Below are 57671 nucleotides of genomic sequence, written 5' to 3' on the forward strand. Positions count from 1 at the left end.
AGGACCGTCTTCCTGCACGCGGCATGGCTGGATCAGGCTCTCGCCCATTGTCCAATATTCCTCACTGCTGCCTCCCGTAGGAGTCTGGTCCGTGTCTCAGTACCAGTGTGGGGGATCCCCCTCTCAGGGCCCCTACCCATCGCTGTCTTGGTGAGCCGTTACCTCGCCAACTAACTAATGGGACGCATAGTCATCTTGTACCGTAGCCTTTAATGTAACTGTGATGCCACAGTTGCATACCATGGGGCATTAATCCAAATTTCTCTGGGCTATTCCCCAGTACAAGGCAGATTCTATACGCGTTGCGCACCCGTGCGCCGGTCGCCGGCGGATAAGCAAGCTTATCCCCGCTGCCCCTCGACTTGCATGTGTTAGGCCTGCCGCTAGCGTTCATCCTGAGCCAGGATCAAACTCTTCATCGTTGATTCTTATATAACTTCGATCAACCATATGAGATATCTTCCCGGCCCGTTCTTTCGATTTCTTTTTCTGCACCACATCCCCGTTTCCGGAAATATGGTGCGCTGTCTTTACAATATATCAATGAACTTATTTCTCTTTTATCGTTCGCCCTGTTTCCCAAAGCGGCTGCAAATGTACAGCCTTTTTTTAATCCGACAAGCTTTTTCGAAAAAATTTTATTTTTCTTTTTGCCAGTAGATCCGAAACAGTAACTTTAATGAACGTGGCGCTCCAAACACCCTTTCCGCCAATTCCGACATTGCTTCGTTAGCGGGGTGCAAATTTACCACCCTTTTTTAAATCCACAAGGGTTTTTTGAAACTTTTTTTACCTTTTTTTCAAGGGCGCGCACAACGCCCTGTCAACAAGCATATTGCAACAAAGCAGGACACGCAAAAAGGGAAAACAATTTAACGCTTTTTCCCATAACCGCAAAACAATGGCACGTTAAAATTGTGCCGAAACGCGCCAGGCCCGCCTTCCAGTAGGCATGGGGAGAACCGGCATCCCCGGAGCAACGAAAGGGATACGGCCCGGCACCCGGCCCGATAAAGGGAGGGAGCACCAAACAACTATCCTATATATGTATATGTATATGTATAAAATCGTTCCTATATATATTGCCAACATTAATACTAGATGTTATCTTTGCACACTTATTACGACAAAAAAGCATGATCAAAATAACTTTACCCGACGGTAGCATTAGAGAATATGCCGAAGGAACAACACCTTTAGAGGTAGCTAAAAGCATAAGCGAAGGATTGGCGCGAAATATCATTTCTGCGAAATTTAATAGCGTTACAGTCGAAACCGTAACTCCATTGAAGCAAGATGGATCGCTTATCCTATATAGTTGGAACAATAAAGAAGGAAAAACAGCTTTTTGGCATTCTACCTCGCACGTTGTAGCCCAAGCTTTGGAAGAATTGTACCCTGGTGTAAAATTAACCATAGGACCAGCCATTGATAATGGATTTTATTATGATGTGGATTTGGCCGAGGGCTCTATTTCAGAAAAGGACTTTCCTGAAATTGAAAAGAAAGCCTTGGAAATTGCTAGGGGGAAACACGATTTTAAGATGCGTTCCGCCACCAAGGCAGAGGCACTGGACCTATATAAATCCCAAGACAACCAATATAAGGTAGAACTTATTGAAAATCTGGAGGACGGCACCATTACTTTCTGTGACCATGACACCTTTACCGATCTTTGTAGGGGCGGACACATACCTAATACCGGTATTATAAAAGCCATTAAAATACTAAGCGTAGCTGGCGCCTATTGGAGGGGAAATGAAAAAAACAATCAGTTGACCAGGGTATATGGCATTTCCTTTCCTAAACAGAAAGAACTCACCGAATATTTGGAACTACTGGAAGAAGCCAAAAAAAGGGACCACAGGAAACTGGGCAAGGAATTGGAACTGTTCACTTTTTCACAAAAAGTGGGACAAGGACTTCCTTTATGGCTTCCAAAAGGCGCGGCCTTAAGAGAGCGTTTAGAGAATTTCCTAAAGAAGGCACAGAAGAAGGCCGGATATGAAATGGTGATTACCCCACATATTGGACAAAAGGAACTTTATGTTACCTCCGGTCATTATGAAAAGTACGGAGCTGATAGCTTTCAACCGATCAAGACCCCCAAAGAGGATGAGGAGTTCTTACTAAAGCCCATGAACTGTCCACATCATTGTGAAATTTACAATACAAAGCCATTTAGCTATAGGGAACTTCCAAAAAGGTATGCCGAATTTGGAACTGTTTACCGATATGAACAAAGTGGTGAATTGCACGGACTTACACGAGTACGAGGCTTTACACAGGATGACGCCCACATTTTCTGTACTCCGGACCAATTGGCGGATGAGTTTAAAAACGTAATTGATCTTACCTTATATGTATTGGGATCTTTAGGATTTGGTAATTTCACAGCACAAGTATCCGTAAGGGATTTGGACAAGCCTGAAAAATATATTGGATCGGTAGAAAACTGGGAAAAAGCGGAAAATGCCATTATAAATGCAGCCAAAGAAAAAGGCCTCGACTTTGTTATAGAAAGTGGTGAAGCTGCTTTCTACGGTCCCAAGTTGGATTTTATGGTAAAAGATGCCCTTGGCAGGAACTGGCAATTGGGGACAATTCAGGTAGACTATAACTTACCGGAGCGTTTTGACCTTACCTACAAAGGTAGTGACAATGAATTGCATAGACCTGTAATGATCCACAGGGCTCCCTTTGGAAGTATGGAACGTTTCATTGCACTTTTGCTGGAACACACAGGAGGTAATTTTCCACTTTGGCTGATGCCGGAGCAGGCTATTATACTACCTGTCAGCGAAAAACATGAAATATATGCCCAAAAAGTTTTAAATTCCTTGGAAAATAACGACATTCGCGCCCTCATTGACAACCGAAATGAAACGGTAGGCAAGAAAATACGTGAAGCAGAGATGAATAAAATCCCATTTATGCTGATTGTAGGGGAGAATGAAGAAAAAGAGGAAACCATTTCTATCAGGAGACATGGCGGTGAAGATTTAGGCGCCATATCCGTAAAAGCATTTTCCGACTTGGTATTAAATGAAATAAACAGTACCTTAAAGTCGTTTTAAAAAAAAGTTTAACTAAAAAAATTACGTCATAGCAATTAGAAAAAGATTTAGGCCTCAACCTAGAAGGGAAAACAAAAACCCGCACAACATCAATGAAAGTATTTCATCGCCCACAGTTAGGTTGGTTGGCGACAATATAGAGGTAGGTGTATACAACACCCGCGAAGCCTTGGCCAAAGCGGAAGAACTGGAATTGGATTTAGTAGAAATTTCTCCTAAAGCCGAACCCCCTGTTTGTAAAATAATAGATTACAAGAAGTTTCTTTACGAGCAAAAGAAACGGGAAAAGGTCATGAAGTCCAAAGCCACCAAGGTAATCGTAAAAGAAATAAGATTTGGTCCACAAACGGATGACCATGATTATGAGTTCAAGAAAAAGCACGCAGAGAAATTCTTAAAAGATGGTGCAAAGCTAAAAGCTTATGTGTTCTTTAAAGGTCGTTCCATTGTCTATAAAGATCAAGGGGAAATTCTATTGCTTAAATTAGCCTCAGAATTGGAAGATTTAGGTAAAGTGGAGCAGATGCCAAAACTTGAAGGTAAGCGCATGACCATGTTCCTTGCCCCAAAAACCAAAAAATAAGCCTGGGCTTCGTAGCTCTGGTTATTTAAAATAAAATGCTGAATTAATTTTTAGCATCAAGATAGTAAGCGAGATAAATTAATAAATAGGAAGAAAATGCCTAAACAGAAAACAAAATCCAGTGCCAAAAAGCGATTTAAGCTTACAGGAACTGGTAAGATTAAAAGAAAGCACGCATTTAAGAGCCACATTCTTACGAAGAAGTCCAAAAAGCGTAAGCTAGCGTTAACCCACTCTGGATTAGTTCACGAGGCGGATGTTAACAGTATTAAAGAACAATTACGTTTAAAGTAATCGTTTAATTCGGTAATTATTAACCCTGGAGTTAGGCATTAAAAGTATTCTACATTAAAGGATCGCCTACTACAAAAAACAATTAAAATTATGCCAAGATCAGTAAATTCAGTTGCTTCCAGAGCCAGAAGAAAAAAGGTAATGAAGCAAGCCAAAGGTTACTTTGGAAGACGTAAAAACGTTTGGACAGTAGCTAAAAATGCGGTTGAAAAAGCAATGCTATATGCTTACAGAGACCGTAGAAACAAGAAAAGAACTTTCCGTTCCCTATGGATTACCCGTATCAACGCTGGTGCCAGAATGCACGGAATGTCCTATTCCCAGTTTATGGGCAAGGTAAAAGCCAACAATATAGAGCTAAACCGTAAGGTTTTGGCTGATTTGGCCATGAACCACCCAGATGCTTTCAAAGCTATTGTGAACAAAGTAAAATAAATTAATAAACTTATCTCGCTTATAAGAACCTGTTCCAAAAGGAACAGGTTTTTTTTATGCCTTGTTCAAAATCTTCAAGGATATTGAACACAAAACCAACTACTATCAAGTTGTTTTTATCTTCCCAACAGCCTGCTTGAACTCTTCCCAGTCGATAAACTCATCGCCAGATTTATCATAACCTTCAATTAGCTTAGAAGATACAATTCCACGCAAAAATCCACTTATTTCCGCTTTCTTCAACAACTCAACTATCTCACTTTTTTTAAGTTTACCATCTCCATCTTCATCAAAAAAGTTGTATGCCTCTTCCGGGGTTTCAAATTTATTAGTGATCAGAATCTGTATTTTGTTTAATATCATGTCCTTTGTTGCCATAATTTCACTTTTAAAAACCGAATTACACTAATTTACAAAATAAAAAAACACCTACTAAACCCCAAAATAGCTTATCACCAAATTCCTTCCACTTGCATTGTTCCTGTGTTCACACAAATAGATACCCTGCCATATTCCTAAATTTAATTTACCATTGCTAATAGGTATCTGCACAGATGCTCCCATCAGAGAAGATTTGATATGTGCGGGCATGTCGTCCGAGCCTTCATAATCATGGCGGTAATATGGCGCATTTTCCGGAACCATTATATTTATATGGCTTTCAAAATCTGCCCTAACGGTGGCATCGGCATTTTCATTTATAGTTAAGCTTGCCGAGGTATGCTTTATAAAAACCTGAAGCATACCTGTTTGTATCCTTTTTAAATGTGGCAAGTGTTCCAGTATTGTATTTGTAATTAAATGAAATCCTCTCCTGTAAGCCTTTAAACGTACCTCCTCTTGGTAAAACAACATAATAATGGGTATCTATAATTTGTCCAAATTTCGACAAATATTAATAAATCCAAAACTTTACATAACAAGACTTGAATTTAGGATGATAACAAATACCTTTGCAACTTAAACTATTTGAATGGATTTATCTAAAGTGAAAATGGTGGTCACCGATATGGATGGCACACTATTAAATTCCCAACATGAGGTAAGCGCTAAATTCTTCTTCTTATTCGAAGAACTAAGAAAGAGGGACATTAAATTTGTGGCAGCGAGTGGACGACAATACAACAGCATAGTTGATAAACTGGATGCCATTAAAAATGATATAATTGTTGTGGCAGAAAATGGAGCTTTTGTTAAAAAGCAGGACAAAGAATTGTTGGCAACACCTTTGGACCAAGATACCATTAAACAAACCATAGATCTTTTAAGGAATATAGAGGGCATACATCCGGTTCTGTGCGGTAAAAACAATGCCTATACCAATGGCAGTTCTGATGCTTTTCTAAACAAACTAAGAGAGTATTATTCCGAGTTTAGCGTTTTAAACGACATTTCATCTTTTGATGGCGAAGTTTTAAAAATAGCCATTTACCATTTTGAAAGTTCTGAAAAGCATATCTATCCTTGGGTAAAGCATTTGGAATCGGAATTAAAAGTGAAAGTTTCTGGAGAGAGTTGGTTGGATATTTCCCATATGAACGCTAATAAGGGTTATGCCTTGCAGTATATTCAAGAAAAGTACGGCATCAGCAGACAGGAAACAATGGTTTTTGGCGATTACAATAATGACTTGGAAATGTTATCCATGGCCGATTTTAGCTTTGCAATGGCCAACGCACATCCTAATGTCAAGAGGGCATCGAAATACTTGACAACCAGCAATAATGATTTCGGTGTTGAAAACATTTTGGAATCAATGTTAGCGGCAAAACAGATTAATAGATAAAAATATATCACTGCTGCAAACCTAACAATGCACTTGGTAAATACCCCATTGTTTTCTTAAACGCAACGGTGAAATGCTGTGGATTGGAATACCCCACTTCATAGGACGCCTGTGCAATTGATAAATTGTCCGTAAGAATCAATTTTTTGGCCTTCTCCATCCGCAAACGGGTAATATATTTAAATATGGTTGTTTGATGCATCTTTTTAAAACAACTTTTTAACTTGGTAGTATTAAACCCTGCTATTTCAGACAGTTCCTTAATAGTTAATTTTTCCTTTAGGTTTCTGATGATATAGGAATCCACTTTTTCAATAGCTTCATAATCTAATATAGACAACTTGGATTCCCCTTTATCACCAGTATCATTCTCCCTTCCCAGCAAGGCATCTATTACCAAACAGCGCATTTGGGATTCTATATAGTTGGTTCTGGAACTCCCTATATATGGACAGTTCAAAATTTTGAGAAGCATTATTCTTAACCTAGATGGAATTGGTTGTCCTGTACCCCACAGACATTTGGGATAGTTACCAAAAACGTCCAGGAATGACTCAAAGTCAGAATGATATTCTGTACCCAATAAATCTTGGAGGTACATCTTTGTAAAGAAAACCTCTACAGAAACACACACTAGCCCTTTATGTTTTTGAGTTCCTAAAACGTTTGGCCATTGAACAAGATTATAATAACCGGAGTTAATACCCAACTTGGTATTGTCTTCTTTACTGCTAAACCTATAGTTACCTTCTAGCAAAAAATGGATACCAAAACAAGAATGGGTATTTTCATATTCTAAGGTAGAAAGGTTGTCGAGACTTAAATTTCTCAGAATTACCCTGGCGCCATCTAACCAGAGTTCCTGTTTACCTCCTTTAATTCCATTTTCTTGGCTGAACACTTGATTTACAAATGGATCCTCCTGAACAACTTCCATGGAATCAACACCTTTACTTATACTACGATTCTTAGTTGGAAAAAGACCTATTCTCATTAATTCTCAATTCGTAACTAAAACTTCCTTTTGCGTTATTGCTACCCGAAATCCCAGATTATATTTGCAAATCTATTATTATTTAGACTAAATCTTAATAAAAATAGAAAACTTTTTACAAAAAATATGAAGAACTTGTTTACGGCTGTCCTACTCTTGGTTTTCTTGTCTGCAAAAGGCCAAGAATCTTTCGGTACAATTTCGGGTACGGTAAGTGATGCTACGGGAGAGCCCTTACCCTTTGCAACTGTATTGATAGAAGGTTTAAAACGCGGTGTTCTATCGGACAATAATGGGGCATACTTTATTAGCAAGGTGCCTCCAGGAATGCAAAAGATCGTGGTTTCCTTTATAGGCTATGGCACGCTCTCAAAGACCATTGATGTGTACGAAAGTGCCACTAAAATTAAGATCGATTTCACCCTGCAGGAAACCGTGGAAAACCTAGATGAGGTAACTGTCAGCGGCAAGACCAAAGAGACAGAGATTGAAACCAAAGGCTTTGCTGTTAATGCCATAAAAACAGAAGAAGCTAGTCTAAGAAATATTCAAACGAACGAATTGTTAAACACTACTGTTGGTGTGAAAATTCGTCAAAATGGAGGTTTAGGTTCCGAGGTTAGTTATAGTTTAAATGGATTGTCAGGAAACTCTGTGCGCATATTTATCGACGGAATCCCCATTTCTATGTATGGCAATTCTTTTAATTTGAACAGTATTCCACCTTCAATGATTAAAAATATTGAGGTTTACAAAGGGGTGGTTCCTGGGCATTTGGCAGACGATGCTCTAGGAGGAGCCATTAATATTGTACTTCATAAAGATGCAAAAACCAATTTCAATGCTTCGGTTTCCTACGGATCCTTCAATACCTTTCAAACCAGTGTAAATGGCTTATATCGCTTCGAAAAATCTGGATTTACTATAAAGGCATCCCTTTTTCATAACTATTCCAATAATGATTATAAAGTATCAGGTAGAAGCGTAGTTGTTACTGGTTTAGGAGGTGTACAAACACCTATTACGGCAAGAAGATTCAACGATGCCTATAGGTCTACAGGTGGAATGGCACAGGTTGGCTATACCAATGTAAAATGGGCAGACCAATTTTTTCTTGGTGTTACCGGTTCTGATGATTATAAAGAAGTACAGCATGGGGCTTTTATGACTATTACTCCGTACAAGGATAGGTTCTTAGAATCCGATGCCCTATTGGCGAGCTTAAACTATCAAAAGAAAAATCTTTTCACCAAAGGGCTTGATGTTACTATAAACGGATTGTATGGTAAAAGAAACCGAGCTGTCAACGATACCGTTTCTTGGGCGTATAGTTGGAATGGAGAAAGAGCTATTGATTTTAGAGGAAATGAATATCAATACACTTGGCGTTCCCAACAAGAGGGAGGACCTACCCTAGCTAAAATTAAAAGAAATGTAGCATCAATTAGAACTGGGGTTTCATATGCTGTTAACGACAAACACAAGGTTTCTGTAAATCATGTATATAGTGGAATTGACAGGGAAGATAGTGATGCTTTAAGATCAGTATTGGAAAACACCTTTCTCGGAACCAGAGATTTGCATAAAAACATTTATTCTTTAACCTATGAATTAACAGCTTTAGAAGAAAAGCTAAAAGCCAGTTTATTTGGAAAACATTATCAGCAGAAAACTGTAAGTATTGATCCTGCTATAGAAACTGACAGCAACGGAAACAACATAGTAGTAGATGAAGTTGTTAGCAGTAATAAGAATTATGATGGATATGGCTTTGCAGTTTCCTATGCCATTATTCCCAATATAACACTTTTAGCATCCGCAGAAAAAGCTATCCGGTTGCCTAACGAAACAGAAGTATTTGGTAATGACGGAGATAACGTAGTCGCCAATTCAAGCATTGATCCCGAAAGCAGCAACAACTACAACTTAGGTTTCAGATTTGGATCATTTAACATCAAAAAGCATGACTTTACCATGTCAACAAATGTTTTCACCCGAAACATCAAAGATAGAATTGGTTTACCTATTCAAACATCACTCAATGTAGATGATGAACTAATAGTATATGTAAATCAAGGGAGTGGCACATCTAGAGGAATAGACGCACAATTAAACTATACCTATAACAATAATTTTGGTCTCAATTTCAATATTTCCCGTTTCAATTTAAAAATTGAAAATCAAGGAATAGAGATAGACGTTCCAAATACACCATTCTTTACCATGAACGGTGGTCTCCGTTACTCGTTTAAAGATGTACTTCTCAAAAATTCGCGTTTAAATCTTTTCTATAATGCCTATTTCACCGATGAATTTTCATTCTTGACTGCACAGGGAACGAACACCGTTGGTACTGAGTTTTTTGAAGTACCCCAACAATTGGCACAAGATTTTGGTCTTAGTTACACTTTCCCAAATAATAAGTTTGTGATAAGCTTTGACATCAAAAACATATTTGACGAACCCGTTTACGATAATCTTTCTGTACAAAAGCCAGGAAGAGCTTTTTACCTAAAATTAAATTACACAATCAATAAATTTTAACCCATTTAATAGAATTAAAAATGAAACGTACTTATTTAAATTTTAAAACCTTAGCAACAATTGCATTAACGGCTGGCCTAATGACTGCTTGTAGTAGCGATGATATTGGCGGAAATCCAGATCCGGATCCAGATCCAATTGAAGAAGCTAGATGGATTACCGTTGCCGCTGCTAAAATGGGAGACATCCCTGGTGATGGAAATGGAGGAACATTAATTTATTCTGTAACCAGCAATGATGCAAAAGACCCTACTGTATCAATCGCGCCTTTTGAAAACGGATTTATTGCCCCTTCCAACAGAACAGCTAGATTACAGTCTTCCGAAGATGGCAACATTATTTTTAATATTAGTTACGGTGGAGATACTGGCGGAAACTACACAAAGTATACTGTAGAAGGAGGCCAAACTTTTACAGCTTCAGGCTCTGACGTAAGTATCGCCCCATATGTTGGCACTGCACCAAGATGGATAAAATTATTTGATGGAGACCAAACTGGGGCTGCTGTTTATGTAAACACAGAAAATGAATTTGATGACAGTGACGATTACAAACGTACAGAAGCTACGATTGGTGTTGTAACATTGGATTTAGTGAATTCTTCAATAAAGGAGTTCCAAGAACATAGTGTTCCCTTAAGTGCCGAAGAAGAAGCTAATGGTTATTATATCTCAAGAATAGACATGCCCACTCTAAATGCAGCTGGAGATAAATTATATATAGGTGCACGATTAAGCAAGGTTGATCCTGCCACTGCAGAAAGTGACAGTGATTATGAAATTTTAGGTTCTAAAACTATTGTACTGGATTACCCATCTTTGTTAAATCCATCTGTAATTACTTCTACCGTAGGACACGGAAATACGAACGGTTATCGCAGTATTAATTCCTTCGAATATAATGGAAGTGTTTATCAAGCCAATCAAAGTGACCCTGCAGGATCCCACATTTTAAAAATTGATGCCGATAACGAATATGACGATTCTTATGAGTTTAATTTGGATGATGCTTTAGGTATTGAAGGAGCTTATATCCTTGCTTGGAGACCTGCAGCAAATGGCAAAGCGGTTTTAGCTTACCGCCATAATGGATCTGCAGAAGGCGTAGCAGGTGCTCAAGGGTTTTTCGCTTTAGTAGATTTAAACGCTAAAACAGCTGTAAAAATAGATGCTATTCCTTATGACCCAGATTTCTACTTATTCCAGTACCAAGGTTTTGTGATCGATGGAACAGAAATATACGTAACCCAAGGTGCTGTAGGTCAAAATGGAAACATTTACGTTGTAGAAACTGAAACTGGCGAAGTAACTAAAGGTGCTGAATTAATAAACGTAGCAGGAAGCCACTTTATAGGTGCATTTTAAACCCAAGGGGGTAATTTCCTATATCAAAGTAATTCTATATGACCATGTCCCTCATCCGACTAAATGGTAAACAATGATACTTGACACCACTTTGAACTCTCCTAAGGCATATCAAAAGAAGTCAATTTTATTACCAGAACTAGACAAATGGTTTGGATACCGGTACCCGTCCATTGGAATTTCTTAACAACTATAATTTTTAAAACCGTTATCCAAATCTCTATTTCGATAACGGTTTTATATGTTCGAAAACACAAAATTATAAGAAAATCAAAACTACTCTTTTAGAACTATTGCTCTTTTTCTTGCCACAAGCTTAATATCATTTGACGGCATAGAATGGCGTTGGTGAGCAGTTGTATTCCATTGGTAAGTTGAATATAGATACTTTATTGATTGGCGTCCGAAGGCATCAACAAGGATTAATCTTGGTAAAGACCTTAGTCAATACCAAAACCGAAGGCAAATTAAGCTAGATTGCTATTGAGATAAGTAAATTTGTCAAGAGAAAAATTAAAAATCTGATTTCTGCTCAGGTCTTCTGCTTCTTTTTCTGAGCAGCGGGAAAAAGGACATTGTTCAAAATAAGGCGATAACCTGGAGAGTTGGGATGAAGTTCCAATTCGGTCTTCGGGTCCCCTACCCTGTGCTGATAGTCCTCCGGATCGTGACCACCATAAAATGTAAAGAAACCCTTTCCTTTAATTCCATGGATATAGCGTGCCTCACCATTAATTTTATTTTCGCCCAATACCAGTACGGTGGGTTTAATTTCCTGCCTGGCAAAGGCCGTTGTCTGTCCCATAAACCCCTTAACCAAAGCGGTATGGTTTTGGCACAGCATAGTAGGAACCGGGTCCCATTTGGCAGAGAAATCCATCAAAGAAAAATAGTCTGCTTCCTTGGGAACATTGCCCCGCGAATTGGTCATATCTATAGAAGAGAATTCATATCGCAACGGATTGCGCTCCAACGTAAAATTGGTGAAGGCAAAAGTTTTTCCATAGTCCAGCTTTCCTTGGTAATTGGCATCTGAGGGGTCACCATCAAACATTGGCTCACATATATCCACTCCGTCCGCAGATAAGGCAATATCAAAACTATCCGTGGCGGAACACATAGCAAACATAAACCCTCCCCCAATAACATAATTTCTAATTTTTAGAGCTACGGCCCTCTTTTCCTCAGACACTTTATTATATCCTAATTTTTGGGCCAAGGCTTCCGCATTCTGTTTTCCTTCTATATACCAGGGTGCAGCTCTGTAGGCACCATAAAATTTACCATATTGTCCCGTAAAGTCCTCATGATGCAAATGCAACCAGTCATAGAGCACCAATTTGTCCTCCAGTACTTCCTCATCATACAATTGCTCATACGGAATTTCAGCATAGGAAAGAACCATGGTAACCGCATCGTCCCAAGGGGAGTTATCCTTAGGGGTATATACGGCAATTTTAGGAGCCTTCTCCAATATTACCGCTTCCTGATTTTTGGAAGGGCTTGCAATTTCATCTAGAATAGCTTGGGTTTCGGAATCGGATAAAATTTCAAAGGACACCCCCCTTATCTGACATTCCTTACGGATAGTTTCCCCGTCGGGCAACAAAAAGGAACCTCCCCTATAATTCAACAGCCACTGTACTTTTTGCTGCTTGGTCAATACCCAGTATGTGATACCGTAAGCTTTTAAATGGTTTATTTGACTTTCCGCGTCCATAGGAATAAGAATACTGGAAGCGAAGGATTTTAAAACAAGGAAAAAGAAAAAAACGGTAATGAACACCCTCTTGGACAGGGTGCTGTGCAATATTTTATTTTGGAATATATTCCTCAATTTCTTTCCTTAAATTATATCTATTGGCAAGATAGGAAAATCCCAAAAACAAACAAGTTAAAACGTTTAAAGCTGTGCTGAGGCTGTTTAGAATGGCACATCGTTATCATCCTGCATGGAATCATCGTTCATGGAACTACCAAAAGCTTCATTGGCATTGGGAAGGTTTTTGGTAATAAACGGATTTTCATCTTCGGCATTCATTTTGGATTGAAATTCAAACGGAGAATCAAAATCATCCAAATTATCGAATTTACCTAGATGTCCAACGAATTTAAGACGGATATTCTCCAAACCACCATTTCTATGCTTCGCCACAATAAATTCTGCTTGTCCGGCTGTTGGGGAACGTTCTTCATCATCCCATTCATCAATCTTATAATATTCCGGCCTATAGATAAAAGAAACAATATCGGCATCCTGTTCAATAGCTCCGGATTCACGTAAATCTGAGAGAATAGGACGTTTACTTCCTCCCCTGGTCTCTACGGCCCTGGATAACTGCGATAACGCTATTACAGGCACATTTAATTCCTTGGCCAATGCCTTTAAGTTCCTGGATATAGTAGATATCTCCTGTTCACGGTTTCCTCCTTTTTGACTTCCTCCTGCCGTCATCAACTGCAAATAATCAATAATGATCATTTTAATATTATGCTGCGAAGCCAAACGCCTTGCTTTGGCCCGAAGGTCGAAAATAGATAGGGAAGGCGTATCATCGATAAACAAGGGTGCGGTTTCCAATGCTTTTACCTTAACGTTCAACTGTTCCCATTCATGTTTCTCCAATCTTCCCGTCCTCAATTTTTCGGAAGACAATCCTGTCTCCGACGAAATCAACCTTGTAATCAACTGAACAGATGACATTTCCAAGGAAAAGAAAGCCACCCCAATATTGGAATTTACGGCAATATTTCTTGCCATGGACAAGGTTAGGGCCGTTTTACCCATACCTGGACGGGCAGCCACAATTACCAAATCACTAGGTTGCCAACCAGAGGTTAGCTTGTCCAATTTATCAAAACCGGACGGTATTCCACTAAGTCCCTCCTTACCTGCAATTTCTTCAATCCTTTTCTTTGCCTGGATGACCAAATTCTGGGCCGTTTCAGCAGAACGCTTTAAGTTACCTTGGGTAACATCATACAACTTGGATTCTGCGGTATCCAACAAATCGAACACATCGGTAGAATCCTCGTAGGCCTCTTCGATTATTTCATTTGAAATCTTGATAAGACTCCGTTGTATGAATTTTTGAAGGATAATACGGGCATGAAACTCTATATGCGCAGAAGAAGCTACTTTCTGTGTCAATTTTATCAGATAAAAATCGCCCCCGGCACTCTCCAACCGACCATCCTTTTTCAATTGGGAAGAAACGGTTAATAAATCCACCGGTTCAGAATTTTCAAACAACTTAAAAATGGCTTCATAGATATATCTATGGGCGTCCTTATAAAAGGCTTCAGGATGTAGGATATCTATTACTTCATCGACCCCCTTCTTGTCGATCATCATTGCACCTAATACAACTTCCTCTAAATCAGTAGCTTGAGGCGGTATTTTACCTTTTTCCAAGCTAATAATGGTCGACTTGTCTATTCGATGACCAATAATAGGGTTCGTTTTTTCCATGAGCGCTAAATTATACAAATAAGAATTAAAAAGGGTTTTGGGATATTAACAGTTGTTCAACAATTTGCCTGTTGATAAGTTACGGAATTTGTTTATAAGCAAAAAAAAACTGGAGAATTTCCGCTCCAGATTTTTTCACCTTGACAAAAAGGGATACTATCCATTAAATACACCCATGTTGGCATATTTATCCATTCGGTTTTTCACCAATTCTTTTGGTGATAACTTTTTTAATTCCTCATAATGCGAAGAAATTTTATTTTTTACGATTTCAAAAGTCTTATCCCTATTGGCATGTGCACCACCAGCAGGCTCACGAACAATTTCGTCTATCAACTTCATTTTTTTCATGTCCGTTGCGGTTAATTTTAATGCCTCTGCCGCAATTTCCTTATACTCCCAGCTTCTCCAAAGAATGGACGAACAGGATTCCGGTGAAATAACGGAGTACCAAGTATTTTCCAACATCAGTACCTTATCACCTACTCCAATGCCCAAGGCTCCTCCAGAAGCGCCTTCTCCAATGATAACCACAATAATAGGTACCTTTAGACGGGTCATTTCCAAAATATTCCTTGCTATTGCCTCTCCTTGCCCCCTTTCCTCTGCCTCGATCCCTGGGTAAGCACCTGGAGTATCTATTAAGCACACTACTGGGATTCCAAACTTTTCGGCGGACTTCATTAAGCGCAATGCCTTTCTATATCCTTCAGGGTTGGCCATTCCAAAATTCCGTAACTGTCTGGTTTTGGTATTATAGCCTTTCTGCTGACCAACGAACATATAACTCTGATCACCAATTTTGCCTAATCCACCGATCATAGCCTTATCGTCCTTTACATTGCGATCGCCATGTAGTTCCAAAAAGGTTTCCCCACAAATGGCTCTAATATAATCTAAGGTATAGGGTCTATTGGGATGTCTTGACAACTGTACCCTTTGCCATGCGGTAAGATTCTTATATATTTCCTTACGGGTTTCAGCCAGTTTTTTCTCGATCTGTTTACAAGTCTCAGAAACATCAACTTCACTTTCTTCACCGATAATCATGCACTTATCCAATTGCTCTTCTAGCTCTTTAATTGGCAGTTCAAAATCTAAATACTCCATAGGTTTATAGGTTTAGTTCTTTTCATCAGGCAAATATAAAACTTTAATGGGAAGGTAACCCATTAGTCTTTTTTTTAATTTTTTTCTATTTTTCAAAATCCCGTTGGCTACTACAGTAGTTAATATTAAGAGTGCTCCGACATAGAATAGTGGATTCATTTTTTCACTATCGCCAAGAATCAGGAATGCCAATATTATACCATAGACGGGTTCCAAGTTGCCTGTTAAAATAACCGTGTATGGAGAAATGTATTTAAGAATCTTTACCGAGGCTATGAAGGCATAAGCTGTACAGATAGAAGCAAGGATAAAAATAAAGATCCAATCGTTTAAGGGCAGCTGAAAGAACTTTTGATCAAAACTTCCGCTAAATGCCAAATAAATAGTTAGAAACAACACACCGCTGCCCAATTCATAAAATGAAATGATGGAGGGTCTTTGCTCTTGCGTTAATTTACCGTTGATCAAGGAAAACGTGGCAGATAAAAAGGAGGAAACCAACGCCAATAACATGCCAAGCATATAAGTGGTCTCCACCCTAAACATTATATACAGGCCCAACATAACAATGATTCCGAAAACCACTTCATAGCCAACCATTTTCCTACCGTACCAGAACGGTTCCAATAAAGCGGTAAAAAAAGCTCCAGTAGACATAGTTGCCAAAGCTATAGAAACGTTGGAGACTTTGATCGCCATGAAAAAGGTAACCCAATGTAGGGCCACAACAATTCCTCCAATAACCAATGTCAACAAAGTTTTTGGAGGCACCTTCAATGGAAATTTCCTAATAAGGATATAAGCAATAATAATAAAGGATGCCATTAGCATGCGATACCATACCAAAGGCAGGGCATCTATAGTTATCAACTTACCCAGGACTGCCGAAAAGCCCCAAACAAAAACTATAAAATGAAGGTGAAGATAATTCTTTAGCTTAGCGTTTGGCATTCTGCAACAAATAAAACGCTATGGCCCCAAACATAACATTGGGAATGATAACGGCCCATAAAGGCGAAAATCCTGATTGTTCTGCCAGGGTCCCAAATACCTTGTCGAAAAAGATATATATAAATGCCACCCCTATTCCAAACGCTAAATTCACACCCATACCACCCCGTCTCTTTACGGAAGAAACCGCCACGGCAATAATGGTAAGGATAAATGCTGCAATAGGCAATGCCCAACGTTTGTATTTCACCAATATATAACTGTTTATATTCGAAGCACCCTTCCTTTTTTGTGTAGCTATAAATTTGTTTAGCTCAAACATATTCTTGGTCTCAGCTATATAGGATACGGGAGTAAGGTCGTCAATCTTAAAATCGAAAATGGTATCCAATCTTCGTTTTGTTTCCACAATTTCCACATCGTTCACCAGTTTTCTTTTTTCGTAGGAAGTAAGTCTGTAAACAGTATCCTTATCTATCCAGCGAATGTTGGCTGCGGATATCTTAAAGTCCAACGTGTTTTCCTCGTTAAAACGTTCCATGGTGAAATTATAACCTATCTGCCTTGCTGGATCAAAACTACTGACATAGATATAATCGTTCTCATTTAATTGATTGAAAATATTTGTGGTAACCCTATCCTGTTTTCCCTTTTTTAAATATTTAAAAATAAACTCATTGTAACCCACACTAGCGTTTGGCACAATAAACATCCCCATAAAAAACATGATGATGGCAATTATGGAAGCACCTATTAAATAAGGGCGCAAGAATCGGCCGTAAGACACCCCTGAACTAAGGATAGCCACAATTTCGGTATTGTTTGCCAATTTGGAGGTAAAGAAAATGACCGACAGGAAAAGGAAAACAGGAAACAATAGATTCCCAATAACCAAGGTGAAATTTAAATAATACATGGCAATTTCAGGAAAAGGGACCTCATTGTCTATCATTTTCCCTACTTGCTCTGCCAAATTCGCCATAATTCCAATGGGCACGAACAGCAAAAGCATGACAAAAAAAGTTGCCAGGTAGCGCTTAAGTATGTATTTATCTATTATGGTTAGCACCTATAGTCGTTTATCCATTTGTTTCACCATTACAGATTTCCATTCATAGAAATCCCCTGCTAAAATATGTTTTCTTGCCTCACGAACCAACCACATATAAAATCCCAAATTATGAATGGTAGCGATTTGTTTTCCCAAGTACTCATTAGCTGCGAACAAATGCCTTAAGTAGGCCTTGGAATACTCATGATCTACAAAGGTGGTCCCCATTTCGTCCAAAGGGGAAAAATCGTCTTCCCATTTCTTATTTTTTATATTGATAGTGCCATGCGCTGTAAAAAGCATACCATTTCTAGCATTTCTTGTAGGCATAACACAATCGAACATATCTATCCCCAATGCAATATTCTCCAATATATTGATAGGAGTACCCACTCCCATTAAATATCTGGGTTTGTCCTCTGGAAGTATTTCGCAGACCACCTCTGTCATTGCATACATCTCCTCAGCAGGCTCGCCCACAGAAAGTCCGCCAATAGCGTTACCCTCCGCTCCTACTCCGGCAATATATTCCGCTGATTGCCTTCTAAGGTCCTTATAGGTGGATCCTTGTACAATTGGAAAGAAAGTTTGCTCGTAATCATAGGCAAAGGGAGTTTTCTCCAAATGTTTAATACAGCGGTCCAACCACCTATGGGTCATATGCATAGATCTTTTTGCATATTTATAATCGCATGGATAAGGAGTACATTCATCAAAGGCCATAATGATGTCGGCCCCGATCACGCGCTGTATTTCCATCACGTTCTCAGGCGTAAACACATGATAGGAACCATCAATATGCGACTTAAACTTAACCCCTTCTTCTTTTATCTTTCTGTTATCCGACAAGGAATATACCTGATACCCGCCACTGTCCGTTAAAATATTTCGATCCCAATTCATGAACTTATGAAGTCCACCAGCTTGTTTCAAAATTTCCGTTTTAGGCCTTAAATATAAATGATAGGTATTCCCTAAAATAATATCGGGATCAATTTCTTCCCTCAATTCTTTCTGATGTACCCCTTTTACCGAAGCAACGGTACCTACAGGCATAAAAATAGGGGTTTCTATCTTGCCGTGATCTGTAATCAGCTCCGCTGCCCTGGCCTTGGTCCTTGTGTCTGAATGTTGTAAAGTAAATTTCAAAAAAAATCTATTTAAAGCCGCAAATATAGTTAACTCAAAGCCATTAAATCCTTAACAAAAAAATAAAGTTCTGTTATGGGCTATGATAGTTGATAAAATATTATAACTCCCGCTTGTGTACCCAAAAGATTGCCATTACTTTTGAAAAGTTTAAAAAATAAAGATAAAATGCCAAAACTTCAAGAATTACAAGATTTGACCGTTCAGGTTCGCAGAGACATTCTAAGAATGGTTCATAAGGTTAACTCCGGGCATCCAGGAGGTTCATTGGGCTGTACTGAATTTATTGTTGCCCTGTACAATGAAGTCATGGAGCTTAAGGACGGTTTTGATATGGACGGTAAAGATGAAGATCTTTTCTTTTTGTCAAATGGGCATATATCCCCTGTTTTCTATAGTGTTTTGGCTAGAAAAGGATACTTTCCTGTTGAAGAACTGAATACCTTTAGATTAATTGATTCGCGTCTTCAAGGTCATCCTACCACCCATGAAGGTTTACCAGGTGTACGCATCGCCTCGGGCTCATTGGGCCAAGGTATGTCTGTCGCCTTAGGTGCGGCACAGGCCAAAAAACTGAACAAGGATTCCAAACTAGTCTACACACTTCATGGTGATGGCGAATTGCAGGAGGGGCAGAATTGGGAAGCCATTATGTATGCTGCAGGAAAGAAAGTGGACAATATTATTTCTACCATAGATTATAATGGTCAGCAAATTGATGGGGCCACCAACGACGTACTTCCTATGGGCGACCTAAAGAAGAAATTTGAAGCTTTTGGATGGGATGTTTTGGACATCAAGGAAGGAAACGATTTGGAAGCAGTCATTAAAGGGATGAAAGAAGCCAAGAGTAGAACTGGAAAAGGAAAGCCGGTATGCGTACTATTGCACACTGTAATGGGACATGGGGTAGATTTCATGATGTACACCCACGCATGGCATGGCAAGGCTCCCAACGACGAGCAATTGGCTACAGCACTGGGTCAAAACCCTGAAACTTTAGGCGACTACTAATCCCTATCCTTTTCTAACAAAAAATTAAAGCAAGTACAGATGAAAAAATATATAGATCAAGGTAAAAATGATACAAGAAGTGGATTTGGTGCAGGACTGACCGAATTGGGCAGGACCAATCCTAATGTAGTTGCATTATGTGCCGATTTGGTAGGCTCCCTGAAAATGGAAAAATTTATAGAGGAAAATCCCGAGCGTTTTTTCCAAATAGGTATTGCCGAAGCAAATATGATGGGTATAGCAGCCGGACTTACCATTGGTGGGAAAATTCCTTTTACCGGAACATTTGCCAACTTTTCCACTGGAAGGGTATATGATCAAATAAGACAGTCTATTGCCTATTCCGATAAAAATGTAAAAATCTGTGCTTCTCATGCCGGGGTTACCCTTGGTGAAGACGGTGCCACACATCAAATATTGGAAGATTTGGGATTGATGAAAATGCTACCTGGAATGACAGTCATAAACACTTGCGACTACAATCAGACCAAAGCTGCAACTATTGCAATAGCTGAACATCACGGTCCTGTTTACCTACGTTTTGGACGTCCTAAAGTGGCTAATTTTACACCAGTGGACCAAAAATTTGAAATTGGGAAAGCCGTAATGCTCAATGAAGGAACCGATGTCACTATTGTAGCAACCGGACACTTGGTCTGGGAAGCATTGATAGCAGCCGAAAATCTTGAGAAACAAGGTATATCTGCAGAAGTAATAAACATACATACCATAAAGCCACTTGATGGGGAAGCAGTGTTAAAATCTGTTAAAAAAACAGGTTGTGTTGTTACTGCGGAAGAGCACAATTATTTAGGAGGTCTTGGTGAAAGTATCTCTGGATTCCTTGCTACCACGCACCCTACGCCACAAGAATTTGTAGCCACCAAAGATACCTTTGGCGAAAGTGGCACCCCTGAGCAATTAATGGATAAATACGGATTGAACAATAAAGCTATAGTGAACGCCGTTGTCAATGTGTTAAAAAGAAAATAATTCAAATCCCCTGAAGGGAGAAGAAGATTCTTAACATAGAAATGGCGAAAACTGTGGAACAGAACTCAACTAAACTGCTAAAATTACGGGCTAGAAATAGTACTTTTATTTAGCGGTTTTTTTGTACCACACCCCCACCCAATCGTGTCAAGATAAATTCTTTTTAAGTTAAACTATTAAAAATGTTGTGCCTAAAATTGCACAATGTATTCTAATTTTAAAAGAACACACTATGATCAAGAAAACAGTTTTATTAGCAGCTATTGCCTTAATGGGCTTTAGTGCACATGCGCAGAACGGTTCAGGATTTGGAATCAAAGGCGGACTTAACTATGGTGCCAATGGTGATTATTTTGAATCTACCGAACAAGCCTACAAAGATCCAAAGGGCAATGTGGGATACCATATTGGAATTTTCGGAAAAGTAGGGGACAAAATTTACCTTAGACCTGAATTGGTGTACACCAAAACAAAATCGGACTACGAAAACAATAGTCTTGCAATGAGTAAATTGGATGCTCCTATATTGTTAGGTGTCAACTTAATTGGACCGTTAAACCTATTTGCAGGGCCTGCCTTCCAATATATTCTGGATACGGACTATGACGGTATTACCATTAGTGATGCCGAAAACGATTTTACAGTAGGCCTAAATATAGGTGCTGGACTGTCCTTTGGCAGATTTGGAATAGACCTAAGGTATGAAAGAGGTTTTAGCGAAAATGAGGTAACCGTTGTCGATGGAACATTTTCCAATGACCGAATAGACACTAGACCAGACCAATTAATTTTGAGTGTGGCTCTGAAACTTTAAAAAAAGTCATCATAATAAAAAATGCCCAGCGGATAGCTGGGCATTTTTTATTTACATCAGTAAAATTTAACTTTAAATATTTTTGTCCAAATAATCAGGAACACCATCGTTATTGGCATCTTTTATTTCGTCCTCGGTAAGGATACCGTCCCCATCATCATCTGTATCCAAATAATTTGGAATGCCATCCTCATCAGTGTCATCGTTAAAAAGATTTCCATCCTTATTTAAATCCTCCAGAATGGTATCTACACCGTCACGATCATGATCCGAGGTATTGGTTGCCAATAAGTTTACTTCAAATATTAGAGGTGCATAGGATGCTCCGGGAGCACTTCCGCTGAAATAGGCAATTCCCGAAGGCATAAATATTAAACCCACACCACTACCTGTTACAGTAAACGTCCCATCTCCATTTTCAATAATTTCACCACCTGATTTAAATTTGGGCATTCCTTCCTTAAATCCTTTTATTACTCCGGAATTACCGGAAACTCCAGATCCCTGCATATCAAACCATACCGGGGCTCCCAACCTACTGTCAAAAATGTTGCCATCCAAGCGCATACCTTGATACTTTAGGTAAACAGAATCTACCGGTGTAGGGTTTTCACCAACACCTTCCCTTGCCACCACATAATATAGGGTGTGTTCAATATCCACTTCCCCTGCATCCAATCCCAAATCACTGGATGATATCTTTATCACCTGTGTTTCAGCATCTTCAAACAAGGATTTTTTGTCGGCATTGGCACCAGCAATGGTATCTAGCTTTATCCTTAGATCGAAACCTTCATCAATTGGTTCTACAAAATCTTCATAGTTATAAAAGTGTGTTTTTAAATAAGCTTGTATTTCAGCATCATTTTCCACTGCAACCTCACTTAGCAATCTTGGGGGTATCACTTCGATGTCATTACCGTCGTCTTTTTTACAAGACCAGATAGCCACAAAAATTAAAGTAAGTAAAAGAATTCTCTTTATAGTCATTGATTTCTTATTTAAAGGCCGCAAGATACAATTTTCAACTATTTTTGTAGAAGACGTTAACAAAGATTTTCAATAGTTTATGCGAATTGACAAATACCTATGGAGCACCCGCTATTTTAAAACACGGAACATAGCTACTGAAGCCTGTAAAAAAGGGCATATAAGAATCAATGAACAAGTGGTTAAACCTTCGAGGGAAGTATATCCGCTGGACAAAGTAGTTGTAAGAAAAAACCAAATTAATTACGAGTTTACTGTATTGGATGTTCCAGAAAGTAGGGTAGGTGCCAAACTCGTGGACATCTATCGAAAGGACACCACTCCCAAGGAAGCCTTTGAACACAACGAGCTATTGCAGTACTCCAAAGATTATTATCGAAAAAAAGGCGCAGGAAGACCTACAAAAAAGGATAGAAGGGACATAGATGGTTACTTGGATGACGAAGTTGAATAAGGATTTCTGGGAGAAAAAGTATGACCAAGGGGAAATGGGGTGGGATATTGGTTACATTTCAACTCCACTAAAAGAATACATTGACCAATTGAAGGATAAAAATATAAAAATCCTAATCCCCGGGGCCGGAAATGCATATGAACTGCTTTATCTGGTGGAAAAAGGTTTTTCGAATGTTTTTATTATCGATATCGCCAAGCAGCCACTGGAACACATAAAAAAAAGGATTCCATATTTTCCTAACGATCAACTTCTGGAAGGGGACTTCTTTGATTTAGAATTGAATAATTTTGATTTAATCTTGGAACAGACTTTTTTTTGCGCCCTAGATCCAATCTTGAGGACGGATTATGTACGCAAAATGAAACAACTTCTGAAACCCAATGGCAAGTTGACAGGGCTGTTGTTTAATTTTCCGCTAACCGAATCGGGACCACCATTTGGAGGAAGCCTTGCAGAATATAAAACCCTTTTTCAGGAGCATTTCAAAATCAAGATTTTGGAAACCGCACACAATTCCATAAAACCGAGAGCAGATAAGGAACTGTTTTTTATATTTGAATCTAAATAGAAATGACTATGGCCAATAGAATATTATCCCATGACCAGATACAGCATAAGATAAAGCGCATTGCCTATCAGATTTATGAGGCCAATGTAGATGAACCAGAAATAATTATTGCCGGAATTGAAGGTGGGGGATTGAATTTCGCCAAGAAGATACAGGCCGTACTCCAAAAAATAACAGAGGCCAACATCGTTTTATGCAAGGTAATCATGGACAAGTCCAACCCTCTGGCCAGTGGTGTTAAGACCTCCATCCCAGAATCGGAATACGCCAATAAATCCGTAGTCTTGGTAGACGACGTGCTCAACTCTGGGACAACTTTAATATATGGAGTCCACCATTTTTTACGCGTGCCCTTAAAACAGCTTAAAACAGCTGTTTTAGTGAACAGGAATCACAAGAAATATCCGGTAAAAGCAGATTATAAGGGAATATCCTTATCCACATCACTCCAAGAACACATAAATGTGGAATTCAAGGCCAAAAACGATTCGGTTTTTTTAACCGAGTAATTGTTGTATTTCAGTAACTAATGTCCCAGGATCTTTATCATCACATTCAATAATATGTGTTGCCTTAAGATAGTAGTTGTTTCGTTCAAATAAATGCTTTCCAATAAATTCCGGTAGGTCCCCATCATCTATATTTTTGATCAAGGGTCTATGGTCTTTTTCCTTAATTAGTCTTTTCACTAGACCAGGAATGGAGATTTTTAGATAAAAAACATGATCTGCCAGAGCCAACATGGTCTCCATATTTCCAGAATAACATGGTGTTCCTCCACCAGTAGACAGAATTAAATTGTTTTTTTGGGACAAAACATCATTTAAATATTCATGTTCCTTTTTCCTGAAAAAGATCTCGCCTTTCCCATTAAATATGTTCGAAACGGTGTTGCCCAGACCTTCCTCAATAACTTCATCCAAATCTAAAAAACTTATTTCCAACTCCTTAGCCAACAATTTACCAATTGTCGTCTTACCACTACCCATATACCCAACCAATACTATTTTCACGTCCTAATTTTTTGTAAAATTGGGCTAATTTGGTGGTAATTCAAAAAAAAAAAAAAAAATCTCCAAAAGGCCTTGCAAAACAAACAAATGATCTTATATTTGCACCCGCAAACAGCAATAGTTTGCTACTCAATATGACCTGGTAGCTCAGTTGGTAGAGCATCTCCCTTTTAAGGAGAGGGTCCTGGGTTCGAGCCCCAGCCCGGTCACAAAAAAGTTAAGTCTCGTACTTAACTTTTTTTGTTTAAAATAGTTTCGAATTAACTAAATTTAGAGACTATTTTCAAACGCATTAAAGTCTTTTAATTAGATTTTAAAGCCCACGTGGTGAAATTGGTAGACACGCCACCTTGAGGGGGTGGTGTTCGCAAGGACGTGCTAGTTCGAATCTAGTCGTGGGCACCAAAAACCGTTGACTTTTTATGGATAGTCAACGGTTTTTTTATTTTCCCAAACTTTTGGACTTGCCAACAATATATCCTATTTTCATTAGTGGTAAGCCTTACAAATAGTCATATCAATTTATTCACATAACTACCTATGCGTAAAAAGGTTGTCATAATCGGATCGGGATTTTCATCACTTTCAGCTTCGTGCTATCTGGCAAGACAGGGTTATGATGTATCTATATATGAGAAAAACAAGACCGTTGGTGGCCGGGCAAGGCAGTTTATGCGGGATGGGTTTACTTTTGATATGGGTCCTAGTTGGTATTGGATGCCCGATATATTTGAAAGTTTTTTCAAAGATTTTGGAAAAAAGACCTCCGACTTCTATCAATTGGACAAGTTAAATCCTGCCTATAAAATTTTCTTTTCAGACGATATTATTACCATTGGGGATAGTATGGACAAAATATGTGATGAATTTGAACGCATAGAAAAAGGGAGCGCAAAACCTCTGCGGAAGTTTATTAAAAAAGCACAAGACAACTATGAAATAGCCATTCATAAAATAGTGCTGCGGCCAGGTCTTTCCCCTTTGGAATTGGTGAGCAAGGATACGGTACTTCGACTGGATCAGTTCTTTAAATCCATTAGTCACGATGTTCGTAAAAAATTTAAGAATCCAAAACTAATATCTACGCTGGAATTTCCTGTATTATTCTTAGGCGCCAAACCCAGCAAAACCCCTTCTTTCTATAGTTTCATGAATTTTGCGGATTTTGGATTGGGCACATGGCATCCCAAAGGTGGCATGTATCAGGTAATTAAGGCTATGGAGCAATTGGCCTTGGAATTGGGTGTCAAAATTTACACCGATAAAGCGGTAACAAAAATTGAAGTAACACGGGGTACCGCCACCGGAATTAGTATAGACAAAAAGTTCATAAATGCAGATATTGTGCTCAGTGGCGCCGATTATCATCATTCCGAGACGCTACTGGAACCCCAATTTCGCCAATATTCCGAAGCCTATTGGAACAAAAAGACCTTCGCCCCGTCTTCGTTATTATTCTATGTAGGGTTTGATAAAAAACTGCAAAACGTTTCACACCACAACCTATTTTTTGACACCAGTTTTGAACAACATGCCATCGAAATATATGATGATCCCAAGTGGCCCGAAGCTCCCCTCTTCTATGGCAATTTTCCTTCGATTACAGATTCCAGTATGGCGCCGAAAGATTGCGAAACAGGCTTTTTTTTAATTCCAATCGCCCCTGATTTAGAAGACAACCAACAATTGCGAAATAAGTACTTTGATATTATTCTAGACCGGTTTCAGAAACTAACCGGTCAGAAAATCGAAAATAATATCCTTTTTAAGGAGGACTTTTGTGTCAATGATTTTGTAGAGCAATACAATTCTTATAAGGGAAATGCCTATGGCATGGCCAATACTCTAATGCAAACTGCCTTTCTTAGACCCAAATTGCATAGTAAAAAGGTAAAGAATCTCTTTTTTACGGGCCAGCTTACCGTGCCAGGCCCAGGAGTTCCGCCAGCCCTAATTTCTGGAAAATTGGTGTCGGAACTTATTGTTAAATATCAAAAATCTAAATTATGAAGTCAATTTTTGATACCGTTTCCCTGGAATGCAGTAAGCTCGTCACCGAACATTACAGCACCTCCTTTTCTTTGGCCACAAAAATGCTGGCCCCTTCCATAAGAGGCGATATCTATAACATTTATGGCTTTGTACGGTTTGCTGATGAAATAGTGGACAGCTTTCACAACTATGATAAATTTTATTTATTGGATAAGTTTGAGTCGGATTTGAACGATGCCTTAGATCAAAAAATAAGCCTTAACCCCATTCTTAATTCGTTTCAACATACCTTCTATAAATATGACATCCCACTACATCTAGTAACTTCATTTATGAAGAGTATGCGGATGGATTTGGAAAAAACCGTTCGTCTTACCGAAAGCCAGTATCAACAATATATTTACGGTTCCGCCGATGTTGTTGGGCTAATGTGTTTAACGGTATTTGTAAAGGGAGACAAGGAAGCTTATGACAAGCTAAAACCCTCCGCAATGGCTTTGGGATCGGCTTTTCAGAAAGTGAATTTTTTAAGGGATTTAAAAACTGATTTTGAGGATTTGAACAGAACTTATTTCCCAAACACTAACTTGAACAATCTGACCGAAGAGGCCAAAAACAAAATTGTAAACGAAATTAAAGCTGATTTTAAATTGGGATATTCAGGAATAATAAACCTGCCCAATGAAGCCAAGTTTGGAGTTTATACCGCTTATAGATATTATTATAAGTTATTGATAAAATTACAGGAAACCCCTTCTACAAAGATAATGAGCGCTCGTATACGGGTTTCAAATCCACAAAAATTTGGTTTGTTGGTAAAATCGTATATTAATTATAAATTAAAACTGGTTTAGGATGAAAATGTTGATTTGGATTTTAATTTTCTTTGCTACTTTTTCCTTTATGGAGTTTATGGCCTGGTTTACCCATAAATTTATTATGCACGGTTTCTTATGGTCCCTACATAAGGACCATCATAAAAAGGACCACGATTCCTGGTTCGAAAGAAACGATGCCTTTTTCCTTTTCTATGCCGCTGTAAGTATTACTTTTTTTTGGCTTGGCTCCCAAACCGAATTCTGGTATGGATGGCCATTAGGTTTTGGTATATTGGCTTATGGAATTGCCTACTTCCTTGTTCATGATATTTTTATACATCAGAGGTTCAAAATTTTCAGAAACGCCAATAATTGGTATGCCAAAGGAGTTAGGAGAGCACACAAAATGCATCACAAACATTTGGGAAAAGAGGATGGCGAATGCTTTGGAATGTTATTTGTGCCCTTCAAGTATTTCCAAAAAAAAGAAAAACTACAATAGGACATTTAAGTTTTATTCTTTCAACAAGTCATCAATAAGCGCCCTTGTTTTATCGCTATTCCAATCTGCAGCGCCGGTCTCTGCAACAATTATTTTGCCGTCCCTATCAATAATGTATGTAGTGGGGAGCAGCTTAGAGCGAAGCATTTTCGGAGGCTCGAAAGATGGAAAGTAAATAGGTAAATTAAAATCCTTCCTTTCCAAAAAGCTTATCACCTTCTGGCGATCATCAGAAGTCACGAACATAAAGACAACCTTATCATCATAATCATTATAGAGCTCCTGCAAGCTGGGCATTTCCGCTACACATGGTGGACACCAGGTAGCCCAAAAATTTACTAGGATTATTTTGCCCTTTTGATCATCAAAATTGAATGTCCCGTTTTCCAGATCCGTCAATTTCCACCGATAGGTGTCCAATGGTACCTGCATTCCATCCTTTACCTTGGCGGCACTCGTGGACAGCAGTCTACTGGCAATGACCTTTGCCTTAAATCCAATAGGAGTAAACAACAAAATAAGAATCCCCACAACATAAATGCCGTTGACGATCCATTTCTTTGTGGGTACCATATGTTACTAATTATTTGCTAATAAGGTCGTCTAAAATAGCCTTTACCTTATCATTATCCCAATCTGCCACCCCTTCCTTGCTTATTACAATCCTTCCGTCCTTATCCAACAAATAGGACCGCGGTGGTTTAGACCCGTCCACAGGCATGGGATCCCCTACTATGGAGTAGGTAACCGGAAAAGTAAAGCCATGGTCGGACATAAATTTCTCTACGGGCTCTCTTTCTTCATTGGTAATGATGTAAAAGTCTATCTTACCCTTGTAATCGTCATATAATTTTTGAATACTTTCAACTTCAGCTTCACTAGGAATATTCCAAGACCTCCAAAAATTGATAAACACAACACGTCCTTTGGATCTATTAAAATTGAAAAAGTTCCAATTGGCGTCCTTTAATTTCCAATCGTAATTAGTTATCTGTCCCCTATTGATTTCTTTGGTTACCTCAGGTGAAAAAGAAAACCATTTATTTAATAAAACCTTGCTATAATCGCCCAAGGGCGTTACAAAAAAAGATAAAATTAAAGCCATTACGGCAATGTTCAAAACTGTTTTTTTGCGAATTTTCATTTAATTTAATCTTTTGTCAAAACTAAAAAACTCCTGATGAATATCAGGAGTTTTTATAAAGTATTTACAGCATTAAATTAGGCCGCGTTCTCCCTTTTAATAACGTTAAGAGCAGAGCCTTCATTAAACCATTCTATCTGTGATTGGTTATAAGTATGATTCAATTTAATAGTATCCTTACTGCCGTCTTTATGTACCAATTCCAAGGTAATTTGCTTTTCTGGAGCAAAATCCTTTATATCCACAAAGTTGAAGGTATCATCTTCCTGAATTAAGTCATAATCACTTTCATTGGCAAATGTTAGACCTAGCATACCTTGTTTCTTGAGGTTGGTTTCATGTATCCTTGCAAAAGACTTGACAATTACCACAGCAACTCCCAAATGTCTTGGCTGCATGGCAGCATGCTCACGTGAAGATCCCTCTCCATAGTTATGATCTCCCACGACAACGGTTTTTATTCCAGCGGCTTTGTATGCCCTTTGTGCATCCGGCACCCCTACATATTCGCCAGTAAGCTGATTCTTTACAAAATTTGTTTTCTTATTAAACGCATTTACCGCACCAATTAAGGTATTGTTGGCAATATTATCCAAATGCCCTCTAAAACGTAACCAAGGACCTGCCATGGAAATATGATCTGTAGTACATTTACCAAAGGCCTTGATCAATAATTTAGCTCCCTGTAAGCTTTCAGGCTTAATTGGAGTAAAAGGATCTAGCAATTGCAAACGCTCAGATTTGACATCTACCTTTACCACAACACCAGAACCGTCTTCCATTGGCGCCAAATAACCTGCATCTTCCACTTCAAACCCTTTTGGAGGTAATTCAATTCCCAATGGCTCGTCCAATTTCACTTCTTGTCCATCTTCATTGATCAAAGTGTCGTTCATTGGATCAAAATCCAATCTGCCTGAAATTGCAATCGCAGCCACCATTTCCGGTGAACCTACGAACGCATGGGTATTTGGATTTCCATCCGCTCTTTTGGAAAAGTTACGGTTAAAGGAGTGAACTATGGTATTCTTTTCATCCCCTTTAAGATCACTACGATCCCATTGACCGATACACGGTCCACAAGCGTTGGTGAATACTGTTGCTCCCAAATTTTCGAATATCTGCAATAAACCATCACGTTCCGCAGTGAATCTAATTTGCTCAGATCCTGGGTTGATACCAAAATCGGATTTTGGTTTTATCTTTTTATCAACCGCCTGTTGTGCTATAGATGCAGCCCTGGTTAAATCCTCATAAGAAGAATTGGTACATGACCCTATTAAGCCCCAATCCACTTTCATTGGCCATCCATTAGCTTTTGCTTTCTCTCCCAATTCTCCCACAGGTGTGGCTAGATCTGGTGTGAATGGACCATTAAGATGTGGTTTAAGGGTATTTAAATCTATTTCTATAATTTCATCAAAATATTGTTCAGGATTGGCATATACCTCAGGGTCGGCCGTTAAATAATCCTTAACTGCATTTGCCGCATCCGCTACATCGTTTCTGTCCGTAGCCCTTAAATACCTTTCCATAGAGGCATCGTAACCAAAGGTAGAGGTAGTTGCACCAACTTCAGCACCCATGTTACATATGGTGCCCTTACCGGTACATGAAAGATTTTTGGCCCCTTCACCGAAATATTCAATAATAGCACCTGTACCTCCCTTAACAGTTAGGATACCGGCCACTTTTAAGATTACATCCTTGGCAGATGTCCATCCAGAGATATTACCCGTTAATTTTACACCAATCAATTTAGGAAACTTCAGTTCCCAAGCCATTCCGGCCATAACATCCACAGCATCAGCTCCACCAACACCTATGGCAACCATTCCAAGTCCGCCTGCGTTTACAGTGTGGGAGTCGGTCCCTATCATCATTCCTCCTGGAAATGCATAATTTTCAAGAACTACCTGGTGAATTATACCTGCACCTGGCTTCCAAAAACCAATTCCATACTTATTGGATACTGATTCTAAAAAATTAAAGACTTCGGCACTAGAAGTATTGGCCACTTTTAAATCTGCCACAGCACCACTTTTTGCCTGTATAAGGTGATCACAATGAACAGTGGTAGGTACTGCCACTTTTGGTTTCCCAGCTTGCATAAATTGCAACAACGCCATTTGGGCTGTAGCATCTTGACAAGCGATTCGATCTGGCGCGAAATCAACATAGTCCTTACCTCTTCTAAATGCTTTGCTAGGATTGCCTTCCCATAGATGGGAATACAAAATTTTCTCTGAAAGGGTTAAAGGTTTGCCAACAACTTCACGTGCCTTATCAACACGCTCAGACATGTTAGCATACACCTTTTTAATCATATCAATATCGAATGCCATTATCTATAAAATTTTAGTTTAAGTTATTCTTCAAAATTAAGAAAATACCTTACGTTTATAAAACTTTTAAACCAAGAATACCCCAAGAATACGCCAAATTTATGTAATTGTAAAAAAGAATTGCTTAATTGGAATGGAAATGCAATAAATTACAGCTTTTTACTCCTGTGAAAAGTAAAATTTCCTTGCTTATTTGGTTTAACTATAAAAGCTTGAGAATAATATCCTCTTCGGAAATACCTTCGGCCTCTGCCTTGTAATTTTTTATTATACGATGTCTTAGAATACCTAATGATACCGCTTTGACATCTTCTATATCCGGTGAAAATTTGCCATTCACGGCTGCATGGGCCTTTGCTCCCATTATTAAATTCTGGGATGCCCTAGGACCTGCTCCCCAATCTACAAATTGCTTGACAAATTCGGATGCACCCTCCTGATTTGGTCTTGTACTATTAACCAATTTCACAGCATATTCCACCACATTATCGGGCACTGGAATCCTCCGTACCAAATGTTGTATATCCAATATCTCTTTCGGTGTAAACAAAGGAACTATTTCTGGCTGAAAGTCGGAGGTTGTTTCCTTTACTACCTTTATTTCTTCTTCAATAGAAGGGTATTTTAGTTCTATAGCGAACATAAAGCGATCCAGTTGCGCTTCCGGCAATGGATACGTGCCTTCCTGTTCTATCGGATTTTGGGTTGCCAAAACAAAATACGGCAAATCCAACTTATATTGATTGCCCGCTATGGTTACCGCTCTCTCCTGCATAGCTTCCAGCAATGCTGCTTGGGTTTTGGGGGGAGTACGGTTAATTTCATCTGCCAAAATTATATTGGAAAAAATAGGTCCTTTTATAAACTTGAAGTTTCTATTTTGATCCAATACCTCGCTCCCTAAAATATCGCTCGGCATAAGATCAGGAGTAAACTGAATTCTTTTAAAGCCCAATCCCAAGGCAGAAGCAATAGTATTGACCATAAGGGTCTTGGCCAAACCAGGAACTCCAATCAGTAGGGAGTGCCCACCAGTGTAAATAGAAAGCAGTACTTGGTCTACCACCACCTCCTGACCAATAATGACCTTGGCTATTTCTTGTTTAAGTGCCTTATTTTTCCCAACCAGATTTTTAATTGCAGTTACATCTGACATGCACCTAATCCTTTATCCAATTATTTGCAAAATCACAGTCCTTGTTTCCTGCATTAACACTTACATAAGTGTCTTCGATATGGTCGTCCATCCATTTCTTAATGGCATTATATTGTTTTTCCCTAAGGGCCAGTTCCTGAATTTTTATGTAATCCTTGGAGAAATTGGCAACATGCTCGTCATACCTATTGGTAATTTTCATGATCTTGTACTTTGGACTACCGCCTCTGGGGTCGTTCTCCAGAATTGGCTTCGAAATTTCATTATCCTTAATATCCCTTACCTGATTGTACAGGGAAGGTTCCATTTTTGTAAGTTCAAAACGAGAGCTATAGTCTTGGGGGTTTCTTAACAAACCTCCATCAAACTTGGTTTCCTTTTCATCAGAAAAGTTCAATGCTGCAGCTGCAAAGGTAAATTTACCATCCAGAACACCTTGTCTTATGCTATCCAATTCCATACGGGCTTTGTCCAATTCCTTTTGGGATATCTCCGGTGATATAAGAATATGCCTTAGATCCAGCTCCTGACCCCTTATTTTTTCAACAAAAATAATATGATAACCAAAAGGGGTTTCAAAAGGATCTGATATCTCACCTTCCCTTAAACTGAAGGCCACATCCTTAAATTCCTTTACAAATGGAGTTTCACGGGTCATACTGTAGAATCCACCTTTGGATTTTGACCCTGGATCTTGGGAATACAAAATGGCCTTCACGCTAAAACTGGCGTCGTTCTCCTCTATATCGGCCTTAATACCATTTAGTTTATCTATTACCTTTTGTTTCTCTTCCTCTGTAGCTTTAGGTTCCTTTACAATCTGTGCAATCTCCAACTCCGCTCCAAAAACGGGTCTTTCATCCTCTGGTATCTTATTAAAAAATTGCCTAACCTCCTCAGGGGTAATCTCTATTTCCGAAACAATTTGATTTTGCATTTTTTCGGATAACATTCTTAACTTGTTTATCTTGTACAGGTCTTCACGAAAACTGGCTTCATCGTCTTTTTTATAATACTTCAGCACCTTTTCCATAGAACCGATCTGCGACACCAATTGTTGCAACTGTCGATCCCCTTGGGAATTTACCTCATCATCAGAAACCAAAATACTATCCTGAACCGCCTGATGGGCGTATAAGCGATCCTCCATCAACTTGCCTAAAAGGCCACATCTTGTTACATCGGCAGTGGAGGCCCCTTGACTTTTAAGATCTATCAAAGTCTTTTCAATATCCGATTCAAGAATTACATAGTCGCCCACTACAGCAGCAATTCCGTCTAATTTTATCCTTTTAAAATTATTTACAGAATCATTTTTCGCAACAATTGATTCCTCAACAATTACTTCCTGTGGCTCAACTTGGGTATCTGGGAGTTTCTCACTGTCTTGTGCACTTAAAATCCCGGTCATCAATAAAATAGAAAGGGAAAAACTTGTTTTAATTACCTTGTTCATAAACTTCAAATTCTTTTTCTTTAATAGCTTCATCCATCAACTCTACTTCCAATTTCTTCATATAATCCAACTTTCTTCTATTCAAAAGCAGTTGTTTAATAGTCGGTTCAATATAAGGAAGAGGAGCAACATCGTTGATTTCCAACAAATCGTTTACCTCCGCCAAATATACCCCTAAAGAGTCCTGTAATTCAAAAAATTGTGATTTTTTTAAGTACTTATCCTGATTTTCAGGGGTTAAAGGAGTAATTTCTTCCATTACCCGAAAAACACTTACCCAAATGGAATCGTTAAAATTTACCTTTCGGAATTGCACACTGATGGAATCTAGATAGCGTTTATCCTCCTCCTTGAAATTTTTTAATTTTTTGGCCACCAAATCCTTATCCAAATATTGTATCGGCAATTCCACAAATCTCAATTGCATTATCCTCTCCTTCAACTTGAAATTTTCTTTTTCACGCTCATAAAATTCGGTAAGCTGAGCCTTGCTTATGGCGGTGTCATGTGATTTTAGGACCAATGCTTCCTTATAGGCCCCTGTATACAAATCGGTTCTGTAATTGGAAACCAATTGTTCATAATGTTCTAGCTTATCCTCGGGCAAATTTATTTTGGCCTTGGATAGTAACAACTGTTTATAAGCCCAATTATTAATATAATTATTAACCAACGAGGTACTATCCGCTTTGGACATATTGGATAAAAGCAGTGCTTTCAAATCCTCTTTGTACAAATATGTCTCTCCTACCCTAGCCACAGGAATTTTGTCTTCCTTTCCCTTAAAAAGAGAATCACAAGATATAAAAGTACAGAGCAATATTGCACTTACTAAGAATCGTGGGATACCTACCTGCTTTATGTTACAAAAATCCATTCCGCAAATTTAGTAATTAAGCCGCATTATGCAAGTTCTCTTTTTTTAATAAAACTGCGTTGCATTTAACCAATGGTTTACCGTATATGTTATTCCTTTTATTGTTAATTTTATTCAATGGAAGACAGACAAATAAAACTAATTTGGGATTTTAGGGGTGAATCTGCCCAGAATACGGCCAAGCACCATAAAATACATCTTGAAGAATATGTTTTGGCCCAAAATTTAAAGTTGAACATCACCGGGAATTTGACTCTAAATGATATGCATGCCATTGCATATCTTGTTGTAACCGAATCTGAAATGATCTCTGTAAGGGATGCATTAAAACCACACAGGGGAGAAGTGTACACCGCCAAGGAGTAGCCAATAATACCTAAACCAAACCTATGGGCAAAAGATATGTTTTTTTCATTAACGTATTAGCGTTTTTAATTATTTCGTGCAGCCCCCATATTGAACAGCCAGATTTTTTGACGCTGGCCCTATCCTCCACCAATACAAAAATAAAACAAGTGATGGATAGCGTAGCACAATATGAGTTACAGATAAGGTATACGAAAATTCACAGGATGAAGGACAGTGTTGTTTTCTCCGATTACAATTATCAGGTCAACGACAGCAACTATTTCTACCCGGCAAGTACCGTCAAAATAGTAACGGTATTGTTGACCTTGGAAAAATTGAATGAAATGGATTCTTTGGACCTTTACACCCAATTTTATGTTGAGGGCGACTCTTTGGAAACTACATTTGCCAATGAGATTACCAAAATTTTTGCTGTAAGTGACAATGAAGCCAACAACCGATTGTTCGAATTTTTAGGTCAGGACCGTATAAATGAAATTTTAAAGAACAAGGGCATAGCCCCAGTACGAATCTCTCACCGGCTTTCAACGGAAAATGCTTTTGAAGTAACTACAAGGCCGCTGATTATTTACCTAAACGACACTACAGTAACTTGGTTGGAGCCAAGTACCAATAGGTCTGCCAAACCTTTATTATTAACAGGAATAAAAAAAGGGGTGGGCTACTATGACGAGAACACCTTGACGAACGGACCGTTTGATTTTAGTCTAAAAAATTACTTCCCTCTTAGCACTCAAAACGAAGTCTTGAAAAGGATAATTTTCCCGAAACAATTCCCGATAAATGAACGATTCAATCTTAGTCCAGATCAACATAGTTTTCTCCTGAAGGCCATGAGTGACCCCCCTAGATATATAGGTTACGATGAAATGGATTATTGCGATGGCTATGGTAAGTTTTTTATGTTCGGAGATACGAAAGACACTATTCCCCAGTATATTAAGATCTATAATAAAGTTGGTAATGCCTATGGTACAATTACGGATTGCGCCTATATAACGGATAGTAAAAATAATGTTGAATTCTTGCTAACCGCCACACTGTTGGTAAACAAGGATGGAATTTTCAACGACAACAAATACGAATATGAAGAAATTGGACTTCCCTTTTTAGCACAATTGGGACGAGAAATTTACAATCTGGAAGTAGCACAAAAACAACTGAAATGAGCACGCTGAGTTTCGATTCCTTTACCAAAAAAATATACATCAAAACCAATTTGGAAAAACTTTATTGGTCGTGGTCCACTGTAGAGGGGATTACCTCCTGGTTTTTAAGAAATGCCACCTATACCGATGCGCATGGCCGTATCAAATCAGAGAGAGACAAGATTACCGAAGGAGACAGCTATGTCTGGGAATGGCATAATTGGGACGGTCAAGAAAAGGGCAAAGTAGTCCAAGCTAACGGAAAGGATTTTTTAGAAATTACTTTTGCAGAGGTATGTCATGTAGCCATTTCCATGGAAGAGCAGGGAGATTTTGTACTGCTTACCCTAAAACAATACAACATACCTACCGATGACAAAAGCAAATTAAACATACATTATGGGTGTAGCAATGGTTGGACATTCTGGCTGGCCAATCTAAAAGCCTATTTAGAGTATGGCGTTCTATTGAATGAGACAGAAATTAACTTAAAGGACATACCTCTTGCAGGATTTGAATTTGTAAACATGTAGCAATGTTCATTTTCAATTTATAGACACTAACAATTCTTACTATTCCCTATTTTTGTTCTTTTATTCCAAATGATAACAAAACCTCGGATTGCCCTAATTATTGGAATTATCTGCATTTCCATTTTTCCGATTTTAGTAAAACTAAATTACACTCCTGGGCTCATTTCCGCCTTCTACAGAATGGCCATTGCCCTAGCTATAATTCTACCCTACGCCATATTTACAAAGCAATTGGAAATTCCAAAAGGAAGTACATTTTTTCTAGCCCTGCTATGCGGTATATGTTTTGGTTCCGATGTTGCCGTATGGAATATTGCAATTCAAAAATCTACGGCAACTCAGGCGTCATTACTAACCAACCTATCGCCGGTATGGGTTGGTATCGGTACATTTTTGTTTTTAAAACCCAAACCCTCCAGAAATTTTTGGATAGGCACCTCTATTGCTTTAATGGGGATGATAACCTTAGTAGGGTTTCGGTTCTTTGCCCAACTTTCTTTTGATATTGGTTTTAGTTTTGGGGTGCTGTCCGGTATTTTCTATGCCATCTATATTCTGATGAGCAAAAAAGTCTTAAGCAAGATCTCCATTGTAAACTTTATGACCCTAAGCCTAATATCTTCTTCCTTCTTTTTAGGGGTCATATCGTGGTTGCTGGGCGAGCCTTTTAACGGCTTCTCAAATATGGGATGGTTTATACTTTTAATTCAAGGATTAGTTTGTCAATTATTGGCTTGGACGCTTATCAGCTATTCCACCCAACATATGAGAGCTACAAGAGTTTCCCTTAGCCTTTTGGCCCAAGCCATATTGGCTGCTTTATTGGCTTGGGTGTTTCTAAATGAGGTAATTACCATACAAATGATCTTAGGGGGAATTATTTTACTTTTCGGAATCAGAATAACCTTTTATGATAAGCCTCTTTTTATAGGGGAAAGGAATAAAGTTAAACTCCCGCCTCTTTAATTACTTTTAAGGTCTTTTGAAGTCCGGTCTTGGCCACCTCCAACAAATCCATGCCGTAGTATTCCGGGTTGTACAATTCCAAGGATATACATCCGTTGTACCCTGTATTCTTGAGGTCTTTTAGGATTTGTGGCAACGGTAGTATTCCATCGCCTGGAAAAACACGATGTTTGTCTTCCATATCCTTTAACTCCATGCCTTTAGGTGCATCGTTAAACTGAAAAATAGCAAAAATATCACCATTTAAAAGTTTTAGTCCGTCAAACCCTCCCTCAGAAATGTACATGTGATATACGTCCGGTATTATTTTGGCCTTCGGGTGATTTGCATCCAAGGCTACAGCGGTCGCTTGACCCATGGTCTTGAGAGGGAACATCTTTACAAATACCAAAGCGGGTATTACATTGTACTCCTCAATTCCAATTTCCAATAATCTTCGATAGCATGACGCAACAAAGTGAGGGTCATAATTTTCCCCAACCTGATTAGGTATAGCCTGTACATAGGTACAGCCTATTTCAGATGCCATTCTCATTCTGTTTTTGGTAGCTGGTAAGGATTTCTGAAATTCATCCTCATTCTTTGGAATACAACCCCAAAGCCCTATCATGCTAGGCACAAACAAACCCGCTTGCTTAATCTTGGTGCCCAACTTTTTAAGGTCTCCCCCATTTTTCTCGTATTCCTCCAAATCGCTGTCCCAAGGCTCAATAGCATCATAACCCGCTGCTATGGCAATCTCCACCTTCTTCTCCAAACCCTTGACAGGTCTTATGGTTGCTGTATCCAAACAGATGGGCCATGGACTCCGTCCGTTTTGATACCTTTTTTCTTTTTTTGAAATTTCCAATGGTAAGGCATTGGCCATGGAGAGTGTTGCAACGCCAGCTGTGGCTGCGCCTGTAATAAATAATCTGCGATTCATATTTTTGTCGGTTAACTGACTAAAAATATAAAAAATATTGAAGCATAACTTTTTAATGGGCAATTAACCCATTGTGCCTCTCTAAAACCGAAATAAAATCCTATAAAAAACTGTCTAGGTTTTACTTGTGATCGCCACAATCACCTACCTAAACCTATACTCGCTATAGCTGAACCGGCTCACCATAAAGATCAAAATCGGCAGCCTCAAAAATATTTAGATTCACGAACTCCCCTACCTTTAAATAATGCTTTGCAGCATCTACCAACACTTCATTATCCACATCGGGGGAATCGAACTCAGATCTCCCTACAAAATATTTACCTTCCTTACGGTCTATGATACAGCGAAGTGTCTTACCTACTTTTTCTTGGTTCAACTCCCAGGAAATCTGCGACTGCAGTTCCATAATCTCCGAAGCCCTTTGTTGTTTTACTTCCTCAGGAACGTCATCTATAAGATTAAAGGCATGGGTATTCTCTTCATGACTATACGTAAAACAGCCCAATCTTTCGAAACGCATCTCTTCCACCCAACTCTTCAATGTTTGAAAATCTTCCTCTGTCTCCCCTGGGTAACCCACTATTAAAGTGGTCCTGATCGTCATTTCGGGAACCGCAGCCCTAAAGTCCTGTAGTAATTTGGTTGTTTTAGCCTGAGTTGTTCCTCTGCGCATACTTTTCAATATGGCATCTGAAATATGCTGCAAGGGTATATCCAAATAATTACAAACCTTTGGTTCACGCTTCATCACCTCCAAAACATCCATTGGAAATCCGGTAGGAAAAGCATAATGCAATCTGATCCATTCTATTCCATCCACTTTTACCAACTCATTTAGCAATTCCGCCAAATTTCTTTTCTTATAAAGATCAAGTCCGTAATAGGTAAGGTCCTGAGCAATGAGGATCAACTCCTTAACCCCTTTGGCTGCTAATTTATTGGCTTCAGTAACAAGATCCTCAATAGGCGTACTCCTGTGCTTTCCCCGCATAATAGGTATGGCACAAAAGGAACATGGACGATCACAACCTTCGGCAATTTTTAGATAGGCGTAATTTTTAGGGGTGGTCGTTAAACGCTCCCCTATAAGCTCGTGCTTGTAATCTGCCCCTAAGGCCTTTAACAAATTAGGCAATTCACTGGTCCCAAAATATTCATCCACATCGGGAATCTCTTTTTGAAGATCCGGCTTATAGCGCTCACTCAGACAACCTGTAACAAACACCTTGTCTACTTCTCCAGCTTCCTTTTTTTGAACGTATTCCAAAATGGTATTTACACTCTCCTCCTTGGCATTGGCAATAAAACCACAGGTGTTTATCACTACAACATTCCCTTCCTCTTCATGGACAACCTCCTTGTTATTGGCCCTTAATTGACCCATCAACACCTCCGAATCGTAAACATTCTTGGAACAACCCAAGGTTACGACATTGATCCTATTCTTCTTAAGTGACTTAGTCCGCATATTTTTCAAATAAAGTGCAAAAGTACAACTTGAAAAAAGATTGTAGTCCCAATATATCTTTTTTTATTCTTTTAACGTTAAACCTTTATAACCATTTGAACTCTAAGCCATAAAGCCTTATGAAAATTCGTTTTCTCATTACCTCTTTGTATGTAATTTACTGTGTAATGGGATGCTCAAAGAGCAGTGATGATGAAGTGCCCTTTCCTGCTGAAGAAGAAATGTATTTTCCCCCATTGAATTCGGAAGATTGGAAAACCGTATCGTTTGAGGAATTGGAATGGAATACCAGTGCAGAACAGCCACTTTACGACTTCCTTGAAACCAATAACACCGATGCCTTTATCCTATTGAAAGATGGAAAAATTGTCATGGAAAAATATTTTGGAAGCTTTAGCGCTTCTAAAAACCACACTTGGAATTCGGCTGCAAAAACTTTGACCGCATTTACCGTAGGAATTGCGCAAAAGGAAGGTTTACTATCCATAAACAATTCCTCCTCGGATTATATAGGAACAGGCTGGTCTACACTTAGTCCCGAACAGGAGCAACAGATTACCGTAAAAAATCATCTTACCATGACTACCGGGCTGGATTTCACTGGCGAAAACAGCTTCTGTACCGATAAGGAATGTTTAATATACAAAGATGACCCCAACACATTTTGGTATTACCACAATGCCGCCTATACGCTTTTGGACAATATTGTTAGTGGTGCCGTCCAGCAAGATTTCAAGGATTACTTTAATGAGAAGGTACGAAACAAAATAGGGATGCAAGGGTCTTGGATAAAAACAGGCTATCTTAATCTATATTTTAGCAATGCCCGTAGCATGGCCCGTTTTGGACTCTTGAACCTCAACAAAGGAATTTGGGATGGTGACAAAATTCTAGACGATCCCAGTTATTTTGAAGCCATGACCAATACATCCCAAGATCTAAACAAGTCTTATGGCTACCTCTGGTGGCTAAATGGAAAAGACACCTTTAGAATACCTGGATCGGAAGAACTATTCACTGGAAAATTAATACCTGATGCTCCGGACGACCTCATAGCTGGTCTGGGCGCCTTGGACCAAAAGCTTTATGTGGTACCAAGCAAGGGATTGGTAGTTATACGGATGGGCGACTCTGCCGATGAGCAAGAATTGGGACCAACCTCCTTTGATTCTGACTTATGGAAAAAATTAAATGATATAATAGAGTAGCGTCCAATCGCCAAAATCTCCCTCTTGGAGTTATTAATGTCTAAAAAACATTATTCCCGAGGGGGCAGCTTAATAACATCCTCCAAAAACCTAATAGTTTCCTGCTTTACAGAACCCAAGTCCTTTGAAGTAATATATGAGGTCATTACATGGTTGCCTACATTGGGAAAAGCTACTTTTCGTTTCATGCCATCTTTAACTCCCAATTGACCATACATATCCAACATGGCAGGAACAGATACTACCTCATCCTGTTCTTCCTCATTTTTGTAGTAGTACCCTAAAAATGTAGGTTGATGTATTTTCTGAAAAACCTCAGGCTTCATAGTTTCATCCAATAAGTTCTGTAATTGCACCAAAGCCTCTACCCTATACCTTGTGGTCCAGTATGCACGTTTTAAGGAATCTGCCTCGGACTCGTAGTAATCGCCGTCCATAATAGTTTTCACCAATTGCAATCCCCAAGGTCCGGACAACATGGGTGCCGTTGGATCATAGATTTCTACATTGGGGGAATACAGAAGAAGTCCAGCAATATCTTCCTCACCATGAGCCAAATAAAGTGCCAAGGTGCCCCCGGTAGAAGTCCCCATAACAATAACCTTTTTTCCTATTTTTTTTGCAATTGCGAAAGCTTCCTTGGCCGAATCGAAGTAATCCGCCGCCGTTAAATCCAAAAAGGCATCATCATCCTGAATTCCATGCCCTTTTAATCTCGGCAAATATACATTGGCTCCATATCTCCTTCCCAGCTCAGAATGCAGGGGAGCTCCCTCTTCATGACTGGCAGACCAGCCGTGGAGATATAAAATGGAATATTCTGTTATAGCGGGAATTGAATCGTACCAAATGATACGGGATTCATTATTGGTCTTAATTTTTGTATTGGCCTTTTCTCTTTGAAGAAGATTGTTGTTCAGTATATTTAAATCCGTTTCCACTCCCGGCAAATCCATTGTCAACACTGGCTTATCCACCTTGGGACCCATAAAATATGCTATTACCAACAAGACCAGCAAAAGAAATACCACTTTAAAAACCCTGAGAATTACCCTCATTGCTTGCCACTAAAAAAAGAATCTACAAACTCAACCTTATTAAATACTTGCAAATCATCCATTCCTTCCCCAACTCCTATATATTTTACCGGGATTTGAAATTGATCTGAAATACCGATGACCACGCCACCTTTTGCCGTTCCATCCAATTTGGTAACCGCCAAGGAAGTTACCTCAGTAGCTTTGGTAAACTCTTTTGCCTGCTCAAATGCATTCTGCCCAGTGGAACCATCCAATACCAAAAGGACTTCATCCGGGGTTCCTTCCACCACCTTCTGCATAACCCGTTTCACTTTCGTTAATTCATTCATTAAATTAACCTTATTATGCAATCTGCCGGCAGTATCAATAATCACCACGTCCACATTCTGTTTAAGAGCCGAACTAAGGGTGTCGAAAGCCACAGAAGCCGGATCGCTACCCATATTTTGTTTAATGATAGGAACATCTACCCGATCTGCCCAAACCTGCAACTGATCTATTGCGGCGGCCCTAAAGGTATCGGCAGCTCCCAGCATCACCTTTAGACCTTGTTTTTTAAATTGATAGGCCAATTTACCGATGGTTGTAGTTTTACCAACCCCATTAACACCAACCACCATGATCACGTAAGGTTTTCTCACCAAAGGAACAGTAAATTCGGTCTCAACTCCGGAATTGGTTTCGGATAATAATCCTGCTATTTCTTCCCTCAAGATGACATTAAGTTCATCTACCCCCAAGTACTTATCCTTGGAGACCCTTGCCTCAATACGTTCTATAATCTTTAGGGTAGTATTTACACCAACATCCGAGGAAACCAATACCTCCTCCAAATTGTCCAAAACGTCATCATCTACTTTGGACTTCCCTACTACCGCCTTACTTAGTTTGGATAAAAAATTAGTCTTGGTCTTTTCCAGACCCTTGTCCAAAGATTCCTTTTTTTGTGTGGAAAAAATTTTCTTAAATAAACTCATATTCTTGGCATTTTCCTTTTCATCAAAGATATAAAAATAAAAAAGCTACTTTCATTAGAAAGTAGCTTTATAACCAAATATATTTAGTTTCTTAATTCTTTTTCAACCAGTCGTTTACCACCTCTGGACTCATTACAGACTCCTGAAAAGTATAAGCACCTGTTTTAGGTGACCGAACCATTTTAATGGCCTTGGTCAATCTCTTTGAACTTGTTTGTAAACTCGCTACCGTTTTCTTTGCCATGACGTATTATTTAATTTCTTTATGAACTGTCATTCTCTTAAGGATAGGATTGAATTTTTTAATTTCCAACCTATCTGGAGTGTTCTTTTTGTTTTTTGTGGTTATGTACCTTGAAGTACCTGGCATGCCAGATTCTTTATGCTCTGTACATTCCAAAATAACCTGAATTCTGTTACCTTTCTTTGCCATTATTATCTTAGTATTTCAGGATTATTTAATTAATCCTTTTTCCTTTGCCTCTTTTAAAACAACGGAAATTCCTTTTTTATTTATACTCTTTAAAGCCTTAGCGGAAACCTTTAAGGTTACCCAACGATCTTCTTCTGGAATATAGAAACGCTTTTTAGAAAGATTTACATCAAATCTTCTTCTGGTTTTATTAATTGAGAAGGACACATTGTTCCCAAACATGGCTCTCTTTCCAGTAACATCACAAACTTTTGACATCTCTCTACTTTTATTTTGTTATAAACAGGGTGCAAATTTAAATTAATTTTATGGGACGGACAAAATTCTTCGTCAGAATTTTAAAATTTCTTTTTGAAGCATTTCAAATGCCTTATTTACAGACTTTTGCACAATTCTTTCTCTCTGACTTCCCATATGAAATCTCTCAACTACTTCTGCTTTGGGAGAAACGACGGCTATAAACACGGTTCCTACCTCTGCATTGGAATCCCCTTTTGTGGGACCGGCATTGCCTGTTGTGGCAATAGCAAAATCCGTTTTTAATATTTTACGCAAATTGGCAGCCATTTCCAAGGCAACCTCTGCACTTACTACCGAATACTGGTCTATAGTTGCCTTAGACACCTTAAGCACCTCTATTTTGACTTCTGTGGCGTAACTTACAATACTCCCCTTATAGTAAGACGATGCCCCTGGCATGCTAGTTATCTGTTGGGCAATTTTACCTCCCGTAAAACTTTCTGCCGTACCCAAGGACATGCCCTTTTTGGTCAATAATTGTGCAATAACCGATTCCAAAGACTCATCCCCTTCCTCGCCAAAAACAAGGTCGCCAATCAACTTTTTAATTTTTTCAGCCTGGGTATTGACGGCTGAACTTATCAATTCACTGTCGCTTCCCTTTGCTGTAAGCCTTAACCTTACAGAGCCTAGACTCGGCAGATAGGCCAATTTCACAAAACTGGGCAGGTTATCCTCTACAGATGCTATCTTATCTGCAAGCGAACTTTCCCCAATACCATAGGTAACAATAGTCCTATGAACAATATAAGGGCGTTTAAACTCCTTTATGATTTTAGGTATAACCTTTGACGTAATTAAATTTTTCATCTCGAAGGGAACACCTGGCAATGAAACAAAGGCTTTTCCTTTATTTTTAATCCACATTCCCGGAGCTGTACCAAATTCATTGTGGAGAACAACGGCCTTGGAAAGTACCAATGCCTGATTTCTGTTAACCTCCAACAAGGGAATTCCAAGGTGCTTTCTGAAGATAGCCTCAACATGGGCCAGTACTTCTGGACTCTCCTCCAAACTATCATCGAAATATTCGCAAAGGGTATGTTTGGTAATATCGTCTTTGGTTGGACCCAAACCCCCTGTCATTATTATGATGTCGGCTCTGGATTCCGCTTCTTTAAGAGCCTCCAAGATGTGCATCTTTTCATCTTGTACAGATGTAATCTGATAAACAGAGACCCCAATCTTATTGAGTTCCTGGGCAATAAAAGCAGAATTTGTATCTATAATCTGACCAATGAGAATCTCATCGCCAATAGTTATTATTTCAGCAAACATTAAATCTTAAAGTCATTTTTCAATTCTGAAACCACTTGCTGAACATCCTTTTTAAGCAAGGGCACCAGTCGCTGAATTTCCGCGGTATTCTCTTCCTTTTTTCCCAAAGTTTCAATCTGCAAGGCTATTTCACGCGTCTGCTCCATGCCCAACAAATCTACATTAGGTTTAATTTTATGCGCTAATTTATAAACACTATCATAATTTTCCAACCCCAGTGCCTTCTCAAGTTCATCTAAATCCTGAGGCACTTCTTCCAAAAAAACAGCAACGACAGATTTAATGAATTCATCATCACCATCGGCCATTTCATTTATCTTGTCCAGACTATAAATCATTTATTTTATATTTAATGAGAACATTTGTTCATTCTCCAAAGTACCCGAAAGATAATCATTTGCACTTATTCTACCAACACCAGCAGGTGTTCCAGTAAAAATAATATCGCCTTTTTTTAATGTAAAAAAACGCGAAACATAGGATATTATTTCATCAATCTTCCACAGCATTAAACCGGTATTACCTTCCTGTACCAATTTATCGTTCTTTTTAAGTTGAAAATTTATATTATTCAAATCCTTAAATTTGGATTTTGGCAACCATTTACCAATTACCGCAGACCCGTCAAAACCCTTTGACTTTTCCCAAGGTAATCCCTTCTCTTTTAATTGAGATTGAATGTCCCTAGCCGTAAAATCGATACCCAAACCAATTTCATCATAATAGGTATGGGAAAATTGAACATCTATATGTTTACCTACTTTTTTTATTTTTACCAATACCTCAACTTCATAATGAACATCTTGGGAAAATTCAGGTATATAAAAATCCTGTTCCTTGGGCAAAACTGCGGAGTCCGGCTTAATAAACAGTACCGGATCTGTGGGTCTTTCGTTATTCAATTCCTTTATATGCTCCGTATAATTACGGCCAATACAAATAATTTTCATAATAATAAGTGTACTTTAGAATTTGGCATTTTTATGATCAGACCGAAGAATAGACCTGCGCAAGCCATTGAGAAATTGAACATTTTTTCAAAACCACCCAACTTCTACCCCAGTTTGTTGTTCAATTTGCTCAATTTTATTTGAGTCAAAACCTTTTTGGTATACAAAGGAAAATCGGCATTCAAAATCCAACCAAAATAACCGGGTTCTTTTTCCAGGACATCATGCACTTTTCTCCCCTTATGTTTTCCAAAAGAAAAAACCTCTTCCCCCTCCTCATCCAACACTATAAATCCAGCAAAATCCACCGTTTGTTTTCTTGTAGTAAATTCCGATAGCTTTTTAATATTATTCTCCAATTCGGGATATCTATCCAATTGCGATAAAAGCACTTCATAAGTTGCAGTGGTATCTGCCTCCGCACTATGGGCATCCACCAAATCTTTATCGCAATAAAATTTATAGGCGGCCTCCAAGGTCCTTTTCTCCATTTTATGAAAAATGGTCTGCACATCTACAGAAACAGCATTCTTCATATCAAAATCAATTTCGGCGCGTAGCATCTCTTCCGCCAAAAGCGGAATATCAAAGCGATCGGAATTATAACCTCCCAAATCACAGTCCTTGATCATTTTATGAATCTCTTTGGAGAGTTGTTTAAAGGTAGGCTCATTTGCCACCTTTTCATTGGAAATGCCGTGAATTGCCACCACTTCGGCAGGGATTTCCATTTCTGGATTAACCAACCACGTCTTGCTCTCCTTATTTCCATTTGGATATACCTTTAGAATAGCAATCTCGACTATCCTATCCTTGGCCACATTGGTTCCAGTAGTCTCCAAATCGAAAAAACATATAGGTCTTGTAAGCTTTAATTGCATGCTGTAGGTTCTTTATGCAAATATAGTTTTTACAAAAGGTACGGGAAAAGAATAACCAACATTATTCGACAAACAACTACAATCCTGCCAACAGGTGTTACTATTTTCATTAAGGGGTAGGTAGTATCCACCAGAACATTACAACCTGCTATTGATTGCATTGTTAGGTGCCGAACCGATAGTAGAACTAAGTCCTATTACAAGACCCATTATTCTGAACACAGCACAATACGCATAACCCTTTAATAAATAGACATTGATATAAGGCAATAACTACACCTCCCTATTTACATCCCAGGCCTCTAGATAATCGGCTACCGCTTTTACAAACATACCCCCTAGAGCACCGTTTACCACTCTATGGTCATAACTATGGGAGAGATACATTTTACTTCTGATAGCTATAAAATCGCCTTCCTTGGTTTCAATTACAGAAGGTATTTTACGTATAGCACCCAGCGCCAGAATACCAACCTGTGGTTGATTGATAATTGGGGTGCCAAAAACACTGCCAAAAGTTCCAACATTGGTTACAGTGTAAGTACCGTCTTTAACCTCATCTGGCTTCAATGCATTATTTCTGGACCTATTGGCCAAATCGTTTACAGCTTTTGCCATACCCACCAGATTTAACTGATCGGCATTTTTAATAACGGGAACTATTAAATTTCCATCAGCCAATGCCGCAGCCATACCTATGTTTATATTCTTTTTCTTTATAATGGTATCTCCCTCTAGAGATATATTTATCATAGGATATTTTTTCAAGGCAATGGCCACTGCCTCCATAAAGATCGGGGTAAAGGTTAGCTTCTCGCCTTCCCTTTTTTCAAAGGCACCCTTAACCTTATTTCTCCAATTCACTACATTGGTAACATCAACCTCAACAAAACTTTGCACATGGGCCGAGGCAGCAATGCTGGCCGTCATATGGTGGGCAATTAATTTCCCCATTCGCGTCAATGGTATATGCTCATCCCCATTATCCGGCACACCCTTCTCCAAAGCCGGTTTAACAACTTCTTGTTTTGGTTCCACTGGCTTAACAGGAACAGGCTTTTCTTCTTGCTCAACCTTAGCCCTCGGAGTTTCTATACGTGTTTCCGCATTTTCACTAAAAGGTTGTCCGCCACTTGATTTTCCAGCAGCTATATAATCCAAAATATCATTTTTGGTCACCCTTCCCTCACTTCCAGTTCCTGCTATAGTATCAAGTTCTACAATAGTTATACCTTCCTGCTTTGCAATATTTTTAACCAAAGGGGAGTAAAATCGATCTGTACCACTATAATCCAATACAGGTGCGGTTGCAGTTTCCCGAGCTTCCTTTACCCCAACTTCCAATTCTTCGACCTCTTTTGTTGGCGAATCCAATTTTATTGATGAAACATGATCGTCCTGATCATGGTCCCCGTCCATTCCGCTTCCGTTTATTTCTATAATAGCAACCGTCTGCCCCACCTTAACAACATCGTCTATATTAAATAATTTCTCAACCAAAATACCATCTACCTCACTCGGAACTTCGGAATCTACCTTATCGGTGGCAATTTCAAAAACAGCTTCATCCATTTCTATGGCATCTCCAACTTCCTTCAGCCAGGAGGTAAGTGTAGCTTCTGCAACACTTTCGCCCATTTGTGGTAATTTTAGTTCAAATTTTGACATATCCCTATTTAATACACTAATAATGATTAATAATTTGCAAAAATAATAAATAAAAGACCATTTTTTTGCCTTTTATTCATACTTTTCACTAATGATATTTAGACTTTTAATGAATTCTCGAATGGAATCCTATTAAGAATACTCCTCCCCAAAGTAACCTCATCCGCATATTCCAATTCGTCCCCTACAGCAATACCCCTTGCTATGGTCGAAGTTTTAATATCCAACCCGTCCAGTTGCTTGTAAATATAAAAATTGGTCGTATCACCCTCCATAGTTGAACTTAACGCAAAAATCAATTCATTTATTTTTCCCTGTTTTGCTTTGTTTACCAAAGAAAAAATAGTCAAGTCTTGAGGACCAACACCTTCCATCGGGGAAATTTTACCCCCAAGAACATGGTACAGGCCTTGAAACTGTCCTGTATTCTCTATTGCCATTACATCACGAATATCTTCAACTACACAGACAACACCCTCATCTCTCTTCGGATTGGAGCAAATCTCACATACCTCTACATCCGAAATATTATGACAGTTCTTGCAGAACTTTATTTTGTCCTTTAAATTGACCAGGGCTTCCGCCAATCTAGCAGTTTGCTCCTTTGGCTGTTTTAAAAGATGCAAGACCAACCTCAATGCCGTGCGTTTGCCTATTCCTGGCAATTGGGACATCTCATATACCGCATTTTCGAGTAATTTAGAAGAAAATTCCATAAGCACAAAATTACAATTTTATACCATTAAATTAAGGGATTCTTTCTAAAAGAAAATTTAGAAAACAAAGCAAACCACCTTTTTTCAACTCTATTTCCAAGCCATTCACTATCATTAATTTTTGTGCTTTTGCCAAAGCCACAGCACCCAGATATTTTCAATTAGCAAAATAAATACCATAGTTAGGTCTTTGGTCAATTGGCAACAAGGAGTAAATATTCCTTACTTCAACAATCCCAAATTCCAAATAGTTAAGAAAACGACTTAAAGCCGGATTACAATTCACCGATACAAATTGCATTTTGGCGGCGTGCAACCTAGGTAAAATTACATTTTTTTCGAACAAAAAAAGTAATGCTAAGGTAGCCCTTTAATCCAGAACCTTGTAAAAGGTTATATGTATTACACCCTGAACAACAAAGTCCTTAATATCTGATTTACAAATAATTAAACAACACAATTACTATTCAGAAGCATTATTTACCTAACATCCATCTGATTCCTCAACAATAATTTTAAGCAAAATTAAAGTCACTTTAATTAAAACAATTACAAAGTTGCTGCATCTATATTTTGAAAATAAAATAATAAGTCCTTAATTTGTTGACAGGCATAGTTCCCCCAATCCTATAGCCTGAATGCAATTATTATTTATTGGATTTTGTTTTTTGTATTTATATACCCAAAACTAGGTGTTAACACATTATCATATTGATGTTAAAGTGTGTTAATGCTTGCAAGGAGAGAATGGATTATTCGTACCTTAAGGGATAGAAATTAAGAAGTAAAATATAAAAATTTGGTCATTGATAACGCTATATATTTATAGTTAATGGTTAGTGTTTAGTATAGTCTATCAATGAAAGAAACCCGGAACAACTGTTCCGGGTTTTGCTTTTTTACAACTTTTTACTCCATAATAATGCTTTACCATCTAATTATGACGCTTCCCCAGGTAAAGCCACTTCCAAAGGCGGCCAGTACCACCAAATCGCCCGATTTAATTTTACCCATCTCCCAAGCTTCGGTCAAGGCAATAGGTATGGAAGCTGCCGTAGTATTCCCATATCTCATAATATTATTAAAAACCTGATAGTCACTTAGGCCAAACTTCTTTTGTATAAATTGGGATATTCTAAGATTGGCCTGATGTGGAACCAACATATCTATATCCTTTGCCTCCAAATTATTAGCTTTTAACCCCTCAATGATCACTTCGCTAAAACGTACTACTGCGTTTTTAAAAACAAATTGTCCGTTCATGTATGGAAAATATGATTCATCATTGGGGTCATTATCCACCAAAATGTCATTGACCCAACGCTTCCCCATCCCAGGAGCAATTAAGGATAATTCCTCAGCGTGCTGACCTTCGGAATGCAAATGAGTGGATAGTATACCTTTGGTAGTGTCTTCCTCCCTGCTAACGATTGCTGCTCCTGCACCATCACCAAAAATCACCGAAACCCCCCTACCCCTAGTGGTCATATCCAGTCCGTGGGAATGCAGTTCGGAACCTATTACCAACACATTTTTATACATACCTGTTTTTATGTATTGGTCTGCGACGGATAGGGCATATACAAAACCGGAACACTGATTTCTCACATCCAAAGCTCCAACTGTTTTTATACCCAAATCGCGCTGCACCAAAACTCCTGGACCAGGAAAATAGTAATCCGGACTTAATGTTGCAAAGACAATAAAGTCGATATCATTCTTATCTATTCCAGAACGGTCAATGGCAATTTTAGCCGCTTTCACACCCATGGTGGTAGTGGTATCACCATCACCCTTTTTCACATGCCTTCTTTCTTTAATGCCAGTCCGCTCTTGGATCCAAGCATCATTGGTATCCATTTTTTTGGATAAATCGTCGTTGGTAACCACATTGTCAGGCACATAATAGCCCAAACCTGTTATTTTTGAATTGAACATGTGTTGGATAATTTAATTTTTAATTAAAGTGGGTAACCCACACCTTTTCATTAATATAAAATCTAAAATATGAGTAATAATTTTGATGAGACCGAATATAGACAAAAATATACGGTTTTGTACTGACAAAAATCATATGCCCAATCCAATAAAACATAAATTTAATTTGACAATGAACCAATTTAAACCATTTTAAAGAATGCCAGTTTGTCACCTCTGCTAAGAATGGTATTTTTTTTGACAATGATAAGTCGTAAACTTAAAAAAAATAGAAGTATGGCCACAGGCAAGATTAATGTTTCAGTAGAAAACATATTTCCGCTCATAAAAAAATTCTTATACAGCGATCATGAAATATTTTTACGGGAGCTAATTTCGAATGCAACAGATGCAACTTTAAAGCTTAAGCACCTGAGCACTATAGGGGAATCCAAAGTTGAATATGACAATCCTCTTATTGAGGTAAAGATTGATAAGGAGGGAAAGAAAATCCATATTATTGATCAAGGTGTCGGTATGACCGAAGAGGAAGTACAAAAATACATCAACGAAATTGCGTTTTCAGGGGCTGAAGAATTCTTGGACAAATACAAAGATTCTGCCAAAGACTCAGGTATTATTGGTCACTTTGGATTAGGATTCTATTCGGCATTCATGGTTGCTTCCAAAGTGGAGATTATAACCAAGAGCTATAAAGACGAACCTGCAGCACACTGGTCTTGTGATGGTTCTCCTAATTTCACTCTTAAAAAGGCTAAAAAAACAACTCGTGGAACGGAAATTATTCTCCACATCGCCGATGACTCAACAGAGTTTTTGGAAGAAGGGAAAATTGGCAGTTTACTTAGCAAGTACAACAAGTTTATGCCTATTCCCATTAAGTTTGGAACTAAAACCGAGACCCTTCCTAAACCAGAAGGCGCAAAAGAAGAGGATCCAGCGCCAACAAAGGAAGTAGACAATATAATTAACAACCCTAATCCGGCCTGGACAAAACAGCCAACGGAATTATCGGATGAGGATTATAAAGGGTTTTACAGGGAACTTTATCCCATGCAATTTGAGGAGCCCTTATTCCATATACACTTAAATGTAGATTATCCGTTTAATTTAACCGGGATTTTGTATTTCCCAAAATTGACCAATGATCTAAATACCCAAAAGGATAGGATTCAGTTATACCAAAATCAAGTTTTTGTTACTGATAATGTAGAGGGAATTGTTCCCGAATTCTTGACCATGCTGAGAGGGGTTATAGATTCTCCGGACATTCCTTTGAATGTTTCCCGTTCTTATTTACAGGCCGATGGAGCCGTTAAGAAAATATCAACCTATATCACTCGTAAGGTAGCCGACAAATTAAGTTCTTTATTTAAAAACAATAGGGAAGATTTTGAGGCAAAATGGAACGATATCAAAATCGTTATTGAATACGGAATGCTTTCCGAAGACAAATTCTTTGAAAAAGCGGACAAATTTGCACTATATCCTACGGTAGACGGAGCTTATTATACATTTGAGGAACTACAGGAGAAATTAAAGGCCAATCACACGGACAAGGACGATAAATTGGTATTGCTCTATGCCTCCAACAAGGAAGACCAGCACAGTTATATTGAGGCTGCCAAGGCAAAAGGTTTTGAAGTATTATTACTGGATTCCCCTATAGTGTCGCACCTAATGCAAAAATTGGAAACCTCCAAAGAGAAGATTTCCTTTGCACGAGTAGATGCAGATCATTTGGACAATCTAATCAAAAAGGAGGATACCCAAATATCCAAACTGTCCGATGAGGAAAAAGAAACCTTAAAAACAGATATTGAAACAGCTATCAATAATAAAAGCTATACTATTCAATTGGAACCTATGGACAGTAGCTCTTCTCCGTTCATCATAACGGAACCGGAGTTTATGCGCCGTATGAAAGAAATGCAACAATCTGGTGGCGGTGGAATGTTCGGTATGGGCAATATGCCGGAAATGTACAATTTAGTAGTAAATACCAACCATGAATTGGTTTCGGAAATCCTAAACACAAAGACTGCTAAGAAGAAGGAGCGACTTATTAATCAATCCCTTGATTTGGCACGTTTGTCCAAAGGACTTTTGAAAGGTGAGGAACTTACTAAGTTCATTAAAAGAAGTTATGAAATGGTGAAATAATCATTTCCAACTAACAATTAAGAGGCTGAATTACTTAGGTAAATCAGCCTCTTTTATTTATATCTTTACCAAATGGAATACCCTTGGCACCTTTACCTTTTAGGATCGATTTATGTCATTGCCGGTATCATGCATTTTATTGTTCCCAAAATATATTTGAGAATAATGCCTAGGTATTTGCCCAATCATAAACTTCTGGTATACCTCAGCGGCCTGGCCGAAATTATTCTGGGTCTTGGCCTGTGCTTTCCAGAAACCAAAAATATTTCCATAATTGGCATCATTTTAATGTTGACCGTGTTTTTATTGGTGCACTTTTATATGTTGAAGGGCAAAAAGGAAGGGGCAGGGATACCAAAATGGATCCTACTACTTAGAATTCCGATACAATTTGCACTTATGTACTGGGCATATTCCTATTTTGGGATATAGCGTACCAAGGCTAAAACCCACTCGCCAAAAATCTCTGTAGAACAAAAAATTTGAACGTACCTGAATAGGGCAAACGTCAAAATAAAATAAAACCATCCTAATATTAATCTACAGTGGTTTTCTATCTTTATATTATGAAAGTCATCTCTACCAATATAGGAACAGCCACCACCTTTCTTTGGAATGGAAAGGAGGAGCAAACAGGGATATTTAAATATCCTACGGACGAACCTCTTTTTCTAGGTAAAATGGATGTTCTAAAGGATACCGTTATAGATAGGGTGCACCATGCAGGAATCAACAAAGCCTGTTATCTATTTGCATCAGATCACTATCCGCATTGGAAAGGCATATATCCTGAATTAAATTGGGACTGGGGAATGTTCGGAGAAAATCTTACCGTAGAAGGCATGGATGAATCAGAAATGAGAATTGGCGATATATATAAAATTGGAAATGTTGTGGTTCAGGTCTCACAACCCAGGGAACCCTGCTACAAGTTGGGAGTTCGCTTTGGCAATGCCAAAATATTAAAGGAATTCATAGATTATGGTTATTCCGGAACCTACGTTCGTATACTGGAGGAAGGCCAGATAAAAAACGGAGATAAGCTCAACATGCTGAAAAAATCCGAAAACACCCTGACTGTAAAAGAATGCTTTCAAATTATTCTTGCAAAGGAAAAAGACCCCTTATTACTTCAAAAAGCGATCGATAACCCTTCGCTACCTGAATACAAAAGGGATCGACTTAAAAAATTCGCATAATAGTGAAATTAAAATAGGGGCCCATCGGGCCCCTATTTTTTACTTTAATGACATTTGCTTTTAATAAATTAATTCACCGAAATAGTTTCGTAATAAGTTGTGGTACCTTCGCTTACAGATACTGTATAGTCATCCTTTTCAGCATTGGTAAAGTTGAAAACCTTTCCTACAACCAATTCTTTATCAAATTTTTGAGTAAAGACAACCCTGTTGGCACTGTCTACAACATTAATTACTACAGGACTTAGTTTTTGGTTCAAATAATTTAAATAAAGAACATCACCGTTTTTTCTAAAGAATGGTTTTGTTATCTCGTCACGTGCAATTACATTTACCTCAGAATCCTCTACACTTATGGTGAATTCCACAGTCCTGGTAAGACTTTCCATCTTTAAAAAGTAAAGGCCTTCTTCCAATTTAGATAGGTCGAACTTTTTAGAGTAATCCTCATCTTCCATGATATTCTCCACGAATATTTGGTGCTTATTCGTATCTGTCAAAGTTAATAGAGAAGATTCGGTTTGCTTATTTAATTTAAGAACCAATCTTTTTGCTTCTTTAACTGTTGTCAAGTACATTCCTGGATCGTTGGCCAATGCGATAGTACTACTAAGTAATAAGGCTGCCATTGCTGTTAATTTTAAAACTGCTTTCATAACATTTAGGATTTAATATTAATAAATCATTTATATGGCAAATGTAGACCAGTAATTCCCTTCCCACTACTCCAGAATTCTCCAGTTTCTATTCTATTTTACCATCGTGGTATATTAAATAATAGTTAAGAGGTTAATTTTAGACACATTTAGGTTAAATTTGCACAGAATTGTCCAAAATAGCCGTATTACCTTTACATAACCTAATGAAATTATCTTATGATACCTAAGCCTACTTTTGAGGTCATAGAACCTGATTTCGGTCATTCTTACACCTATCAACAGTTTGATGAACACAACCCTAATAAAATTGGGGTATGGCACTATCACCCTGAAATTGAACTGGTTTATGTAAATGGGGGTTCCGGAAAGCGACAAATTGGAAGCCACGTTTCCTATTATACCGATGGCGATCTTATTTTAATTGGATCTAACCTACCACACTGTGGATTCACAGATGTACTTACAGGCAACAAAAATGAAAGTGTGGTACAAATGAAGCAGGATTTTTTAGGCAACGACTTTTTCAAAATTCCGGAAATGAGAAAAATTCAAAGCCTTTTTCAAATTGCAAGTGGAGGTGTGGCCTTCACAGGTAGTACCAAGAAAAAAATTGGCGAAAAAATCGAAATCATGGAGTATCAAACAGATTTCCAACGTCTTCTCTCCATTCTAAACATCCTAAATGAACTGGGCAACTCCAAGGAATATCAAGTATTGAATGCCCAAGGTTTTTCACTTCAAACAGAAGTGAAGGATAATGACAGGATAAATATTGTCTTCAATTACGTAAAAACAAATTTTAAGGAAGAAATAACCTTGGAAGAGATTTCCGATTTGGTGAGTATGACAGTACCGTCGTTCTGCAGATACTTTAAAAAAATAACAAATAAGACTTTTGTACAGTTTGTTAATGAGTGTAGATTGGTACATGCCTCAAAATTATTGGCAGAAAAGCCCATTAGTATAACAGAGGTATGTTTTGAAAGTGGATTCAACAATTTCTCACATTTCAACAAGTCCTTTAAAGCATTTACTGGTCAGAATCCGTCCGAATACAGAAACGAACTGAAAAGTGTGCTGCAATCGTGAGCGAAATATTTGCCAATAGAATAGACCTTCAACTCCCCGATAGCGACATTGGTTATTATCCCGAATTTCTAAATACAAACGAGGCAGATTATTTTTTCAAGGTTCTCAAGGATACTACTCCTTGGAAACAGGATAATATTACTGTTTATGGTAAGACATACCCCCAGCCAAGGTTAACCGCATTATTTGGAGATAATAGCAAACCCTATTCCTATTCCAACATTACCATGCACCCCCATGCGTTTACGGCCGAGTTGCTGGAATTGAGGAATAAGCTGCAAATGGAAATAGATGTACACTTTACAAGTTGTTTATTAAATCTATATAGAAATGGCAAGGATAGCAATGGCTGGCATGCAGATGATGAGAAGGCCTTGGGCAAAAATCCAATAATTGCATCTATAACCCTCGGGCAAGAACGATACTTTCATCTAAAACACAAATTGAACAAGGATTTAAAACAAAAAATATTATTGGAACATGGGAGTTTGCTGCTTATGAAAGGTGAAACCCAGCATTGTTGGTATCACCAAATTCCAAAAACTGCCAAAACCATACAGGAAAGGATCAATATTACTTTTAGAATTATTCAATAAAAAAATCGGTTGCGTAAACCGATTTTTTTATGCCTTTGTTATTTTAGTTGGATACTGCCCCTAACCTACCAGGCATTTACGTTAGTCTCCTCACACCCAACTACAATAACTATAACTCAACAACTTTGCCAATCAATATAAATATTGGTCAAAAGTTATGTTTTTTTCGATAACAAGTAGAAATAAATCAACGTAAACCCTGGATTGGAAGACCA

At 38.4% G+C, this 57671-nt stretch carries 58 protein-coding genes, 2 tRNA genes and 1 rRNA gene (1 of these 61 only partly in view); 28 read left to right on the plus strand and 33 right to left on the minus strand.

The window, feature by feature from the left end; genetic code table 11:
- Positions 1-422, minus strand: a 16S ribosomal RNA gene (locus tag MWU78_RS19625); it reaches 1357 nt to the left of the window's first position.
- Between the two features lie 714 nt (positions 423-1136).
- Here MWU78_RS19625 and thrS point away from each other — a divergent pair.
- The 4 genes from thrS to rplT all read left to right on the plus strand — a co-directional run bounded on the left by thrS (position 1137) and on the right by rplT (position 4389).
- On the plus strand, positions 1137-3077 hold the full coding sequence (thrS, locus tag MWU78_RS19630; protein WP_247000995.1) for a threonine--tRNA ligase: 1941 nt from the start codon (positions 1137-1139) through the stop codon (positions 3075-3077).
- A gap of 34 nt (positions 3078-3111) precedes the next feature.
- Positions 3112-3660 carry a translation initiation factor IF-3 gene (gene infC / locus MWU78_RS19635; protein WP_348647117.1) on the plus strand — a complete coding sequence of 183 codons (549 nt, stop codon included), beginning with the start codon at positions 3112-3114 and terminating at the stop codon, positions 3658-3660.
- A gap of 96 nt (positions 3661-3756) precedes the next feature.
- Positions 3757-3954, plus strand: coding sequence for a 50S ribosomal protein L35 (gene rpmI, locus MWU78_RS19640; protein WP_187588568.1), 198 nt, complete (start codon positions 3757-3759; stop codon positions 3952-3954).
- 90 nt (positions 3955-4044) lie between these two features.
- Positions 4045-4389 carry a 50S ribosomal protein L20 gene (rplT, locus tag MWU78_RS19645; protein ID WP_247000998.1) on the plus strand — a complete coding sequence of 115 codons (345 nt, stop codon included), beginning with the start codon at positions 4045-4047 and terminating at the stop codon, positions 4387-4389.
- 105 nt (positions 4390-4494) lie between these two features.
- On the opposite strand, the gene MWU78_RS19650 is transcribed toward rplT, so the two are convergent.
- Together MWU78_RS19650 and MWU78_RS19655 are read right to left on the minus strand one after the other, a co-directional pair.
- The gene (locus MWU78_RS19650) at positions 4495-4767 is read right to left on the minus strand and encodes an EF-hand domain-containing protein (RefSeq protein WP_187588565.1); all 273 of its coding nucleotides are present in this window, start codon (positions 4765-4767) and stop codon (positions 4495-4497) included.
- Between the two features lie 54 nt (positions 4768-4821).
- Positions 4822-5244 (minus strand): secondary thiamine-phosphate synthase enzyme YjbQ, encoded by a 423-nt coding sequence (locus MWU78_RS19655; protein ID WP_247001000.1) that lies wholly within the window; start codon positions 5242-5244, stop codon positions 4822-4824.
- 118 nt (positions 5245-5362) lie between these two features.
- Between MWU78_RS19655 and MWU78_RS19660 the strand changes: the two genes are divergently transcribed.
- Positions 5363-6175, plus strand: coding sequence for an HAD family hydrolase (locus MWU78_RS19660; RefSeq protein ID WP_247001002.1), 813 nt, complete (start codon positions 5363-5365; stop codon positions 6173-6175).
- A gap of 7 nt (positions 6176-6182) precedes the next feature.
- Here the strand turns inward: MWU78_RS19660 and MWU78_RS19665 are convergent, their stop codons facing one another.
- The gene (locus MWU78_RS19665) at positions 6183-7169 is read right to left on the minus strand and encodes a helix-turn-helix domain-containing protein (RefSeq protein ID WP_247001004.1); all 987 of its coding nucleotides are present in this window, start codon (positions 7167-7169) and stop codon (positions 6183-6185) included.
- A 126-nt stretch (positions 7170-7295) separates the two neighbouring features.
- On the opposite strand from MWU78_RS19665, the gene MWU78_RS19670 reads away from it, so the two are divergent.
- Positions 7296-9713 carry a TonB-dependent receptor gene (locus MWU78_RS19670; protein ID WP_247001006.1) on the plus strand — a complete coding sequence of 806 codons (2418 nt, stop codon included), beginning with the start codon at positions 7296-7298 and terminating at the stop codon, positions 9711-9713.
- Positions 9714-9733: 20 nt separating this feature from the next.
- The gene (locus tag MWU78_RS19675; RefSeq protein ID WP_247001008.1) at positions 9734-11077 is read left to right on the plus strand and encodes a hypothetical protein; all 1344 of its coding nucleotides are present in this window, start codon (positions 9734-9736) and stop codon (positions 11075-11077) included.
- 532 nt (positions 11078-11609) lie between these two features.
- Here the strand turns inward: MWU78_RS19675 and MWU78_RS19680 are convergent.
- The 6 genes from MWU78_RS19680 to tgt form a co-directional block, all read right to left on the minus strand.
- Positions 11610-12797, minus strand: coding sequence for an asparagine synthetase B (locus MWU78_RS19680; RefSeq protein ID WP_247001100.1), 1188 nt, complete (start codon positions 12795-12797; stop codon positions 11610-11612).
- Between the two features lie 204 nt (positions 12798-13001).
- Positions 13002-14549 (minus strand): replicative DNA helicase, encoded by a 1548-nt coding sequence (gene dnaB / locus MWU78_RS19685; protein WP_247001010.1) that lies wholly within the window; start codon positions 14547-14549, stop codon positions 13002-13004.
- Positions 14550-14705: 156 nt separating this feature from the next.
- Positions 14706-15659: an acetyl-CoA carboxylase carboxyltransferase subunit alpha gene (locus MWU78_RS19690; RefSeq protein ID WP_187588557.1), complete on the minus strand. Its 954-nt coding sequence runs from the start codon at positions 15657-15659 to the stop codon at positions 14706-14708.
- 12 nt (positions 15660-15671) lie between these two features.
- Complete coding sequence (locus MWU78_RS19695) at positions 15672-16610, minus strand: DMT family transporter (RefSeq protein ID WP_247001012.1); 939 nt, start codon at positions 16608-16610, stop codon at positions 15672-15674.
- A complete protein-coding gene (locus MWU78_RS19700; protein ID WP_348647116.1) occupies positions 16597-17679 on the minus strand; it encodes an LptF/LptG family permease in 1083 nt (360 codons plus the stop codon). The genes MWU78_RS19695 and MWU78_RS19700 overlap by 14 nt, the downstream gene beginning before the upstream one ends.
- Positions 17680-18810, minus strand: coding sequence for a tRNA guanosine(34) transglycosylase Tgt (tgt, locus tag MWU78_RS19705; protein ID WP_247001014.1), 1131 nt, complete (start codon positions 18808-18810; stop codon positions 17680-17682).
- Between the two features lie 168 nt (positions 18811-18978).
- On the opposite strand from tgt, the gene MWU78_RS19710 reads away from it, so the two are divergent.
- The 3 genes from MWU78_RS19710 (at position 18979) to MWU78_RS19720 (ending at position 21631) form a co-directional block, all read left to right on the plus strand.
- Complete coding sequence (locus MWU78_RS19710) at positions 18979-19824, plus strand: transketolase (RefSeq protein ID WP_247001016.1); 846 nt, start codon at positions 18979-18981, stop codon at positions 19822-19824.
- 39 nt (positions 19825-19863) lie between these two features.
- A complete protein-coding gene (locus MWU78_RS19715; protein ID WP_247001018.1) occupies positions 19864-20817 on the plus strand; it encodes a transketolase C-terminal domain-containing protein in 954 nt (317 codons plus the stop codon).
- Between the two features lie 235 nt (positions 20818-21052).
- Positions 21053-21631 carry an outer membrane beta-barrel protein gene (locus MWU78_RS19720; protein WP_247001104.1) on the plus strand — a complete coding sequence of 193 codons (579 nt, stop codon included), beginning with the start codon at positions 21053-21055 and terminating at the stop codon, positions 21629-21631.
- 72 nt (positions 21632-21703) lie between these two features.
- Here the strand turns inward: MWU78_RS19720 and MWU78_RS19725 are convergent, their stop codons facing one another.
- The gene (locus MWU78_RS19725; protein ID WP_247001020.1) at positions 21704-22621 is read right to left on the minus strand and encodes an FKBP-type peptidyl-prolyl cis-trans isomerase; all 918 of its coding nucleotides are present in this window, start codon (positions 22619-22621) and stop codon (positions 21704-21706) included.
- A 79-nt stretch (positions 22622-22700) separates the two neighbouring features.
- Between MWU78_RS19725 and MWU78_RS19730 the strand changes: the two genes are divergently transcribed.
- Genes MWU78_RS19730 through MWU78_RS19740 form a run of 3 tightly spaced genes read left to right on the plus strand, consistent with a single transcriptional unit; the run spans position 22701 to position 24155 of the window.
- Positions 22701-23075: an RNA-binding S4 domain-containing protein gene (locus MWU78_RS19730; RefSeq protein WP_247001021.1), complete on the plus strand. Its 375-nt coding sequence runs from the start codon at positions 22701-22703 to the stop codon at positions 23073-23075.
- Complete coding sequence (locus MWU78_RS19735; RefSeq protein WP_247001023.1) at positions 23059-23646, plus strand: methyltransferase domain-containing protein; 588 nt, start codon at positions 23059-23061, stop codon at positions 23644-23646. The genes MWU78_RS19730 and MWU78_RS19735 overlap by 17 nt, the downstream gene beginning before the upstream one ends.
- A gap of 8 nt (positions 23647-23654) precedes the next feature.
- On the plus strand, positions 23655-24155 hold the full coding sequence (locus MWU78_RS19740; protein WP_247001025.1) for a phosphoribosyltransferase family protein: 501 nt from the start codon (positions 23655-23657) through the stop codon (positions 24153-24155).
- Here the strand turns inward: MWU78_RS19740 and MWU78_RS19745 are convergent.
- Complete coding sequence (locus MWU78_RS19745) at positions 24144-24659, minus strand: shikimate kinase (protein ID WP_247001027.1); 516 nt, start codon at positions 24657-24659, stop codon at positions 24144-24146. The genes MWU78_RS19740 and MWU78_RS19745 overlap by 12 nt on opposite strands.
- A gap of 136 nt (positions 24660-24795) precedes the next feature.
- Between MWU78_RS19745 and MWU78_RS19750 the strand changes: the two genes are divergently transcribed.
- From MWU78_RS19750 to MWU78_RS19770, 5 genes are all read left to right on the plus strand, one after another.
- Positions 24796-24868, plus strand: a tRNA-Lys gene (locus MWU78_RS19750).
- A 109-nt stretch (positions 24869-24977) separates the two neighbouring features.
- Positions 24978-25064, plus strand: a tRNA-Leu gene (locus MWU78_RS19755).
- 135 nt (positions 25065-25199) lie between these two features.
- Entirely contained in the window at positions 25200-26669 is a 1470-nt protein-coding gene (crtI, locus tag MWU78_RS19760) for a phytoene desaturase family protein (RefSeq protein ID WP_247001029.1), read from the plus strand.
- Positions 26666-27505 carry a phytoene/squalene synthase family protein gene (locus MWU78_RS19765; protein WP_247001031.1) on the plus strand — a complete coding sequence of 280 codons (840 nt, stop codon included), beginning with the start codon at positions 26666-26668 and terminating at the stop codon, positions 27503-27505. Before crtI ends, MWU78_RS19765 begins: the two co-directional genes overlap by 4 nt.
- Before the next feature lies 1 nt (position 27506).
- On the plus strand, positions 27507-27971 hold the full coding sequence (locus MWU78_RS19770; RefSeq protein WP_247001033.1) for a sterol desaturase family protein: 465 nt from the start codon (positions 27507-27509) through the stop codon (positions 27969-27971).
- Between the two features lie 12 nt (positions 27972-27983).
- Here MWU78_RS19770 and MWU78_RS19775 read toward each other — a convergent pair whose 3' ends face one another.
- The 6 genes from MWU78_RS19775 to MWU78_RS19800 all read right to left on the minus strand — a co-directional run bounded on the left by MWU78_RS19775 (position 27984) and on the right by MWU78_RS19800 (position 34949).
- The gene (locus MWU78_RS19775; RefSeq protein WP_247001035.1) at positions 27984-28544 is read right to left on the minus strand and encodes a TlpA disulfide reductase family protein; all 561 of its coding nucleotides are present in this window, start codon (positions 28542-28544) and stop codon (positions 27984-27986) included.
- Positions 28545-28554: 10 nt separating this feature from the next.
- A complete protein-coding gene (locus MWU78_RS19780) occupies positions 28555-29115 on the minus strand; it encodes a TlpA disulfide reductase family protein (protein WP_247001037.1) in 561 nt (186 codons plus the stop codon).
- A gap of 77 nt (positions 29116-29192) precedes the next feature.
- The gene (locus tag MWU78_RS19785; protein ID WP_247001039.1) at positions 29193-31460 is read right to left on the minus strand and encodes an aconitate hydratase; all 2268 of its coding nucleotides are present in this window, start codon (positions 31458-31460) and stop codon (positions 29193-29195) included.
- Positions 31461-31662: 202 nt separating this feature from the next.
- Positions 31663-32616: a MoxR family ATPase gene (locus MWU78_RS19790; protein WP_247001041.1), complete on the minus strand. Its 954-nt coding sequence runs from the start codon at positions 32614-32616 to the stop codon at positions 31663-31665.
- A gap of 4 nt (positions 32617-32620) precedes the next feature.
- Complete coding sequence (locus MWU78_RS19795) at positions 32621-34072, minus strand: peptidylprolyl isomerase (protein ID WP_247001043.1); 1452 nt, start codon at positions 34070-34072, stop codon at positions 32621-32623.
- Positions 34056-34949 carry a peptidyl-prolyl cis-trans isomerase gene (locus MWU78_RS19800; protein WP_247001045.1) on the minus strand — a complete coding sequence of 298 codons (894 nt, stop codon included), beginning with the start codon at positions 34947-34949 and terminating at the stop codon, positions 34056-34058. The genes MWU78_RS19795 and MWU78_RS19800 overlap by 17 nt, the downstream gene beginning before the upstream one ends.
- A gap of 117 nt (positions 34950-35066) precedes the next feature.
- On the opposite strand from MWU78_RS19800, the gene MWU78_RS19805 reads away from it, so the two are divergent.
- The 4 genes from MWU78_RS19805 (at position 35067) to MWU78_RS19820 (ending at position 37965) form a co-directional block, all read left to right on the plus strand.
- Positions 35067-35315 carry a hypothetical protein gene (locus MWU78_RS19805; protein WP_247001047.1) on the plus strand — a complete coding sequence of 83 codons (249 nt, stop codon included), beginning with the start codon at positions 35067-35069 and terminating at the stop codon, positions 35313-35315.
- Positions 35316-35338: 23 nt separating this feature from the next.
- Positions 35339-36487, plus strand: coding sequence for a serine hydrolase (locus MWU78_RS19810; RefSeq protein ID WP_247001049.1), 1149 nt, complete (start codon positions 35339-35341; stop codon positions 36485-36487).
- Positions 36484-36999 (plus strand): SRPBCC domain-containing protein, encoded by a 516-nt coding sequence (locus tag MWU78_RS19815; RefSeq protein ID WP_247001051.1) that lies wholly within the window; start codon positions 36484-36486, stop codon positions 36997-36999. The genes MWU78_RS19810 and MWU78_RS19815 overlap by 4 nt, the downstream gene beginning before the upstream one ends.
- A 69-nt stretch (positions 37000-37068) precedes the next feature.
- The gene (locus MWU78_RS19820) at positions 37069-37965 is read left to right on the plus strand and encodes a DMT family transporter (protein WP_247001053.1); all 897 of its coding nucleotides are present in this window, start codon (positions 37069-37071) and stop codon (positions 37963-37965) included.
- Here the strand turns inward: MWU78_RS19820 and MWU78_RS19825 are convergent.
- Positions 37946-38890, minus strand: coding sequence for a sugar phosphate isomerase/epimerase family protein (locus tag MWU78_RS19825; protein ID WP_247001054.1), 945 nt, complete (start codon positions 38888-38890; stop codon positions 37946-37948). The two genes, MWU78_RS19820 and MWU78_RS19825, sit on opposite strands and share 20 nt — an antisense overlap.
- A 163-nt stretch (positions 38891-39053) precedes the next feature.
- A complete protein-coding gene (gene rimO / locus MWU78_RS19830) occupies positions 39054-40361 on the minus strand; it encodes a 30S ribosomal protein S12 methylthiotransferase RimO (RefSeq protein WP_187588046.1) in 1308 nt (435 codons plus the stop codon).
- A gap of 119 nt (positions 40362-40480) precedes the next feature.
- On the opposite strand from rimO, the gene MWU78_RS19835 reads away from it, so the two are divergent.
- Positions 40481-41569: a serine hydrolase domain-containing protein gene (locus MWU78_RS19835; RefSeq protein ID WP_247001056.1), complete on the plus strand. Its 1089-nt coding sequence runs from the start codon at positions 40481-40483 to the stop codon at positions 41567-41569.
- A 50-nt stretch (positions 41570-41619) separates the two neighbouring features.
- Here the strand turns inward: MWU78_RS19835 and MWU78_RS19840 are convergent, their stop codons facing one another.
- From MWU78_RS19840 to MWU78_RS19895, 12 genes are all read right to left on the minus strand, one after another.
- On the minus strand, positions 41620-42627 hold the full coding sequence (locus tag MWU78_RS19840) for an alpha/beta fold hydrolase (protein ID WP_247001058.1): 1008 nt from the start codon (positions 42625-42627) through the stop codon (positions 41620-41622).
- Positions 42624-43586, minus strand: a complete 963-nt coding sequence (gene ftsY / locus MWU78_RS19845; protein ID WP_247001060.1) for a signal recognition particle-docking protein FtsY — start codon at positions 43584-43586, stop codon at positions 42624-42626. Before ftsY ends, MWU78_RS19840 begins: the two co-directional genes overlap by 4 nt.
- A 91-nt stretch (positions 43587-43677) precedes the next feature.
- Positions 43678-43830 (minus strand): DUF4295 domain-containing protein, encoded by a 153-nt coding sequence (locus MWU78_RS19850; protein ID WP_247001062.1) that lies wholly within the window; start codon positions 43828-43830, stop codon positions 43678-43680.
- A gap of 6 nt (positions 43831-43836) precedes the next feature.
- Positions 43837-44019, minus strand: coding sequence for a 50S ribosomal protein L33 (rpmG, locus tag MWU78_RS19855; RefSeq protein ID WP_112373121.1), 183 nt, complete (start codon positions 44017-44019; stop codon positions 43837-43839).
- Between the two features lie 21 nt (positions 44020-44040).
- Entirely contained in the window at positions 44041-44277 is a 237-nt protein-coding gene (gene rpmB, locus MWU78_RS19860; RefSeq protein WP_031444792.1) for a 50S ribosomal protein L28, read from the minus strand.
- Positions 44278-44349: 72 nt separating this feature from the next.
- On the minus strand, positions 44350-45597 hold the full coding sequence (locus MWU78_RS19865; RefSeq protein ID WP_247001064.1) for a competence/damage-inducible protein A: 1248 nt from the start codon (positions 45595-45597) through the stop codon (positions 44350-44352).
- Positions 45597-45935 (minus strand): Hpt domain-containing protein, encoded by a 339-nt coding sequence (locus tag MWU78_RS19870; protein ID WP_247001067.1) that lies wholly within the window; start codon positions 45933-45935, stop codon positions 45597-45599. The genes MWU78_RS19865 and MWU78_RS19870 overlap by 1 nt, the downstream gene beginning before the upstream one ends.
- Positions 45936-46547 carry a fumarylacetoacetate hydrolase family protein gene (locus MWU78_RS19875; protein ID WP_247001068.1) on the minus strand — a complete coding sequence of 204 codons (612 nt, stop codon included), beginning with the start codon at positions 46545-46547 and terminating at the stop codon, positions 45936-45938. It lies immediately after the preceding gene.
- 104 nt (positions 46548-46651) lie between these two features.
- Positions 46652-47428 (minus strand): 3'-5' exonuclease, encoded by a 777-nt coding sequence (locus tag MWU78_RS19880; protein ID WP_247001070.1) that lies wholly within the window; start codon positions 47426-47428, stop codon positions 46652-46654.
- Between the two features lie 273 nt (positions 47429-47701).
- Positions 47702-49096 (minus strand): dihydrolipoamide acetyltransferase family protein, encoded by a 1395-nt coding sequence (locus MWU78_RS19885; protein WP_247001072.1) that lies wholly within the window; start codon positions 49094-49096, stop codon positions 47702-47704.
- 98 nt (positions 49097-49194) lie between these two features.
- Positions 49195-49812 carry a recombination mediator RecR gene (gene recR / locus MWU78_RS19890; protein WP_247001074.1) on the minus strand — a complete coding sequence of 206 codons (618 nt, stop codon included), beginning with the start codon at positions 49810-49812 and terminating at the stop codon, positions 49195-49197.
- Positions 49813-50739: 927 nt separating this feature from the next.
- Positions 50740-51750: a beta-ketoacyl-ACP synthase III gene (locus MWU78_RS19895; protein WP_247001076.1), complete on the minus strand. Its 1011-nt coding sequence runs from the start codon at positions 51748-51750 to the stop codon at positions 50740-50742.
- A 276-nt stretch (positions 51751-52026) separates the two neighbouring features.
- Here MWU78_RS19895 and htpG point away from each other — a divergent pair, with 276 nt between their 5' ends.
- The 3 genes from htpG (at position 52027) to MWU78_RS19910 (ending at position 55112) form a co-directional block, all read left to right on the plus strand.
- Positions 52027-53913 carry a molecular chaperone HtpG gene (htpG, locus tag MWU78_RS19900; protein ID WP_247001078.1) on the plus strand — a complete coding sequence of 629 codons (1887 nt, stop codon included), beginning with the start codon at positions 52027-52029 and terminating at the stop codon, positions 53911-53913.
- 72 nt (positions 53914-53985) lie between these two features.
- Positions 53986-54345, plus strand: coding sequence for a MauE/DoxX family redox-associated membrane protein (locus MWU78_RS19905; RefSeq protein ID WP_247001080.1), 360 nt, complete (start codon positions 53986-53988; stop codon positions 54343-54345).
- A 134-nt stretch (positions 54346-54479) separates the two neighbouring features.
- Positions 54480-55112 (plus strand): MOSC domain-containing protein, encoded by a 633-nt coding sequence (locus MWU78_RS19910; protein ID WP_247001082.1) that lies wholly within the window; start codon positions 54480-54482, stop codon positions 55110-55112.
- Between the two features lie 68 nt (positions 55113-55180).
- Here MWU78_RS19910 and MWU78_RS19915 read toward each other — a convergent pair whose 3' ends face one another.
- Entirely contained in the window at positions 55181-55768 is a 588-nt protein-coding gene (locus MWU78_RS19915; protein ID WP_247001084.1) for a hypothetical protein, read from the minus strand.
- A 219-nt stretch (positions 55769-55987) separates the two neighbouring features.
- Between MWU78_RS19915 and MWU78_RS19920 the strand changes: the two genes are divergently transcribed.
- Complete coding sequence (locus MWU78_RS19920) at positions 55988-56860, plus strand: AraC family transcriptional regulator (protein ID WP_247001086.1); 873 nt, start codon at positions 55988-55990, stop codon at positions 56858-56860.
- Positions 56857-57456, plus strand: coding sequence for an alpha-ketoglutarate-dependent dioxygenase AlkB (locus tag MWU78_RS19925; RefSeq protein ID WP_247001088.1), 600 nt, complete (start codon positions 56857-56859; stop codon positions 57454-57456). Before MWU78_RS19920 ends, MWU78_RS19925 begins: the two co-directional genes overlap by 4 nt.
- Positions 57457-57671 lie beyond the last annotated feature (215 nt).

Origin of the sequence: Arenibacter sp. F26102, from assembly GCF_023015865.1 — a bacterium.
Lineage (GTDB): Bacteria > Bacteroidota > Bacteroidia > Flavobacteriales > Flavobacteriaceae > Arenibacter.

Bases quoted from the DNA above. Each gene is read 5' to 3' on its own strand.
- thrS (WP_247000995.1), top strand. From the start codon at position 1,137: ATGATCAAAATAACTTTACCCGACGGTAGCATTAGAGAATATGCCGAA.
- rpmI (WP_187588568.1), top strand. From the start codon at position 3,757: ATGCCTAAACAGAAAACAAAATCCAGTGCCAAAAAGCGATTTAAGCTT.
- rplT (WP_247000998.1), top strand. From the start codon at position 4,045: ATGCCAAGATCAGTAAATTCAGTTGCTTCCAGAGCCAGAAGAAAAAAG.
- MWU78_RS19650 (WP_187588565.1), bottom strand. From the start codon at position 4,767: ATGGCAACAAAGGACATGATATTAAACAAAATACAGATTCTGATCACT.
- MWU78_RS19655 (WP_247001000.1), bottom strand. From the start codon at position 5,244: ATGTTGTTTTACCAAGAGGAGGTACGTTTAAAGGCTTACAGGAGAGGA.
- MWU78_RS19660 (WP_247001002.1), top strand. From the start codon at position 5,363: ATGGATTTATCTAAAGTGAAAATGGTGGTCACCGATATGGATGGCACA.
- MWU78_RS19665 (WP_247001004.1), bottom strand. From the start codon at position 7,169: ATGAGAATAGGTCTTTTTCCAACTAAGAATCGTAGTATAAGTAAAGGT.
- MWU78_RS19670 (WP_247001006.1), top strand. From the start codon at position 7,296: ATGAAGAACTTGTTTACGGCTGTCCTACTCTTGGTTTTCTTGTCTGCA.
- MWU78_RS19675 (WP_247001008.1), top strand. From the start codon at position 9,734: ATGAAACGTACTTATTTAAATTTTAAAACCTTAGCAACAATTGCATTA.
- MWU78_RS19680 (WP_247001100.1), bottom strand. From the start codon at position 12,797: ATGGACGCGGAAAGTCAAATAAACCATTTAAAAGCTTACGGTATCACA.
- dnaB (WP_247001010.1), bottom strand. From the start codon at position 14,549: ATGGAAAAAACGAACCCTATTATTGGTCATCGAATAGACAAGTCGACC.
- MWU78_RS19690 (WP_187588557.1), bottom strand. From the start codon at position 15,659: ATGGAGTATTTAGATTTTGAACTGCCAATTAAAGAGCTAGAAGAGCAA.
- MWU78_RS19695 (WP_247001012.1), bottom strand. From the start codon at position 16,610: ATGCCAAACGCTAAGCTAAAGAATTATCTTCACCTTCATTTTATAGTT.
- MWU78_RS19710 (WP_247001016.1), top strand. From the start codon at position 18,979: ATGCCAAAACTTCAAGAATTACAAGATTTGACCGTTCAGGTTCGCAGA.
- MWU78_RS19715 (WP_247001018.1), top strand. From the start codon at position 19,864: ATGAAAAAATATATAGATCAAGGTAAAAATGATACAAGAAGTGGATTT.
- MWU78_RS19725 (WP_247001020.1), bottom strand. From the start codon at position 22,621: ATGACTATAAAGAGAATTCTTTTACTTACTTTAATTTTTGTGGCTATC.
- MWU78_RS19730 (WP_247001021.1), top strand. From the start codon at position 22,701: ATGCGAATTGACAAATACCTATGGAGCACCCGCTATTTTAAAACACGG.
- MWU78_RS19735 (WP_247001023.1), top strand. From the start codon at position 23,059: ATGACGAAGTTGAATAAGGATTTCTGGGAGAAAAAGTATGACCAAGGG.
- MWU78_RS19740 (WP_247001025.1), top strand. From the start codon at position 23,655: ATGGCCAATAGAATATTATCCCATGACCAGATACAGCATAAGATAAAG.
- crtI (WP_247001029.1), top strand. From the start codon at position 25,200: ATGCGTAAAAAGGTTGTCATAATCGGATCGGGATTTTCATCACTTTCA.
- MWU78_RS19765 (WP_247001031.1), top strand. From the start codon at position 26,666: ATGAAGTCAATTTTTGATACCGTTTCCCTGGAATGCAGTAAGCTCGTC.
- MWU78_RS19770 (WP_247001033.1), top strand. From the start codon at position 27,507: ATGAAAATGTTGATTTGGATTTTAATTTTCTTTGCTACTTTTTCCTTT.
- MWU78_RS19775 (WP_247001035.1), bottom strand. From the start codon at position 28,544: ATGGTACCCACAAAGAAATGGATCGTCAACGGCATTTATGTTGTGGGG.
- MWU78_RS19780 (WP_247001037.1), bottom strand. From the start codon at position 29,115: ATGAAAATTCGCAAAAAAACAGTTTTGAACATTGCCGTAATGGCTTTA.
- MWU78_RS19785 (WP_247001039.1), bottom strand. From the start codon at position 31,460: ATGGCATTCGATATTGATATGATTAAAAAGGTGTATGCTAACATGTCT.
- MWU78_RS19790 (WP_247001041.1), bottom strand. From the start codon at position 32,616: ATGTCAGATGTAACTGCAATTAAAAATCTGGTTGGGAAAAATAAGGCA.
- MWU78_RS19795 (WP_247001043.1), bottom strand. From the start codon at position 34,072: ATGAACAAGGTAATTAAAACAAGTTTTTCCCTTTCTATTTTATTGATG.
- MWU78_RS19800 (WP_247001045.1), bottom strand. From the start codon at position 34,949: ATGGATTTTTGTAACATAAAGCAGGTAGGTATCCCACGATTCTTAGTA.
- MWU78_RS19805 (WP_247001047.1), top strand. From the start codon at position 35,067: ATGGAAGACAGACAAATAAAACTAATTTGGGATTTTAGGGGTGAATCT.
- MWU78_RS19810 (WP_247001049.1), top strand. From the start codon at position 35,339: ATGGGCAAAAGATATGTTTTTTTCATTAACGTATTAGCGTTTTTAATT.
- MWU78_RS19815 (WP_247001051.1), top strand. From the start codon at position 36,484: ATGAGCACGCTGAGTTTCGATTCCTTTACCAAAAAAATATACATCAAA.
- MWU78_RS19820 (WP_247001053.1), top strand. From the start codon at position 37,069: ATGATAACAAAACCTCGGATTGCCCTAATTATTGGAATTATCTGCATT.
- MWU78_RS19825 (WP_247001054.1), bottom strand. From the start codon at position 38,890: ATGAATCGCAGATTATTTATTACAGGCGCAGCCACAGCTGGCGTTGCA.
- rimO (WP_187588046.1), bottom strand. From the start codon at position 40,361: ATGCGGACTAAGTCACTTAAGAAGAATAGGATCAATGTCGTAACCTTG.
- MWU78_RS19835 (WP_247001056.1), top strand. From the start codon at position 40,481: ATGAAAATTCGTTTTCTCATTACCTCTTTGTATGTAATTTACTGTGTA.
- MWU78_RS19840 (WP_247001058.1), bottom strand. From the start codon at position 42,627: ATGAGGGTAATTCTCAGGGTTTTTAAAGTGGTATTTCTTTTGCTGGTC.
- ftsY (WP_247001060.1), bottom strand. From the start codon at position 43,586: ATGAGTTTATTTAAGAAAATTTTTTCCACACAAAAAAAGGAATCTTTG.
- MWU78_RS19850 (WP_247001062.1), bottom strand. From the start codon at position 43,830: ATGGCAAAGAAAACGGTAGCGAGTTTACAAACAAGTTCAAAGAGATTG.
- rpmG (WP_112373121.1), bottom strand. From the start codon at position 44,019: ATGGCAAAGAAAGGTAACAGAATTCAGGTTATTTTGGAATGTACAGAG.
- rpmB (WP_031444792.1), bottom strand. From the start codon at position 44,277: ATGTCAAAAGTTTGTGATGTTACTGGAAAGAGAGCCATGTTTGGGAAC.
- MWU78_RS19865 (WP_247001064.1), bottom strand. From the start codon at position 45,597: ATGTTTGCTGAAATAATAACTATTGGCGATGAGATTCTCATTGGTCAG.
- MWU78_RS19870 (WP_247001067.1), bottom strand. From the start codon at position 45,935: ATGATTTATAGTCTGGACAAGATAAATGAAATGGCCGATGGTGATGAT.
- MWU78_RS19875 (WP_247001068.1), bottom strand. From the start codon at position 46,547: ATGAAAATTATTTGTATTGGCCGTAATTATACGGAGCATATAAAGGAA.
- MWU78_RS19880 (WP_247001070.1), bottom strand. From the start codon at position 47,428: ATGCAATTAAAGCTTACAAGACCTATATGTTTTTTCGATTTGGAGACT.
- MWU78_RS19885 (WP_247001072.1), bottom strand. From the start codon at position 49,096: ATGTCAAAATTTGAACTAAAATTACCACAAATGGGCGAAAGTGTTGCA.
- recR (WP_247001074.1), bottom strand. From the start codon at position 49,812: ATGGAATTTTCTTCTAAATTACTCGAAAATGCGGTATATGAGATGTCC.
- MWU78_RS19895 (WP_247001076.1), bottom strand. From the start codon at position 51,750: ATGTTCAATTCAAAAATAACAGGTTTGGGCTATTATGTGCCTGACAAT.
- htpG (WP_247001078.1), top strand. From the start codon at position 52,027: ATGGCCACAGGCAAGATTAATGTTTCAGTAGAAAACATATTTCCGCTC.
- MWU78_RS19905 (WP_247001080.1), top strand. From the start codon at position 53,986: ATGGAATACCCTTGGCACCTTTACCTTTTAGGATCGATTTATGTCATT.
- MWU78_RS19910 (WP_247001082.1), top strand. From the start codon at position 54,480: ATGAAAGTCATCTCTACCAATATAGGAACAGCCACCACCTTTCTTTGG.
- MWU78_RS19915 (WP_247001084.1), bottom strand. From the start codon at position 55,768: ATGAAAGCAGTTTTAAAATTAACAGCAATGGCAGCCTTATTACTTAGT.
- MWU78_RS19920 (WP_247001086.1), top strand. From the start codon at position 55,988: ATGATACCTAAGCCTACTTTTGAGGTCATAGAACCTGATTTCGGTCAT.